Origin of the sequence: Streptomyces sp. SM11 (assembly GCF_002910905.1) — a bacterium.
Lineage (GTDB): Bacteria > Actinomycetota > Actinomycetes > Streptomycetales > Streptomycetaceae > Streptomyces.
This window is the reverse complement of the sequence record NZ_NEUE01000228.1, coordinates 1-57218: the sequence shown is the minus strand read 5'-3', so window position 1 is coordinate 57218 and position 57218 is coordinate 1. Positions and strand designations below refer to the sequence as shown.

Genomic DNA, 57218 nt, shown 5'->3' with positions numbered 1-57218 from the left:
AGGGGTACGCCGACGTTCTCGGCGGCGGTCAGGATCGGAATGAGGCCGAAGGACTGGAAGATGAAGCCGACCCGGTCGCGGCGCAGCTCCAGGAGGCCCTTCTCACCGAGCCCCACCAGCTCGGTGCCGTCGACGGTGATCCGCCCGCTGTCGGGGGTGTCCAGGCCGCCGACCAGATTGAGCAGGGTGGTCTTGCCGGAACCGGAACGGCCCTTGAGAGCGACCAGCGCACCGCGGGGGATCTCGAAGGAGACGCCGCGCAGGGCGTGCACGGTCGCAGCCCCGCTGCCGTACGAGCGGTGCAGGTCCTCGACCGTGACCATGACCATGACCGTACCGGCCGGGTCCTCGGCAAGGACCGTGCCGGACCGCCCGCTGGTGTTCTCGGTCATGCTGCTCCCCCGTACTCACATGGCCTGCGTCGCCCGCCAGTATGTGTGTGCGGCACGCACCCGGGCAATGGCCGGTGGGCCGCACCCGTGGAAAGGGTGCGGCCCACCGGCCTGTACCGCGAGGTGCTGCTGAGTGCTGCTAGCGGACCTCGGTGATCTCGGGGCCGCGCTGGAGCTGGCCCATGCCGCCGGAGAACTTCGAGCTCTCCTGGTCCTCCTGCTGCACGCCCTCGGGCACCATCTGCGCGTCGTTGGGAAGCTTGAGGACGATCGGGTCACGGGGGGCCATCGGGCCGTCGCCGCGGACGACCACGGTGTCCCGGAAGACCGTCTCCAGCAGCCCGGCGGCCTCCGGCTGGACGGCGCCCTGGCCGGAGATCACTCCGCGCAGGAACCAGCGTGGCCCGTCGACGCCGACGAAGCGCACGAGCTGCACACCGCCCGTGCCGTCCGGAAGCTGTACGGGGACCTGCGCGCGCAGCTCCCAGCCCAGCGGGCCCTCGACCTCGTCGATGATGCCGCCCTGCTGGGTGATGCCCGAGGCGATCTCCTCGCGGACCTCGCCCCAGATGCCCTCCTTCTTGGGGGCGGCGAAGGCCTGCAGCTGGACCGCGCTGTCGCGCAGCACCACGGTGGCGGCGACGATCGCGTCCCCGGCCACCTCGACGCGCAGTTCCATGCCCTCGACCCCGGGGACGAAGACGCCGCCCAGGTCGACCCGGCCCTCGCCGGGCTGGGAGACCTCGGTGCTGTCCCAGGGTCCGTCCGGCCGGGGGGCCGGCGGAAGATTCGTCCGACGGGTGCCCTTCGCGGCACCGTCGCTGCCCTCGGGCTCGTCGGCGACCTGCTCGGCCTCGCGCACCTCGTCCGCCGCGTCCTCGGCGGAACCACTCTTCTTGCGACGTCCGAACACGTCACTGTCCTTCCCGGTCGGATACGACCGAAGCGTAGCTGTTCCCACCGTGGGTGATCCCGCCCTCGGCGCCGTCCACCGACGCGTGGCCGCCGGTGGACCCGAAGCCCCCTTCGGCCCGCGCCGAGCCGGGAAGTTCCGCCACCTCGTGGAAGCGCACCTTCTCGACCTGCTGGACAACCAATTGGGCAATCCGGTCGAACCGTTCGAATCGCACGCTCTCGCGTGGATCGAGGTTGACCACGATCACCTTGATCTCCCCACGGTACCCGGCATCCACGGTCCCTGGGGCATTCACGAGGGCTACTCCGCAGCGGGCCGCGAGGCCGGAGCGGGGGTGCACGAACGCGGCGTACCCGTCGGGCAGCGCGATCGACACACCGGTGGGCAGCACCGCGCGCTCGCCGGGGGCGAGTTCGGCGGCCTCGGTGGTCACCAGGTCGGCCCCGGCGTCACCCGGGTGTCCGTACGCCGGAATCGGCACGTCCGGGTCGAGAAGGCGGATCAGCACGTCGACGGGGTTGCGCATCACGGGTTCACCTCGAAGGCGCGGGCGCGCCTGACCTGGTCGGGGTCGGACATGGCCGCCTGGATCTCGGCGGGCCGGCCGTTGTCGATGAAGTGGTCGACCTTGACCTCGATGAAGAGGGCGTCGGCCCGGACCGCGACGGGGCCTTCGGGACCGCCGATCCGGCCGGTGGCGGTGGAGTAGATCTTCCGGCCGTGCACGGCGGTGATCCGGGCGTCGAGGTGCAGCACGGTGTCCACGGGGACGGGACGGACGAAGTCGGTCTCCAGCCGTCCGGTCACCGCGATCGTGCGCAGCAGCCAGTTCAGCGAGCCGAGCGTCTCGTCCAGCGCCGTGGCGAGCACCCCGCCGTGGGCGAGGCCCGGGGCGCCCTGATGGGCGGACTGCACGGTGAACTCGGCGGTGACGCTCACGCCCTCACCGGCCCGCGCCATCAGGTGCAGTCCGTGCGACTGTCCCCCGCCGCAGCCGAAGCAGTGTTCGTAGTGCGCTCCGAGGAGCTCGCCGGGGGCGGGCGCGTCGGGGTGCCGGACCGGCGCGACGGCGTCGGCCGGGGGTGTCAGAGCTGCTGATGTTCCACTCACAGGCGCAGACCTTACCCGCGCGGCGGTCCGCCGGTCGCGCCGTGCCAAGCTTGTTCCATGCAGCCTTCCGCACCGCCCTTCGACGAACGTCTCACCGCACCCCGCTCCTGGTGGTTCATCGCCTTCGGGATCGGTATCGCCTGCGCTCTGATGCTGCTGCCGCTGGGCACCCTGCCGCTGCTCGCCGGGCTGGTCGGCGGCACGGCCGCGGCCGCGGTCCTGGTGAGCAGTTACGGCTCCGCCCGGATCCGGGTGGTGGCGGGGGCACTCGTCGCCGGCGACGCCCGGATCCCGCTGTCGGCGCTCGGTGAGCCGGAGGCGCTGGACGCCGAGGAGGCGCGGGCCTGGCGCACCCACAAGGCGGACGCCCGTGCGTTCATGCTGCTGCGCGGCTATGTGGAGACGGCGGTGCGGGTGGAGGTCACGGATCCGGACGACCCGACTCCGTACGTCTATCTCTCTACCCGGGACCCGCGGGGCCTGGCGGCGGCTCTGAGCGGTGCCCCGACGGTCTGATCCGACCGCGAGGGGCCCGGGCGGGGCTCAGGGGCCCTCGATCTCCTTGGGCAGTTCGGCCGGGTGCGGGGGCTGTTCCAGCGGAGGCAGCTCGGCCAGCCGGTCCCAGGGGGTCTGATGCTTGCGCAGGTCGTTCCTGACCCGGTCGGCGAGCTTGCGGGTGTCACGGCGGTTCATCATGGCGCCGACGGCGGCGCCGATCATGAACGGGATCAGGTTGGGCAGATTGCGCGCCATGCGCTTGGTGATCTGCTGGCGCAGCTCACGCTTCATCTGGCCGCCCAGGGCGGCGTTGAGCGTGGTGGGCCGGGTGACGTCGATGCCGCGTTCCTCCGTCCACGACGTCAGATACGCGGTGCTGCGCTGGCCCAGATTGCCGGGGGGTCGGCGGCCGTAGACCTCGTGGAGCTCGGCGACGAGCTTCATCTCGATCGCGGCGACGCCGGTCACCTCCGCCGCCAGCTCGGCGACCATGGCGGGCGGTACGGGCATCATGGCGGCGGCCCCGACGCCTGCGCCGACGGTCGCGGTGGCCCGGCAGGCTCCGGTGACCAGCTTGTCGGCCAGTTCCTCGGGCCCCAGCCCGGGAAACTGCCTCCGCAGGGTGGCGAGATCGCGCACCGGCACGCGCGGGGCCGTATCGATGATGCGGTCGGCCAGCTGTGCGGCCAGTGCCTTTGCGTTCTCCCCGCTCTTGCGTACGCCCCGTTTCACTGCGTGCAGGCGGCCCCCGGTCGTGGGATCCGCCCTGTCCTGCTCTCCGGCCCGGTCCGGCGACGCTGCCGCCCCGGCCACTTCGAGCGAGGCCGAACGGCCCCGCTCGTCGTCGGAACTGCCGGAGTGATCCGGCAGGGCGGCGGACCGCTCGGCAGACGCGTTTCCGCCTCCTGCCGGGCCTGTGCCGCCTGTACCGTCCTGGTTCGCCTCCGGGCCGTGCCGACGCCAGGGGCGCCGCTTCCGGAACGGTGTCTCGCCTGCCACGGCCGACTCGACCTCAGTCGCAGTCGCGGCAGATGGGCTGACCGTTCTTCTCGCGGGCCAGCTGGCTGCGGTGGTGCACCAGGAAGCAGCTCATGCAGGTGAACTCATCGGCCTGCTTGGGCAGCACCCGGACGGCCAGCTCCTCGTTGGAGAGGTCCGCGCCGGGCAGCTCGAGTCCTTCGGCCGCGTCGAACTCGTCGACGTCGACGGCGGAGGCCGTCTTGTCGCTCCGACGTGCCTTGAGCTCTTCGAGGCTGTCCTGGTCCACGTCGTCGTCGGTCTTGCGTGGGGTGTCGTAATCCGTTGCCATGTCGCTCTCCCCCTCTTGGGTGTCTACGGGTGTCTCAGCGCACGTAACGCGTGAGAGGCCGGACTTGTGCCCGACCTGAGGCGGAGATTTTGCCTCACATCAAGGTCTGTTACTCAATCGACACCCAACCGTGCGCCTCGGCGAGGCTCGGCTTGGGTGGCGATGGGGACCGTACACGGTCCCGACTGTGCAGTTCACAGGTGCCACCCCGTGTACTTCCCGTGATAACGATCCCCGAAAACCCGGACGATTACCGGCTTTCCGACAGAGTCGCGATCACGGAGAGTAGATGGTCGGAAAATCGGCTCTGTGATCGATCACACACGATCCACCCGGGGACGGGTCCTGAAAATTCCGCCCAAAGCGAACATGGGGATTCGGTGCAGAGTCACATCGTGCAGCCTCTCAGACCGGCAGGGTGACGCGCATCACGAGCCCACCGCCCTCGCGGGGCTCCGCGATGATACGGCCTCCGTGGGCCCGCGCGACGGACCGCGCGATCGACAGGCCGAGCCCGACCCCCTTGTCGCTGCCCGTACGCTCCGTACGCAGCCGCCTGAAGGGCTCGAAGAGGTTGTCGATCTCGTACGCCGGGACCACCGGGCCGGTGTTCGAGACGACGAGCAGGGCATGCCCGTCCCGTAGCTCGGTGATGACCTCCACCCAGCCGTCCTCGGGCACGTTGTAGCGCACGGCGTTCTGCACGAGGTTCAGGGCGATCCGCTCCAGCAGCACCCCGTTGCCCTGGACCACGGCCGATCCCCGCTCGCCACGAATCTCGACCTCCTTGGCCAGCGCCTCCGCCCGGGTCTGGTCGATGGCGCGCTCGGCGACCTCGGCGAGGTCGACCGGTTTGCGCTCGACGATCTGGTTGTCGCTGCGGGCCAGCAGCAGCAGGCCCTCCACCAGCTGCTCGCTGCGCTCGTTGGTGGCCAGGAGGGTCTTGCCGAGCTGGTGGAGCTCCGGCGGAGCCTCCGGGTCGGAGAGATGGACCTCCAGCAGGGTGCGGTTGATCGCCAGCGGGGTGCGCAGCTCGTGCGAGGCGTTGCCGACGAACCGCTGCTGCGCGGTGAAGGCCCGCTCCAGCCGGTCCAGCATGTCGTCGAAGGTGTCCGCCAGCTCCTTGAGCTCGTCGTCCGGGCCGTCCAGCTCGATCCGCCGGGTGAGGTCCGTACCGGCCACCCGGCGCGCGGTCCGGGTGATCCGGCCGAGCGGGGACAGGACGCGCCCGGCCATGGCGTAGCCGAAGGCGAAGGCGATCACGCTGAGGCCGACCAGGGCGAGAAGGGCACGGTTCAGCAGGCTGTCCAGTGCGTGCTGCCGCTGGGCCGACGTGCAGTCCTTGATGGCCTCGTTCAGCTGGTCGTTGTTGAGCGCGGCGCCGAGCTGCGGGCAGGTGTCGCTGGTGATCTGGACGTTGGTCCCGGCGACCCGGAAGGCCACGCTTCCCGCGTCGTGGAGGGCCTGCGCGGCCAGCATGTAGATGATCGACAGCAGCACGATGCCCGCGATCAGGAACATCCCGCCGTACAGCAGCGTGAGCCGTATCCGGATGGTCGGGCGCAGCCAGGGGTACGGGGGCTCCTGCTGCTTGGGCTCCCAGGTGGGCTTCGGAGGCGCCACGGGGGGCTCCGGGGTGGTGGGCATGGTCCTCAGATCCGGTATCCGGAGCCCGGCACGGTGACGATCACGGGCGGTTCGCCGAGCTTGCGGCGGAGCGTCATGACCGTGACCCGCACCACGTTGGTGAAGGGGTCGGTGTTCTCGTCCCAGGCCTTCTCCAGCAGCTGTTCCGCCGAGACGACCGCGCCCTCGCTGCGCATGAGGACCTCCAGCACCGCGAACTCCTTCGGCGCGAGCTGGATCTCCGCCTCGTCGCGGAAGACCTCGCGGCGGTTCGGGTCGAGCTTGATGCCGGCACGCTCCAGGACGGGCGGCAGCGCCACCGTCGTACGGCGGCCCAGCGCGCGCACCCGGGCGGTCAGCTCGCTGAAGGCGAAGGGCTTGGGCAGATAGTCGTCGGCGCCCAGCTCCAGGCCCTCGACCCGGTCGCTGACGTCGCCGGACGCGGTGAGCATGAGCACCCGGGTGGGCATGCCGAGCTCGACGATCCTGCGGCAGACGTCGTCGCCGTGCACCGCCGGGAGGTCCCGGTCCAGCACGACGACGTCGTAGTCGTTGACCCCGATGCGCTCCAGGGCCGCGGCACCGTCGTAGACGACGTCGACGGCCATGGCCTCCCGGCGCAGTCCGGTGGCCACCGCATCGGCGAGCAGCTGCTCGTCCTCGACGACGAGTACGCGCACGGCGCAGTCCTTCCTTCGGTCCTTCGATGGGTTCACAGATCGAGCGGCCCACGCGGGGGCCGCTCGGACACGGGCAGCAATGCCGACTGTGCGCTTCCATCCTGCCCGTAACGCGTATAAACCGGCGGTAAGGCGGCGGGCCGGCCGGGCCTCCGGGCGGCTTCCCGCCGGGAAGGCGGCGGATTTCCGGGCCAGTTGAGGTTTCTCTGAGCCTCGGCGCGGGGAAGAGGGGTTCACACCCGCGATCACGCCTGTCACGTGGCATGCCACGGCCCGCTCCTTTTCACCCGGAGCGGCGGCGCGATCACCCGCTCCTCCGGCTCCCCGGCCGGAGGGATCCCGGGCACACCCCCGTGCCACCGACCCACGATGAGGGGGCGCATCATGGACGCTTTCACCGCAGGTCTGCTGCAACGCATCAAGACGACCGAGTCCGGCCTCACGCGGGCGCGCGAGGACGGCGACGACTTCCTCGCGGACGTCGAACAGGGCGAGCTGGACGATCTCCGCCGTCTCGCCGCCGAGCACGGCGTGGAGATCAGCGCCACCAGCGCCTGATCCGTACGCCACAGGGCCCCGGACACCGTCATGGTGTTCCGGGGCCCTGTGGCGTGTGCGGCGGCCTCAGGCCCCCCGTCAGGGCCTTTCGCCGGCCGGGCGTCCCGTCAGTCGTGCCAGGCGCCCAGTTCGTCGAGGGCCGCCTGCAGCGGCTCGAAGACGCCGGGGCCGGCGGCCACCGTCAGGTCGCCGTCGGCGGGCAGCCCCGGGCGGCCGCCGGTCAGCGCGCCCGCCTCCCGGGCGATGAGGTCGCCCGCGGCCAGGTCCCAGGGGTGCAGTCCGCGCTCGTAGTAGCCGTCCAGCCGGCCGGCCGCCACGTCGCAGAGGTCGACTGCCGCCGAGCCACTGCGCCGGATGTCCCGGAGCCTGGGGATCAGCTGCTGGGCGATGTCCGCCTGGTGGGCGCGGACGTGGGCGACGTAGTTGAAGCCGGTCGAGACGAGGGCCTGGTCCAGCGGCGGGGCGGGCCGGCAGCGCAGGGCTTCACCGTTCCCGAACGCACCACCGCCAAGGACCGCCCAGGAGGTCTCCCGGCGCATCGGGGCCTCGACGACGCCCACGACCCGCTCGCCGTCACGCTCGGCGGCGATGGAGACGGCCCAGGTGGGCAGACCGTAGAGGTAGTTCACCGTGCCGTCGAGCGGGTCGATGACCCAGCGGATGCCGGTGCTGCCCGGGGAGCTGGCCCCCTCCTCGCCGAGGAAGCCGTCGTCGGGGCGGAAGTCGGAGAGGTAGCCGGTGATCAGCTTCTCGGCGGCGATGTCCATCTCGGTGACCACGTCGATGGGGCTGGACTTGGTCGCGGCCACCCCCAGGTCGGCCGGGCGGCCGTCGCGCAGCAGGGCTCCGGCGCGGCGGGAGGCCTCCAGGGCGAGGTCGAGCAGTTCGGACAGGGCGGGGTCGGTCACGGCGCTCCCAAGGGGTCGGTGCGTACGGGCTGCACGTACGGGCTGTCGGCGCCCGCGGCGGCGGGCTTAGGGGTCCTGGCGGGACAGCAGCCGACGGGGCAGAGGTCGTGGGAGGGGCCGAGGGAGCCCAGGGCACAGGGCCGCACCGGCAGCCCCCGCTCACGCCCGGCGCGCTCCAGGACCAGGTCCCGTACGGCGGCGGCGAAGCGCGGGTCGTCGCCCACCGTGGCGGACCGGCGGACCGGCAGACCGATCTCGGCGGCCTTCGCGGTGGCCTCGGTGTCGAGGTCGTACAGCACCTCCATATGGTCCGAGACGAAGCCGATGGGCGCCATCACGACCGCGGGGACGCCCTCGGCGCCCAGGGTCTCCAGGTGATCGCAGATGTCGGGCTCCAGCCACGGGATGTGCGGGGCGCCGCTGCGGGACTGGTAGACGAGCTGCCAGGGGTGCTCGACGCCGGTCTCCTCGCGCACCGCCTCGATGATCAGCCGGGCCACGTCGAGGTGCTCGGCGACATACGCGCCGCCCTCGCCGTGCGCATCGGCCGGGCCCGAGGCGTCGGCGGCGGAGGTCGGGACGGAGTGGGTGGTGAACGCGATGTGCGCGCCCGCGCGGACGTCCTCGGGGAGGTCGGCGAGCGAGGCCAGGACACCGTCCGCCATGGGCGTCACGAAGCCGGGGTGGTTGAAGTAGTGCCGCAGTTTGTCGACCCGGGGCACGGGCAGCCCCTCGGCCTCCAGGGCGGCCAGCGACTCGGCGAGGTTCTCGCGGTACTGGCGGCAGCCTGAGTAGGAGGCGTAGGCGCTGGTGGCGAGGACGGCGATCCGGCGGTGTCCGTCGGCGGTCATCTCGCGCAGGACGTCGGTCAGATACGGCGCCCAGTTGCGGTTGCCCCAGTAGACCGGGAGATCCAGGCCGTGGTCGGCGAAGTCCTCGCGCAGCGCGTCGAGCAGTGCGCGGTTCTGCGCGTTGATCGGGCTGACCCCGCCGAACAGGAAGTAGTGCTTGCCGACCTCCTTGAGGCGTTCCTCGGGGATGCCGCGGCCGCGGGTCACGTTCGCCAGGAACGGGACCACGTCGTCCGGGCCCTCGGGACCGCCGAAGGAGAGCAGCAGCAGGGCGTCGTAGGGAGCGGGATCGCGCAGATCGGACATGGCATCGATCCTGCCACCCGCCTCCGACAGGGCGGCAACCGACATCCGACGCCCTGTCGGGAAGACCGGGAAGGCCAAAGAGACCCCGGGGTTCCGGGCACCTGTGCCGCTCCCCCGGGAGCGCCCCGGAATCCGGTGTCCGGCGCAGCTGCCCGGCCGTAAGCTGTATCGGCCACCTATAAGCCTGACAGGCACCACCGGAGTACCCCTTGCCCAGCCCCTACCGCGTCATTTTCTCCGCCCCCGGTTCCAAGGGGTTCTCCGCAGCGGGCTTCTTCGGCCGGATGCCGTTGTCCATGATGGGCATCGGCGTCGTGACGATGATCTCCCAGCTCACCGGCCGCTACGGGCTGGCCGGGGCGCTCTCCGCGACCCTGGCGATGTCGGCGGCGGTCTGCGGCCCCCAGGTCTCCCGGCTGGTCGACCGCCATGGGCAGCGGCGGGTACTGCGCCCGGTCACGCTGGTGGCGGTGGCGGCGGTGGCGGGTCTGCTGATCTGCGCCCAGCAGGGGGCACCGGAGTGGGCGCTGTTCGTCTTCGCGGCGGGCGCGGGCTGTGTGCCGAGCGTGGGGTCGATGGTCCGGTCCCGCTGGGCGGCGATCCACCGGGGTTCGAGCCAGGATCTGCACACCGCCTACGCATGGGAGTCGATCGTCGACGAGGTGTGCTTCATCTTCGGCCCGATCATCTCCATCGGCCTGTCCACCGCCTGGTTCCCGGAGGCGGGACCGCTGATCGCCGCCGCCTTCCTGCTGGTCGGCGTGTTCTGGCTGACCGCGCAGCGCGCGACCGAGCCGGTGCCGCACCCGAAGTCGCAGCACACAGGGGGGGGCTCGGCGCTGCGCTCGCGGGGGCTCCAGGTGCTGGTGGCCGCCTTCGTGGCGACGGGCGCGATCTTCGGGGGCGTGGACGTGGTGACCGTGGCCTTCGCCGAGGAGCGCGGCCACAAGGCCGCGGCCTCCCTGGTGCTGGCCGTCTACGCGCTCGGGTCGTGCCTCGCGGGGGCCGTGTTCGGGCTGCTGCACCTCAAGGGGAACCCCTCGACCAGGTGGCTGGTGGGTGTCTGCGCGATGGCCGTGAGTATGATCCCCCTCCAACTGGCCGGGAACCTTCCGTTGCTGGCCGTGGCGCTCTTTGTCGCGGGCCTCGCCATCGCACCGACGATGGTCACCACCATGGCCCTCGTCGAAGCGCACGTACCGCGCACCAAGCTGACCGAGGGCATGACCTGGACCAGTACCGGGCTCGCGGTCGGAGTGGCGCTCGGCTCCTCGGCCGCCGGCTGGGTGGTCGACGCCGCAGGGGCGAAGGCGGGGTACGCGGTGCCCGCCGTGGCGGGAGCTCTCGCGGCGGCGGTGGCGTTCCTGGGGTATCGCCGGCTGGCCGGGCCGGCTGCGACGGGAGGGCGCGGGGAAGATGACCGACACCTACGCACGGACGACGACGAGCGCGTGGCGTAACTGGGCGGGTACCGTCACCGCCCGGCCTGCCCGCACCGAGTCCCCCGCGTCCGTGGACGAGCTCGCGGACGTGCTGCGCCGGGCGGGCGCGGAGGGACTGAAGGTGAAGCCGGTCGGCGCGGGGCACTCCTTCACCGCGGCGGCCGCCACGGACGGGGTGCAGATACGCCCGGACCTGCTCACCGGGATCCGGGACATCGACCGTACGGCGATGACCGTGACGGTGGAGGCGGGCACTCCGCTCAAGCGGCTCAACACCGCTCTCGCCCGCGAGGGCCTGTCGCTCACGAACATGGGCGACATCATGGAGCAGACGATCGCCGGGGCAACCTCCACCGGTACGCACGGCACGGGCCGCGACTCGGCGTCGATAGCTGCACAGATCCGCGCACTGGAGCTGGTCACCGCCGACGGCACGGTGCTGCGCTGCTCGGCCGGGGAGAATCCGGAGATCTTCGCCGCGGCCCGGGTCGGGATCGGCGCCCTCGGGGTGATCACCGCCGTCACCCTCGCCGTGGAGCCGATCTTCCTGCTGACCGCCCGTGAGGAGGCGATGACCTTCGACCGGGTCACCGCGGACTTCGATTCCCTGGTCGCCGAGAACGAGCACTTCGAGTTCTACTGGTTCCCGCACACCGGGAACTGCAACACCAAGCGCAACAACCGCAGCGCCGGTCCGGCCGCCCCGCCCGGGAGGGTGAGCAGCTGGATCGACGACGAGCTGTTGTCCAACGGGGTCTTCCAGGTCGCCTGTTCGCTCGGCCGCGCGGTCCCGGCGACGATCCCCTCGATCGCCAGGCTCTCCAGCCGGGCGCTGTCGGCGCGTACGTACACCGACATCCCGTACAAGGTGTTCACCAGCCCGCGCCGGGTGCGGTTCGTGGAGATGGAGTACGCCGTTCCGCGCGAGCAGGCGGTGGCCGCGCTGCGGGAACTGAGGGCCATGGTCGAGCGGTCACCGCTGAAGATCAGCTTCCCGGTCGAGGTGCGTACCGCGCCTGCCGACGACATGGCCCTGTCGACCGCCTCGGGCCGGGACAGCGCGTACATCGCCGTCCACCTCTACAGGGGCACGCCGCACCGCTCGTACTTCACGGCGGTCGAGCGGATCATGACCGCGCACGCCGGCCGGCCGCACTGGGGCAAGATCCACACCCGGGACGCGGCCTATCTGGCGGAGGTCTACCCGCGCTTCGGTGAGTTCACCGCGCTGCGCGACCGGCTGGACCCGGACCGCCTGTTCGGCAACGACTACCTGCGGCGCGTGCTCGGCGACTGAGCTCCGCCGGCCTCCGATACGCCGTCGGCCCCGGCCCTCCCGATCGGGAGGGCCGGGGCCGACGCGTGTCGCGCGCTGTGCCGGTACGTCGGTCACCCGGCGTCGGCGTCGGGCGGGGCCTGCTCGCCCTGCCCGGGGGCGATGCCTGTGCGGGTCGAAGGCGTGCCGGATCCGGCGTCGCCGGGGGTGGAGGGGGTGGGCGGCGTCGGGTCGGGCGTGGTCTCGTCGCCGTCGCCGGAGGGCGTCGGGGTGGGAGTGGGGGTGGGCCCGGTGGTCGGGTCGTCACCACCCGTGCCCGTACCGGGGTCCGGGCTCCTGCCGCTGCCGTCGCCGTCGTCCGTGGCGGGGTCCGAACCGGTGCCGCTGCCGGGGGTCGGCCGCCGCTCGCCCTCTCCCCCGTCCTGGCCGGTGTCCCCGGAGGGCTTGGGGTCGGCGGGTCCGGAGTCCCGGTCGCCGCCGCGTACGACGGAGCCGAGGGTGGTGCCCTGACCGCCGCTGAGATCGTTGTCCGAGATCATCTCGAACGCGGTGATCCCGGCCATGGAGACGGCGAATACCGCTGCCGCCGTGAGCGCGGGACGCTTCCAGCCGCGCATCCGAGTGCCGTGGGTGACGCCGTCGCTGAACGCGTCGTCGGCCACGTCCGGGCCGGCTCCGGCTCGCGGGAGCATCCGCGTACGGTCGTCGGCCCGCGCCGGCAGTCGCGTACGGTCGTCGGCTCCAGGACCCCCGGACGGCGGGACGCGGAGCATCCGGGTCCGCGCGTCGCCGAGGTCCAGCAGCTGCGTCCGGTCGGTGTCGACGGGCTTCAGCAGCTGTGTGTGCTCCGCGTCCGGGATCACCTCCGGGACCGTGCCCGGGTCGACCGTGGGCAGCACCGTGGTGGCGTCGTCGGCCGGCTCCGGCTCGGACCGCCGGGCGGCGGCTCCCTGCCCGGCGGGCGTCGTCTCCTTGGTGTGCACCGTCACCTGGCGGCCCTCCGGGTGGGTCACCTGGACCGTCACCTCGCGGATCTGCTCGCCGGTGCGGCGGAAGAAGTGCTGGAAGACCGAACCGCCGCAGGTGGCGACGATACTCATCACGCCCGCGCCTGCGATCGTGCCGTACACGCCCAACTGCGAGGCCAGTACCGCTGCCGCGACGGCCGCCACGGCACTCCCGGCGACCTGCGGGAGACTCAGATCTATGCGCCTTTCCTTCGGTTCTATGTCACTTTCCGGCTTCTGAACCATTACCAGCCCCTGCTTGACATCTCTCCCACCATGCAACAAGAAGGGACATTTGAGCGAAGTGGATAGTTCCGTTTCCGGCGATTGTGTGAAGCACGACACGCATCAGGGGCATTTCACGGAGAACTGGGTATCTCAACTCCCGCGCCCCGCGAGAACTTCGGCGGCGCGCCGGTCCACCCCGGTGGCCCGAATGGAGTACTGTGACGAGCCCTGGGGCGGACTCCGACGTGGGAATCCGCAGCCACCGGAGGGGGCCGACGGCACTCGAAACGGCGGCGTCAAGGCATCACACGGGTGCTTGCTGCACAGAGCGGCCAAATCGGTCACTTTGGGTCGCAATGGGTAACCGTGTCATGGTGGCGCACCAGGACGAGCGCCCGACACGCCGGGCAACTTGGCAAGGTTGTGGCAGGCTGCACCCGGGCAGGTCACACTCGACTAGCGGAAGCAGCGACGCACGTGACGTCGGCAGGCACCACCCGGGAGGTTCCCATGCCCGAACTGCGTGTCGTGGCCGTCTCCAACGACGGCACACGACTGGTGCTCAAGGCTGCGGACAGCACGGAGTACACGCTTCCGATCGACGAGCGGCTGCGGGCCGCCGTGCGCAACGACCGCGCCCGGCTCGGCCAGATCGAGATCGAGGTGGAGAGCCACCTCCGGCCCCGCGACATCCAGGCCCGTATACGGGCCGGTGCCTCCGCGGAGGAGGTCGCCCAGTTCGCGGGCATCCCCGTCGACCGTGTACGCCGCTTCGAGGGCCCCGTGCTCGCGGAGCGCGCCTTCATGGCCGAGCGGGCCCGGAAGACTCCCGTACGCCGTCCCGGCGAGAACACCGGCCCCCAGCTCGGCGAGGCGGTGCAGGAGCGTCTCCTGCTGCGCGGTGCCGACAAGGAAACCGTTCAGTGGGACTCGTGGCGCCGCGACGACGGCACCTGGGAAGTCCTGCTGGTCTACCGGGTCGCGGGCGAACCGCACTCGGCGAGCTGGACGTACGACCCGCCCAGACGGCTGGTCCAGGCCGTGGACGACGAGGCGCGCTCGCTGATCGGCGAGACCGACGACGTCGCCGCGCCCGAGCCCAGCTTCCCGTTCGTGCCCCGGATCGCCCGGCTGCCGCGCGACCGGCCGCTGGACCGGAGCCTCGACCGGCAGATCGACCGCGACCGGGCCCTCGACCGGCAGATCGAGCGGCCCGCCCCGGCCGCCGCCGAGCCCGAGGAGTACGTGAGCAGTGCTTCGGCCGGTGAGCGCGACTCGCTGACCAGCCTGCTGGAGGCGGTGCCGAGCTTCCGCGGCGACATGGTCGTCCCCGAGCGGCCCACGCAGCCCGAGCCGCCCGCGCTGGAACCGGCGGAGGAGACGGAGGCGGACGAGCCGCCCGCCGCCGCTTCGGCGGGTGCGGGGTCCGCGTACGCGGATGTGCTGATGCCCCGTGCGGTGGCCGGCCACCGCGACCGGCTGACCGGGACGACGGACCGTCAGGCCGAGGCGGACGGAGTCCGGCCGGGCCGCCGTGCCGCCGTGCCGAGCTGGGACGAGATCGTCTTCGGCACCCGGCGCAAGAAGCAGGACTGACCGGGAATGCCCACCGGTGGGAGCGGGGTCCGTACGCAGTCGCGTACGGACCCCGTTCCCTTACCGTTCGCCCGTCGCGCGGCGGGCCTACTGGGGCTCGGGACCCGTGGCGACCGGCAGGGAGGGGTCCGAGGACCATTCGGACCAGGAGCCGGGGTACAGGACGCCTCGGAAGCCGGCGATCTCCAGGGCCAGTACCTCGTGCGCGCCGGAGACCCCGGATCCGCAGTAGACGCCCACGCCCTCGGTGCTTCCCTCCGCCCCCAGTCCGGCGAACCGGGCGACGAGCCGCTCGGCCGGGAGGTAGCGCCCGTGCTCGTCGACGTTCTGTGTGGTCGGCGCGGAGACGGCCCCGGGGATATGGCCGCCGACGCGGTCGATCGGCTCCACATCGCCCCGGTAGCGCTCCGCCGCGCGTGCGTCCAGCAGCAGACCCGACCGGGCGAAGGCCGCCGCACTTTCCGCGTCCAGCGTGGGCAGGGCCCCGGGCTTCGGCCGGAAATCGCCCTCGGCAGGGTGCGGGGTCTCGGTGGAGAGGTCGCCCGTCCAAGCGGCGAGGCCGCCGTCCAGGACCCGTACGTCCGGGTGCCCCGTCCAGCGCAGCAGCCACCAGGCGCGCGCCGCGGCCCAGCCCTGCCCGCCGTCGTACACCACGACGGGGGTGTCCTGGCCGACCCCGGCCCGGCGCATCGCGGACCCGAAGGCCTCCGGGTCCGGGAGGGGGTGGCGGCCGCCGTCGCCCGCCGGACCGGCCAGTTCCGTATCGAGGTCGACGAAGACCGCGCCGGGCAGATGACCGGCCTCGTAGTCGGGGCGGCCGTCGGGACCGCCGAGCTGCCAGCGGACGTCCAGGAGCACCGGCGGGCGCGGCCCGGCCGACTCGCTCGCGCATTCGGATGCGGTAATGATGGGCTTCATGGGTGCCATCCTCGCGCAGAGGCCCTGGCACCCGTAACAGCATCGGAAGGGACGGCCGACGGGAATACCGGTCGTCCTTCGTCGAGAACCCGGACGACGCGGCGCGGCCGGTGCGCCTCCCGTGCCGGGGGGTGCGAGCATCTGCACGGGGCACGCGGGCCGCTTCCCGACCCGGGACGGCGTACCTGTCCCGTTCCCCCCGCACGGCCACCACAACGGTCCGAGGAGAGAAGACGATGACCGAGGCTGCCGCCCGACACACGCCCGGAACACCTTGCTGGGTGAGTCTGATCGTGCACGGCCTGACCACGACCCAGGAGTTCTACGGGGCCCTGTTCGACTGGGAGTTCCGGCCGGGCCCCGAACAACTGGGCCCCTACGTGCGCGGACTGCTGCACGGCAAGGAGGTCGCGGGCATCGGCCAGCTGTCGCCCGACCGGCATCTCCCGATCGCGTGGACCACCTACCTCGCCACGGACGACGCCGACGCCACCGCGGAAGCCATCCGCTCCTGCGGTGGGACGGTCGCGGTCGGCCCGCTGGACGCGGGCGAGGCCGGGCGGCTCGCCATCGCCTCGGACCCGAACGGAGCGGTCTTCGGCATCTGGCAGGGCTCGGAGCACATCGGCACGATGACGGCGGGCGTGCCCGGCACCCCTGTCTGGAACGAGCTGGTGACCCAGGAGACCTCGATGGTCGCGAAGTTCTACCAGACGGTCTTCGGCTACGAGACGGAGGCGGTCGTCTCGGCCGACTTCGACTACCAGACCCTGCATCTGGACGGCATCCCGGTGGCAGCCCTGCACGGCGTCGGCCACGCACTGCCGCGCGACCGGGGACCGCACTGGATGACCTACTTCGAGGTCGCCGACACCGATCTGACCGCGGCCCGGGTGGTGGAGCTGGGCGGGCGCATCCTGCAGCCGCCGCGCGAAGGGGCGAGCGGCCGGTCGGCGACGGTCGCGGATCCGGAGGGGGCCGTCTTCACCGTCGTCCGGCCCTCCGGGAGCGGGTCCGGCGAAAGCTGAGGGGTGTCCCGCGGCCAGGAGCGTCCCACGGCCTCGCGCCGAACCCGCTCGCGCCCGTCTCGTCGTACCCGGTCCGTCGCGTCGGCACGGCCGTTGAAGTGCGCTCAGGCTGGTCCGGGCCGCCCGCGGGACGACCGCATGAAGCAGCGGCCGCCCCGGTGGTCGGCGCGGGGTGCGGTTCCGCACCGGATCTCCGGCCAGGAACCGCACCCCGTCCGGTCAGCGGGCGGTCACAGGGCCCGCAGGTAGTACATGGTGCGGAATCCGCTGCCGGTCGAGCAGCTCAGAGTGGACTGCGTGTTCGTGTAGGTGAAGCCGGAGGGCACCGTGCAGGCCCACAGCCCGGTCTTCGGAGTCTTCAGGTAGTACTTGGTGCGGAATCCGCTGCCGGTCGAGCAGCTCAGAGTGGACTGCGTGTTCGAGTAGGTGAAGCCGGAAGCGGTCGTGCAGGCCCACAGCCCGTCCTGGGGAGGCTGCACGTAGTACTGCGTTCTGAAGCCGCTGGTGGAACAGCTCAGAGTGGACTGCGTGTTCGTGTACACGTAGCCGGGCGGAACCGTGCAGGACCAGAACCCGGCGGCCGCGGTGCCGGACGAGGCGTTGGGTGCGCCGGCAGGCGTGGCCGTCGCGGGGGCGATGACCGCGCCGAGCAGAGCGAAGGCTCCGACGAGGCCGAGCAGCAGCATCCGCAGTTTCGATCGCACCATGAGGTGAGCACTCCTTGTTGGTCGTCCTTCGGGCAGAACCAACGGGTGGGGGGGCCCGGCCCGGGCTCTGACCCGTTGCCCCGGCCGCCGCGTAGTGCGCGCTCCGGAATGCTGACAGCCACGCCCCCGGGCAGCAACGTGCCCCGCTGGCCGCCGCACAGATCCAGCCGTGCGGGGCACGGCCGCTGACCTGTGCCTCCGCTCAAGAACGCATGGTCGAGACGGGTTTCACGACTGGTCATGGCGGCTGGAAACCTTCCCACCCATAACGGCTCCGCTGCCTGCCGACCGATGCGGACTCGCAGGCGCCGGCCGCAGGGCTTCGTCGATCAGCCGCTGGATCCGGGGAACAGCTGGGTGCGGAAGTCCGTGGTGATGGCGAAGGCGAAGACGTCGAGCCCCAGGTGGTCGCGGGGATCGGCGGCGGGCTTCACGGTACGGAGGCGCTGCCGCCGGTACCGTGCCGTCTCGCCCGGGTCACACAGGACGGTCCTCGAAACGGTGCACGACGATCCAGTAGTCGTCGTCCTCCTCGGTGTGGGCGCACAGTCGTCGGCCGTCCGGGGACATCGCGATGACCATGGAGCCGGCCCCTGGTACGAGGGCGGCGAAGAGCACGGTGTGCGAGGTGCGGCGCACCCGGACCCAGTCGCGATCGGCTCCCCGGACCAGGAAGCAGCCCTCGCCATCGATGACGGCAGCGGTCCGCGCGTGCTCCAGCCACAGCCGGTCGGCCTCCACCAGCGCCTCCGGCGCCGAGCGCGCCACGGTGGCCCGCGGGGCCACCTCGACGTTGGCGACGGCCTTGAAGGCCCGCGCGTACGAGGGCAGCCCCTCGGCGACGCCCTGCGCCACGACCTCCAGCCCGGCCTTCGCCGGCTGCGGCGCCGGCGCGCTCCCGCTCTGTTCGTCTGTCATCCTCAGCCACCGCTCCCGTAGAACAGGTGATGGTCGCCGACTTCTTTGTCGATCTCGACGTAGCGTTCCATCTCCTCGTAGGTCGGGTGGCCGGGTCACGTTGCCGTGGCCCGGCCACCCGGCCAAGAGACGCACCGGGTTCTGAACGGTTCCCGCCATGCCGACGGCCGGCCTCCGCGGGGAAGACCGGCCATCGGACGGGGGATGGTCCCGGCCGCCAGGACCCGGCGGTCAGGCGTGGTTGACCGGGAGGACGTCCGGCGACAGTGTGCCCGCACGGGCCGCCGCGCCGGTCATTCTGCGCTGGTGGTGCCGACGGCACAGCACCTCGTAACCGACCTCGCCCGCCTGCCGGTTGACGTCGCCGACGAAGACCTGGGCACCCGCGACGACCATCTCGCCGTCCACCGTACGGGCGTTGTGCGTGGCTCGGGCGCCGCACCAGCACAGTGCCTCGACCTGGAGCGCCTCTATGCGGTCGGCCAGCTCGATCAGCCGCTGGGAGCCGGGGAACAGCTTGGTGCGGAAGTCCGTGGTGATACCGAAGGCGAAGACGTCGAGCCCCAGGTCGTCGACGACGCGGGCCAGTTGGTCGATCTGGCCGGGGGCAAGGAACTGCGCCTCGTCCACGATCACGTAGTCGACCCGGCCGCCCCGGCTGACCCGGTCCACGATGTGCGCGTACAGGTCCATGCCCTCCTCGGCCTCGACGGCGTCCGTCACCAGGCCGAGCCGGGAGGAGAGCTTGCCCTCCCCCGCGCGGTCGTCCCGGGTGAAGATCACACCCTGGAGCCCGCGCGCGGAGCGGTTGTGACCGATCTGCAGGGCCAGCGTGCTCTTTCCGCAGTCCATGGTTCCGGAGAAGAACACCAGCTCGGGCATGAGGGGTCGAGCACCTTTCGGAGGGGGGTGGGTACGGCGGGAGGGGTTACGAGCGCACTTCGAGGAGCGGGACGAGCTGTTCCACGGGGGTCAGGGAACCGTGCACGCCCGCCATCGCCGACTCGTGCGGCTCGTTGACGGAGGCCGTGATGATCACGTCGTCGTGGGCGGCGGCGACCACGTCGCCGATCCGTCCGTACACCCGCTCGTCGATCGTCGGACCGAACCAGCCGGCCGCGATGGCCTCGTCCCGGCTCGCGATCCAGAACTGCTCGCCGAGCACCTCGCGCCAGACGGCCAGGACGTCGGACTGTGCGCCCGGCACCGCGTACACATGGCGGGCGCGCCCCTCGCCGCCGAGGAGGGCGACGCCCGCGCGCAGCTCCCAGTCCTCGTCGAAGTCGATCCGGGACTGCTCGTCGAACGGAATGTCGATCATGCCGTGGTCGGCGGTGATGTAGAGCGCGGAGCGCGGCGGGAGCTGCTCGGCGAGGCGTCGGGCGAGCCCGTCGACATACATCAGCTGACCGCGCCAGGCGTCCGAGTCGGTGCCGAAGCGGTGGCCCTTGCCGTCGACCTCGCTGTAGTACGTGTAGACGAGCGAGCGGTCGCCGGCGGCCAGACGCTGGGCGGCGACGTCCATCCGGTCCTCGCCGGAGAGCCTGCCGAGGAAGGAGCCGCCGCTGAGCGCGACCTTGGTGAGGGGGGTCTGCTCGAACGTCGGCGCGGAGACCTGTGCGGTGTGCACGCCCGCGGCGTCGGCGAGCTGGAAGACCGTGGGGTACGGCTGCCAGACCTTCGGCGACGTCCACGGCCTCCAGCGGAGCTGGTTCATCAGCTCGCCGGTCTCCGGGTTGCGCGCGGTGTAGCCGGGCAGGCCGTGCTCGCCGGGCGGCAGCCCCGTGCCGACCGAGGCCAGCGAGGTCGCGGTGGTGGAGGGGAAGCCCGCGGTGAGCGGGCGGCCGGTGCCGCCGCGCGAGGTGGGGAGCAGGGAGTGCAGGAACGGCGCCTCGTCCGGGTGCGCGATGATCTGCTCCCAGCCGAGGCCGTCGATCAGGAAGACGCAGTTGCGGTCGGCCGGGGTCAGCTCGGGGATGGCGGCGGCGAACCCCGGCACCTCCTGTCCGGCGGCGAGGGTCGGCAGCAGGTCGGCGAGCGAGCCGCTGCCGTACTCGGGCACGGGCGCGGTGTCGAGGGACAGCGGGACGGGGTCCTGCCAGGCCGGCTGGGCCATCAGCGGCCGGTCGCCGCGGTGGCGGCCGTGGCTTCGGAGAGCGACTGGGCGAAGGCGAGGGTCTGGCGCACGGCGTCGGGGCCGTCACCGGCCTCGCTGACCCGCAGGCTCAGGTCGTCGGCGGTGGAGCTGCCGGTGTAGCCGTGGTCGGCCTCGCAGTTGGCGTCGCCGCAGGCGGCGGGCTCCAGGTCGATCCGGGAGACCGCGCCCCAGCCGATGGTGAGGACGACCTCGCGGGGCAGGGTGCCCGGGACGTACTTCTCCGGGTTGGCCACCACCCGGCTGACCACGACGGAGGAGATCCGCTCCAGCTTGACCGACTCGGTGGAGGTGGTGGCGTACGGCGTCGGTGAGCTGGTGTCGGCGGCCTGCTCGTCGGTGTGGCTGACGATGAAGCGGTGCTCGGTCAGGACGAGGACCGTCACATGGCGGCGCACCTCGTTGGAGTCGAAGGTGGTCTCCTGATGCACGAGGTACGAAGCGACCGGTTCCCCGCCGACGGCGGCCTCCACCGCCTCGGCCACGAGGGCCGGGTAGTAGCCGCTGCGCTCGATCGCCGTGCGCAGCCCCTGGGTCGTCGTACCGGTCTTTGCCATGAGCACCATCCTACGGCGGGCCGGTGACTGCCCGGGACGCCCCGGTGCGCACCGGCGGTCAGCCCCACCGGCGATTGGGGGGGATGGAAGAAGGAGCGGGGCCGGGCGAGTGCAGCTGCAGGGCGGAGGATTGAGGTAGGGCGGAGCCACGGTGGTTGACGACAACGCCGGAAGGGGCCCCTCCCTGCTCGATCGAAGCCGAGAGCTTGGGGGAGCGCGTGCCCAGCCCCGCGACGCCCCCCCATCGCCGGTGGGGCTCAGTAGCTCGGAAGGCGGCGGGGGCCGAGGTCGCCCCGGGCGGGCGGCGGGGCGAGCCGGACGCTCGCGCCGAGCACGGTCAGTCCGTGCGGGGCGACGACGACCGGTTCGAGGGCGACGGAGACCACCTCGGGGTGGTCGTCGACCAGCCGGGACAGCCGGAGCAGCAGCTCTTCGAGCGCGGCCGTGTCGACCGGGGCCGAGCCGCGCCAGCCGAACAGCACCGGGGCGGCCCTGATGGACCGGATCAGCTCGGCGGCGTCGCGGTCGGTGGCGGGGACCAGCCGGTGCGCGGTGTCGCCGAGCAGTTCGGAGGGTGCGCCCGCGAGGCCGAAGGAGAGGACGGCCCCGGCGGCCGCGTCGATGGAGGCCCGCACGACGGTGTCCACGCCGCGCGGGGCCATCGCCTGGACGACGGGGAGCAGTTCGGCGGGCTTGCCGAGGAGGTCGGTGAGGTCTCCGTACGCCCGGCGCAGCGCCTCCTCGTCGGCGAGGTCGAGGCGGACCCCGCCGAGGTCCGCGCGGTGGCGCAGGTGGGGCGCGGTGGTCTTGAGCGCTACGGGATAGCCGAGCCGGGCCGCCGCGGCGACGGCCGCCTCCGGGTCGGAGGCGGGCAGGGTGGGGCGGACGGCGATGCCGTAGCGGTCGAGCAGTTCGCGGGCCTCGTCGTGGGGGAGCGGGCGCCCGCGCGGGTCGGGGGCGGTGGCGAGCCGTGCCTCGATCAGGGCGGCGGCCCCGGGCTCGTCGATGGTGTCGTCGAGGAACTCGGGGATCTTGCCGGGCACGGCCGCCTGGCGCCGCCACTGGGCGTACTTCACGGCCTCGGCGAGGGCCCGTACGGCGCGTTCGGCGGCCGGGTAGGCGGGGATGCGGCCGGGGCCGGTGGTTTCCCGGGCGGGGCTCGCTTCCGGGTCGGCGGTGGCCTGCGGGCCCTTGCCCGCGGCCGGGTCTGTGCTCGCGGCCCGGCCGGTACTCGCGGCCGGGCCCGTCGTGGCTGTGGTGGCCGCCCGGGCCCGGGCTGCGGGCGTCACCGTGCGAGGGCGGGGCGCGGCCGTGCTGGACGCGGCGGCCAGCGCCTCGGCGAGGCCGCCGATCTCCACGTGGACGACGGCCACCGGCTTGGCCGAGCCCCCGGCCACGGCCCTGTGCAGGGCGGCGGCCAGCACCTCACCGTCGCCGGTCTCGGCCTCCCCGTTCTCCCCCACCCACGGGATGGCGGTGACGATCACGGCGTCGCAGGTCCCGTCGGCCAGCGCCTCGGCCAGCGCGTCCCGGAAGTCCTGCGGGGAGGCGGCCGTGGTGAGGTCGATCGGCGGGCGCGGGCGCAGCCCCTCGGCCAGGCAGGCGTCGTACGTCAGGAGGCCGAGGGACTCGGAGTTGCCGAGGATGGCGACCCGGGGGCCAGCCGGGAGCGGCTGGCCCGCCAGCAGGAGTCCGGCGTCGACCATCTCGGTCACGGTGTCGACCCGGATGACGCCGGCCTGGCGCATCAGCGCGGAGACCGTGGCGTCGGGGATGCGGCTGACCGGGACCGCGTGGCCGGGCGGGGTGGAGCCGCTGTGCCGGGCGCCCTTGACCACGACGACGGGCTTCACGGCGGCGGTGCGACGGGCGAGGCGGGTGAACTTGCGGGGGTTGCCGAGCGATTCGAGGTAGAGCAGGGCGACGTCGGTGTCCGGGTCCTCGAAGGAGTACTGGAGGAAGTCGTTGCCGGAGACGTCGGCCCGGTTGCCCGCCGAGATGAACGAGGACAGGCCCGCGCCGCGTCGGTGGAGGCCGGAGAGCAGGGCGATGCCGATCGCGCCGGACTGGGTGAACAGTCCGATCCGGCCGCGCGCGGGCGACTCGGGGGCGAGCGAGGCGTTCAACCGGACGGTCTCGGCGGTGTTGATGATGCCGAAGGCGTTCGGGCCGATGATCCGCATGCCGTACGAGCGGGCCTGGCGGATCAGTTCGCGCTGGAGCTCGCGGCCCTCGGCGCCCCGCTCGGCGTATCCGGCGGAGAGGACGACCAGGCCCTGGACGCCGTGCTCCCCGCAGTCGGCGACGGCCTCGGGGACCCGGTGGGCGGGTACGGTGATGACCGCGAGGTCGACCTGCTCGTCGATCTCGCCGAGCGAGCGGTGGGCGGGGACCCCGTCGAGGGTGGTGAGGTCCTCGTCGAAGGCGCGGTTCACCGCGTACGTACGGCCGGTGTAGCCGGAGGCGAGGAGGTTGCGAAGGACCGTGCGGCCCACCCCGCCGGGGATGCGGCCGGTGCCGATGACCGCGACGGAGCCGGGGGCGAGCAGCCGCTGCACCGAGCGGGCCTCGGCGCGCTGTTCGCGGCCGCGCTGGACGGCGAGGGACTTCTCGGTGGGTTCGAGGTCGAGCGTGAGATGGACGGAGCCGTCCTCGAAGCTGCGGCGCTGGGTGTAGCCGGCGTCCCGGAACACCTTGATCATTTTGTTGTTGGCGGGGAGCACCTCGGCGGCGAAGCGCCGGATGCCGCGCTCGCGGGCGACCGCGGCGATGTGTTCGAGCAGCGCCGAGGCGACGCCCCGGCCCTGGTGTGCGTCCTGGACGAGGAAGGCGACCTCGGCCTCGTCGGCGGGCGCGGAGGCGGGGCGGCCCTGGTCGTTGATGCGGTCGAAGCGGACGGTTCCGATGAACTCGCCGCCGCTCGTGACCGCCAGTCCCACCCGGTCGACGTAGTCGTGATGGGTGAAGCGGTGCACGTCCCGGTCGGATAGCCGCGGATACGGGGCGAAGAACCGGTAGTACTTCGACTCGTCGGACACCTGCTCGTAGAAGCTGACCAGTCGCTCGGCGTCGTCCGTGGTGATCGGCCTGATGCGCGCGGTGCCACCGTCGCGGAGCACCACATCCGCTTCCCAGTGGTCGGGGTACGCGTGATGCGGACTCTGCTCCGGCGTGGGCTCCATGCGCAAAGCCTACGGCGGGGACCCCGGTCGCGGAGAGATCGGCGCCCGGGCAGTCCGAGGAGGCCCGGACCGGGGCCGCCGGAGTACAGGGCCGGACAGGAGGCCGGGCACAACACCACGCACTGCATGAGAGACTGGTCTAGACAACCGTTGATATGTGAAGGGCAGAACCATGGCTGAGCGCCGCGCAAACGTCGGTTGGGCCGAGGGCCTGCACGCCCGCCCCGCTTCCATCTTCGTCCGTGCCGCCACGGCTTCCGGCGTCCCCGTGACGATCGCCAAGGCCGACGGCGACCCGGTGAACGCCGCCTCCATGCTCGCCGTGCTCGGGCTGGGCGCGCAGGGTGGCGAGGAGATCGTGCTCGCGTCCGAAGCGGACGACGCCGAGGCCGCTCTGGACCGGCTGGCGAAGCTGGTCGCCGAGGGCCTGGAAGAACTTCCCGAGACCGTCTGACCCGAGCGACTCCGGCCCGGCCGGACGCGACAGGTGCGAGAGCCGTGACCCTTTCAAAGGATCACGGCTCTTTCGCTTTTCCGGGAATAGTGACGCATCGGCAATTCGAGCAGCACACACGGCGCCCCATAATTCACTTCTCTTTGTATACGGCTCATTTGTTAATGGCGGACGCCCGCGGTGTTTACGCCATGTTGCGAAGTGCTCACGCGGGGAACGGGTGCGGTGCGCCGCCCCGGCAGATCCGGGCGGCGCAGCCGGTGGGCCCCGGTGACGCGTTCCGCGTGCTGGGCGGTCAGCACCCTCGCCCGCTCCGCGTCGCCGCGCGCCACGGCGTCCACGATCGCGCCGCGCTCGGCCCAGGCGTCGACCGGGCGGGCCGGCTGCTCGACCGCGTACATCCAGGCGATCTTGTGCCGGAGCTGGGTGAGCAGCGCGATGAGACCGGGGCTGCCGGAGGCCTGGGCGAGGGTCTCGTGGAACCAGCCGCCCAGCAAGCGCAGATCCTCGCCCTCGCCCCGGCGGGCCCGCTCCTGGCCCAGCCTGACCAGGCCCCGGAGCACCTTCAGATGGGCTTCCGTACGGCGCTGGGCGGCGCGTGCCGCGCCCAGCGGCTCCAGGAGCGTCCGCACCTCCAGGAGGTCGGCCGCCTCCTGCACGGTGGGCTCGGCGACACACGCGCCGGCATGTCTGCGGGTGACCACGAAGCCCTCGGACTCCAGCGTGCGCAGGGCCTCACGGACCGGGACACGGGAGACCCCGTAGCGGCGGGCCAGCAACTCCTCGGTGAGGCGGCTGCCGCGCTCGTACACACCGGAGACGATGTCGTCACGGATTGCCGTGCATACCGAATGCGCGGGAATGCGCATGTCCGAACCTCCGCCTTGATCCCCCGCGAAACGCGGCCGCCCGACGCCTGTTCCGTGACTCTATTGCAGTCTGCCGGAATTTCCGATGGCAGCCCGGAATCCACGGATATCTTCGGGCCGGAATTCCCGAAGGCCCCGGCGGGTGCCGGGGCCTTCGGGCGGGGTCCTGCGGATGGGTCGCGCGGTGGGGTCAGACGTTCAGACCGTGGGAGCGCAGGTAGCCGACGGGGTCCATGTCGGAGCCGTACTCGGGGGTGGTGCGGGCCTCGAAGTGCAGGTGCGGTCCGGTGGAGTTGCCGGTGGAGCCGGAGAGGCCGATCTGCTGGCCCGAGGAGACACTCTGGCCGACGGAGACGCCGATCGAAGCGAGGTGGCCGTACTGGGTGTACGTGCCGTCCGTCATCCGGAGCACGATGTTGTTGCCGTACGCGCCGCCCCAGCCGGCCTCGACGACCGTCCCCGCGCCGACCGCGACAACGGAGCTGCCGGAGGAGGCCATGAAGTCCACGCCGGAGTGGCTGCCGGAGGACCAGAGCGAACCGCCGGCCTTGTAGCCGGTGGTGACGTGGGAGCCGGCGACCGGGAGGTGGAAGGCGTTCAGCCGGGCGCGCTCGGCAGCGCGGGCGGCGCGGGCCCTCTCCTCACGGACCTCCTTGGCGCGGGCCTCCGCCTTGCGCTCCGCCTCCGCCTTCGCCTTGGCCTTGGCGGCCTTGGCCTTGGCCTTGGCTTCGGCGGCGGCCTCGGCCTTCGCCTTGGCGATCACGTCGGCCTGCTGCTTCTGGGCGTGGGCCTGCGCGTCGATCTGCTCGGCGAGGGTGGCGTCGAGGGCTATGGCCCGGGTGAGGCCGGTGTCGACGACCTCGGCGGCCTCGGTGTCAGCGGCTATGGCCGGGGAGGCCAGCGAGCCGATGACTCCGGTGGTGGCCAGGGCCGCGATGCCGGCGGCCTGGGCGCTGTGGCGCGTGAGACGGCTCGGGGCACGGTGCTTCCCGGTGGCACGGGTGAACGCCATGGAGGGGCTGATCCTTTCCTTCCTTCTCGCCTACCGGGTTAGCAGGGGGCACCCCCTGGCCCTTTAGGCCTTGGGGGAGGGTTCGGAGCAGGAAGGTCTCCTACGGATCCCCGCACCGGTTCACGGCACGGGCCTCCGATTCACCCCAGGGACTGCGTGGGTCCCCGGCTCCCCAGGCTCGCGCCTGACGGGGACTCGGCGATGACTGCCCGGCGCCGCGGATGCGGCTAAGGGTGACGGACAGCCGGGCCGACGCTAGGCGGGGCGACTTCCCAGTACCAAACGGACAAGGGGATTTGTCGCACATCCCACAGGGCAGACAGGCAACCTCTCCCTCAAAGCGGGTGAAGTTCACTAATCAGGCAAAAGGGAGGACCCCGACGAACTTCCGTCCGTCGGGGTCCTGTCCGCAGCGGTGTGCCACGGGTGCCGTCAGCCGGTGACGACGGACACCTCACCGATACCGAGCGCCCGCACGGGCTCCTCGATCTGCGCGGCGTCCCCCACGAGGACCGTGACCAGCCGGTCGACCGGGAAGGCGCTGACCACGGCGGCGGTCGCCTCCACGGTGCCCGTCTCGGCGAGCCGGGCGTAGAGGTCGGCCTGGTAGTCGTCGGGAAGGTGCTGCTCGACCTGGTCGGCCAGCGTGCTCGCGACGGAGGCGGCGGTCTCGAACTTCAGCGGGGCGACGCCCACCAGATTCTGCACGGCCGTCTCGCGCTCGGCGTCGGTCAGCCCCTCGGCGGCCAGCGTCCGCAGAACCTTCCAGAGGTCGTCCAGCGCCGGTCCGGTGGACTCCGTGTCCACCGAGCCGCTGATCGCGAGCATCGCCGCGCCGCCCGAGTCGGGGCCGCTGGAGCGCAGCACCTGGGCGAAGGCCCGTACCCCGTAGGTGTAGCCCTTCTCCTCGCGCAGTACCCGGTCCAGCCGGGACGTCAGGGTGCCGCCCAGGCAGTACGTGCCGAGCACCTGCGCGGGCCACACGCGCTCGTGCCGGTCGGCGCCGATCCGGCCGATCAGCAGCTGGGTCTGGACCGCGCCGGGGCGGTCCACGATGACCACGCGACCGGTGTCGTTCGCGGTGATGGGCGGCACCGGGCGGGCCTGGCCGGCGTTGCCCGACCAGTCGCCGAGGGTCTCCGCCAGCAGCGCGTCCAGGTCGATGCCCGTCAGGTCACCGACGATCACGGCCGTCGCGGTGGACGGGCGGACATGGGCGTCGAAGAAGGCGCGCACGGCGGCCGCGTCGATCCCCCGGACCGTCTCCTCGGTGCCCAGGCGCGGCCGGGACATCCGGGCGTTGGCCGGGAACAGCTCCTTGGAGAGCTGCTTGGCCGCGCGCCGGGACGGATTGGCCTGCTCGTGCGGGATCTCGTCGAGGCGGTTGCCGACGAGGCGCTCGATCTCGCTCTCGGCGAATGCCGGGGCCCGCAGCGCCTCGGCGACCAGACCGAGGGCCTTGGCCAGCCGGGAGGCCGGGACCTCCAGGGAGACCCGGACGCCGGGGTGGTCGGCGTGCGCGTCGAGCGTGGCTCCGCAGCGCTCCAGTTCGGCGGCGAACTCCTCGGCGCTGTGCTTGTCGGTGCCCTCGGAGAGCGCCCGCGACATGATCGTGGCCACGCCGTCGAGGCCCTCGGGCTCGGCCTCCAGCGGCGCGTCCAGGAAGATCTCCACCGCGACGACCTGCTGGCCGGGGCGGTGGCAGCGCAGCACGGTCAGCCCGTTGGGCAGGGCGCCACGCTCGGGCGCCGGGAAGGCCCAGGGGCGGGCCGTGCCGGGCGTGGGCTGCGGGTGGAACTCCATGGCTACTCCAGTCACGGCGGCGTCGCTCACTTGGCCGCCCCCTCGTGCGCGTCGGTGCCCTCGGTGCCTTCTTCGCCCTCGTCGGCCTCGTCGGCCGGCTCGATGGGCTCGTACACCAGCACCGCCCGGTTGTCGGGGCGCAGGGCCGCCTCGGCCGCCGCGCGCACCTCCTCCGCGGTGACGCCCAGGACCCGGCCCACGGCGCTCAGGGCGAGCTGCGGGTCGCCGAACAGGACCGCGTAGCGGCACAGTTCGTCGGCACGGCCAGCGACCGTGCCGAGCCGGTCCAGCCACTCGCGCTCCAACTGCGCCTGGGCCCGCTCCATCTCCTCGGGGGTGGGCCCCTCCGCGGCGAACCGGGCCAGCTCCTCATCGACGGCGGCCTCGATCTGCGCCACCTCGACGCCGCCGGACGTCTTCACGTCCAGCCAGCCCAGCGAGGGCGCTCCGGCGAGCCGCAGCAGGCCGAAGCCCGCCGCCACCGCCGTACGGTCGCGGCGGACCAGGCGGTTGTGCAGCCGGGAGGACTCGCCGCCGCCCAGCACGGTGAGCGCCAGGTCGGCGGCGTCACAGGCGCGGGTGCCGTCGTGGGGCAGCCGGTAGGCGGCCATCAGGGCGCGCGCCGGGACCTCCTCGTGGACCACTTCACGCAGCTGCTCGCCGATGGTCCCGGGCAGCGTCCCGTCGCGCGGCGGCTGCTTGCCGTCGTGGGAGGGGATGGAGCCGAAGTACTTCTCGATCCAGGCGAGGGTCTGCTCGGGGTCGATGTCGCCGACCACCGAGAGCACCGCGTTGTTGGGCGCGTAGTACGTACGGAAGAACGCGCGGGCGTCCTCCAGCGTGGCCGCGTCCAGGTCGGCCATGGAGCCGATCGGGGTGTGGTGGTAGGGGTGACCCTCGGGGTAGGAGAGGGCGGTCAGCTTCTCGAACGCGGTGCCGTAGGGCACGTTGTCGTAGCGCTGGCGGCGTTCGTTCTTGACGACGTCGCGCTGGTTCTCCATGGACTCCTCGTCGAGGGCGACGAGGAGGGAGCCCATACGGTCGGCTTCGAGCCAGAGAGCCAGCTCCACCTGGTGGGTGGGCATGGTCTCGAAGTAGTTGGTCCGCTCGAAGCTGGTCGTCCCGTTGAGCGAGCCGCCGGCCCCCTGGACGAGCTCGAAGTGACCGTTCCCCTTGACCTGTCCCGAGCCCTGGAACATCAGGTGCTCGAAGAGGTGAGCCAGACCGGTGCGCCCCTTGACCTCGTGGCGCGAGCCGACGTCGTACCAGAGGCAGACCGCGGCGACCGGGGTCAGATGGTCCTCGGAGAGCACCACACGCAGGCCGTTGGCCAGGCGGTGCTCGGTCGCTGTCAGGCCGCCGGAGCCGGCCTGTGCGGTGGCCGTGTGACCCATGGGCATGTACGTCCCTTCGATCGCGATACTGGACTTCCTGCCAGACCTGCCACTCTAAGCAAGCGCACCGGCACCTGGCGAAGTTCCCGTTCCGTGGATGTTTCCGTCGATGGTGTCGCGGACACCGCCCGGGCGCGTCGCCCCGACCCGCTTCGGACGGGTCGAGGTCGGCGTTGTCAGTGCGGCGGTCCACAATGGACCGCGTCACTAGCTCGTGTTGTACCGAACAAGCTCAGGTTGTCCGAACAGAATCTGTGAAGGAGTCGCAGCCGCGATGGCCCGCCGTAGCACGAAGACCCCGCCGCCGGACGACTTCGAGGAGAAGATCCTCGACATCGACGTCGTCGACGAAATGCAGGGCTCCTTCCTCGAGTACGCGTACTCGGTGATCTACTCCAGGGCCCTGCCCGACGCCCGCGACGGCATGAAGCCGGTGCACCGCCGCATCGTGTCCCAGATGAACGAGATGGGACTGCGCCCCGACCGCGGCTATGTGAAGTGCGCCCGCGTCGTCGGCGAGGTGATGGGCAAGCTGCACCCGCACGGCGACGCCTCGATCTACGACGCCCTGGTGCGTATGGCCCAGCCGTTCTCGATGCGGCTGCCCCTGGTCGACGGCCACGGCAACTTCGGTTCCCTCGGCAACGACGACCCGCCGGCCGCCATGCGGTACACCGAGTGCCGGATGGCCGACGCCACCTCGCTGATGACCGAGGCGATCGACGAGGACACCGTCGATTTCCAGTCGAACTACGACGGCCAGGAGCGCGAGCCGGTCGTCCTCCCCGCCGCCTACCCCAACCTCCTGGTCAACGGGGTCTCCGGGATCGCCGTGGGCATGGCCACCAACATGCCCCCGCACAATCTGGGCGAGGTCATCGCCGCCGCCCGGCACCTGATCAAGCACCCGGGCGCCGACGTCGAGACGCTGATGCGCTTCGTGCCCGGCCCCGACCTGCCCACCGGCGGCCGCATCGTCGGGCTGGGCGGCATCAAGGACGCGTACGCGGCGGGCCGGGGGACGTTCAAGATCCGCGCCACCGTCTCCGTGGAGAACGTGACGGCCCGCCGCAAGGGCCTCGTCGTCACCGAACTGCCCTTCACGGTGGGCCCGGAGAAGGTGATCGCCAAGATCAAGGACCTGGTCTCGGCGAAGAAGCTCCAGGGCATCGCGGACGTCAAGGACCTCACCGACCGGGCGCACGGACTGCGTCTGGTCATCGAGGTGAAGAACGGCTTCGTGCCGGAGGCGGTGCTGGAGCAGCTCTACAAGCTGACGCCGATGGAGGAGTCCTTCGGCATCAACAACGTGGCACTGGTCGACGGCCAGCCGCTCACCCTGGGCCTCAAGGAACTGCTGGAGGTCTATCTCGACCACCGCTTCGAGGTGGTACGCCGGCGCAGCGAGTTCCGCCGTACCAAGCGCCGCGACCGGCTGCACCTGGTCGAGGGCCTGATCGTCGCCCTGCTCGACATCGACGAGGTCATCCGGATCATCCGGGACAGCGACAACTCCGCGCAGGCGAAGGAGCGTCTGATGGCGCACTTCTCGCTGAGCGAGATCCAGACGCAGTACATCCTGGACACCCCGCTGCGCCGGCTCACCCGTTTCGACCGGATCGAGCTGGAGAGCGAGCGGGACCGGCTCACCGGCGAGATCGACGCGCTGACCGCGATCCTGGAGTCGGACGCGGAGCTGCGCAAGCTGGTCTCCTCGGAGCTGGCCGCCGTGGCGAAGAAGTTCGGCACGGACCGGCGCACGGTGCTGCTGGAGTCGGCGGGTGCGCAGATCGCGTCCGTACCACTGGAGGTGGCGGACGACCCGTGCAGAGTGCTGCTCTCCTCGACGGGCCTGCTGGCCCGCACGGCGAACGCGGAGCCGGTCGAGATCTCCGAGGACGCCCGGCGGACCAAGCACGACGTGATCGTGTCGGCGGTGGCTGCGACGGCCCGCGGCGATGTCGGGGCGGTGACCTCCACGGGCCGGCTGCTGCGGCTCTCGGTGATCGACCTGCCGCAGCTGCCGGACACGCACGCGGAGCCGAATCTCTCGGGTGGGGCGCAGATCTCGGAGTTCCTCAGCCTCGATGCGGACGAGGAGCTGATCTGCCTCACCACCCTGGACGAGTCCTCGCCGGGCCTCGCGATCGGCACCCTTCAGGGCGTGGTGAAACGCGTCGTGCCGGACTACCCGGCCAACAAGGACGAGTTGGAGGTCATCTCCCTCAAGGACGGTGACCGCATCGTGGGCGCGGCCGAGCTGCGCACCGGCGAGGAGGACCTGGTGTTCATCACCTCCGACGCCCAGTTGCTCCGCTATCCGGCGGCCTCGGTGCGCCCGCAGGGGCGGCCCGCCGGAGGCATGGCGGGCGTCAAGCTGGCGGCCGGGACCGAGGTGCTGTCGTTCACGGCGGTGGACCCGGCGGCCGAGGCGATCGTGTTCACGGTGGCCGGCTCGCACGGCACGCTGGACGACTCGGTGCTGACGTCCAAGCTCACCCCGTTCGACCAGTATCCGCGCAAGGGCCGGGCGACCGGCGGCGTGCGCTGCCAGCGGTTCCTGAAGGGCGAGGACGTCCTGGTGTTCGCCTGGGCGGGCCCCACCCCGGCACGGGCCGCGCAGAAGAACGGCACCCCGGCGAAGCTGCCGGAGCCGGACCCGAGGCGGGACGGTTCGGGCACGCCGCTGCTGGAGCCGGTGGCCGTGATCGCGGGACCGCCGCTGTAGGCACTCTTTCCGTACGGTGGGGAGCGGTCCGGGGGCGCTACGCCTCCGCGGCCGCTGCCCGCACGTCCACGGGGTCCGCCTCCTGTTGTACGTACCGGAGCACGCCCCACATGCCGCGTTCGACGGCAGCGGCGTCGGCGGGCCCATCGGGGGCGGGCTCGTGCGCGCGGCAGGCGGCGAGTCCGGCCAGCAGCGCTTCGGCGTCGATGCCCGCGCCGATCATGACGAGCTGGGTGATCCGCTGTTCGCCGCGCGCCCACGGGCGGGGGACGAAGCGCAGGAAGCGGCCCACCGCGTGCAGCGCGTACGTGTTGTCCCGGTCCCCCGCGCCGAAGTCCGCGAACCCCTTGATCCGGTAGAGACCGTCGGGCCGGGAGTCGAGGAACGCCATGAAGCGGCGCGGGTCCAGCGGCATCTCGGAGGTGAAGTCGACGCTCTCGTACGCGGCGTGGAGGTGGTCGTCGTGCCCGCCGTGCCCGTGCTCCCCGCGCCCCTCGCACGCCTCCTCCCGCAGCAGGTCCTCGAAGGTGAGCTGGCGGGCCCTCTCCTCGTGGTCCGGCCGGAGGGCGGGGTCGAAGAGCAGCTCGGGGTCGATCCGGCCGTGCACGGCACAGATCACGGCGGCGGGTCCGCTCAGTTCCGCGACTGTCGCCCGCAGCCGCTCCCGCTCGGCCTCCCCCACCCGGTCGGTCTTGTTCAGGACGACGAGGTCGGCGACAGCGACATGGCGGGCGATCTCGGGATGCCGCTGACGGGTGCTGTCGAATTCCGCCGCGTCGACGACCTCGACGAGGCCCCCGTACAGGATGTGCGGGTTGTCGCTGGCCAGCAGCATACGGACGAGTTCCTGGGGTTCGGCCAGCCCGCTCGCCTCGATGACGATGACGTCCAGCCGGGCGGCGGGCCGGGTCAGCGTCTCCAGGAAGGTGTCGAGTTCGCTCGCGTCGACGGCGCAGCACAGGCAGCCGTTGCCCAGCGAGACCGTCGATCCGACCTGCCCCGAGACGGTCATGGCGTCGATCTCGATGGCCCCGAAATCGTTGACGATCACACCGATCCGGGTACCCGCCCGGTTGCGGAGCAGATGGTTCAGGAGCGTGGTCTTGCCGGAGCCGAGGAAGCCCGCCAGGACGACGACCGGGATCTGCGGGGTACGGGGCGGGGTCAACGGGGGCCTTCCTGGTGCGTCGTCAGGGTGCCGGGACCGGCTGCGGCGGGGGTGCGCCGACGTAGCGGGACGCCGGGCGGATGATCTTCGAGTCCTCCGCCTGCTCCAGGATATTGGCGCTCCAGCCGACCACCCGCGCCGCGCAGAAGGTGGGGGTGAACATCGCTCGCGGCAACCCGCACAGCTCCATGACCACTCCGGCGTAGAACTCCACATTGGTGTGCAGCTCCCGGCCCGGCTTGAGCTCGGCGAGGATCGCCTCGACCTGGCGTTCCACTTCCACGGCGAAGCCGACGAGCGGTCCGCCGAAGCCCTGGGCGAGGGACTTGAGCATCCGGGAGCGCGGGTCCTCGGTGCGGTAGACGGGGTGGCCGAAACCCATGATGCGGCGGCCGGCGAGGACCTGTTCGCGGATCCAGCCGTCGATGCGGTCCGGGGTGCCGATGGCGTCGAGGGTGTCCAGGGCCCGGCTGGGGGCTCCACCGTGCAGCGGCCCGGAGAGCGCGCCGACCGCCGCGACCAGGCAGGCGGCCAGGTCGGCTCCGGTGGAGGCGACGACCCGGGCAGTGAAGGTGGAGGCGTTGAAGCCGTGGTCGACGGTCGAGATGAGGTACCGCTCGACGGCCCTGGCGTGCTCGGGCTCCGCCTCCGCCCCGGTCAGCATGTACAGGTAGTTCGCGGCGTGCGGCAGGTCCCCGCGGGGTTCGACCGGCTGGAGGCCCTGTCCCAGGCGGTGGAGTGCGGTCAGGATCGTGGGGACGGCCGCGCAGGCGACGAGCGCGTCCTCGCGTCGGCGGTCGGCCCCGATGTCGTACACCGGGCGGAAGCCGGCCGAGGCGCCGAGCAGGGAGAGCGCGGTACGCAGTCCGGCGAGCGGGCCGGAGACGGCACCCGCTCGGGCGATGGCGGGCAGCGCCTCGCGGACCTCGGCGGGCAGGGCGCGCAGGGCGGCCGTGCGGGCGGCGAAGTCGGCGGCAGCCGCCCGGTCCGGCAGTTCGCCGTGAACCATCAGGTACCAGACGTCCTCGAAGCTGCGGGTCCCCGCGAGCTCGATCGCCGAGTACTGGCGGTAGTGGTAGAAGCCCTCGCGGCCGCGGACGTCGCCGAGGGCGGTGTCGGTGACGACGACACCGGCGAGGCCGCGGGGGACGGCAGGGGTGGTGGTCATGGCTGTTCTCTTTTCTCTCTGTCTCAACAGCGCCCGGAACATTGATTCGACTGTCTATGATTGACTTGAGTTCTGTCAATGTTGATTGAATCAATACAGAGATCGAGATCCTTGGACTCCCTCATGGATTCAGGATGGATACGGTGGTCCGCATGACCGATCAATCAGCGCCCGGCGAGCAGGGGGCGCCCCGGCTCACCACACGGGAGGCCGCCGAGTTGCTGGGCGTGAAGCCGGAGACGGTGTACGCCTACGTCAGCCGGGGCCAGCTGAGCAGTGCGCGGGCCGCCGGAGGGCGGGGCAGCACGTTCGACTCCGACGAGGTCCGGGCGCTGGCCCGGCGCTCGGGGCGGCGGGACCCCTCCCCGGCCGGGGGCGACCTCGCCTTCCGTACCGGCATCACACTCATCGAGGGCGACCGCTGCTTCTTCCGCGGCGTCGACGCGACGGAGCTGGCCCGGCGGTACAGCTACGAGGAGGTCGCCGAGTGGCTGTGGACGGGTGAGCTGCGGCCCGGCGCCCGGTTCACCGCCTCCGCCGGGACCCTCGCGGCGGCCCGCCGGACGGTCGGCGCGCTACCCGCGCACAGCGGTTCGACGGACCGGCTGCGGGTGGCGGTGACCGCCGCGGCGGCCACGGACCCGCTGCGGTTCGACCTGTCGCCCGAGGCGGTGCTGAGCAGCGCCCGGGGCCTGATCCCTACGCTGGTGGGCGCCCTGCCGGCACTGGGCGGCCCGGAGGCCGAAGAGGGCTCCCTGGCGCGTGGGCTGTGGTCACGGCTCACCGCGGAGCCGGCCGACGCCCCTTCCCTCGCCGTGCTGGACGCGGCTCTGGCGCTCCTGATCGACCACGACCTGGCGGCCTCCACCCTGGCCGCCCGGGTCGCCGCGTCCGCGCGCGCCCACCCGTACGCCGTGGTCTCGGCGGGTCTGGGCGTACTGGAGGGGCCGCTGCACGGCGCGGCGAGCGGTCTGGCGCACCGGATGCTCCGGGAGGCGGTGGACCGGGGCAGCGCGGTCCCCGTGGTCGCCGATCATCTGCGGACCGGGCGGCGGGTGCCGGGCCTGGGCCACCGGCTGTACCGGGGCGAGGACCCCCGGGCGACGGCCCTGTTCGCGCTGCTGGAGGACGTGCCGCAGGCGGCCGGGGCGCTGGCGGCGGCCCGCGAGGTGGTGGAGACGACGGCGCGGCACGCTCCGCTGCACGCCAACATCGACCTGGCCCTGGCCGTTCTGTCCGCCTCCCGGGGGATGCCGGCGGACGCGGGCGAGACCGTGTTCGCGGTGTCCCGCACCGCGGGCTGGATCGCCCACGCACTGGAGGAGTACGGGGAGCCCCCGCTGCGTATCCGCCCCAGCGGGCAGTACGCGGGCCCCCGGCCACCGCAGCCACTGCCTCAGACGACTCCCAGGTCCGGACCAGGGCGCCAGGAGAGCGCAAATTAGCTACGGATCACAGGGAATTCTCGCGCGGCGGCCGGGCGGTGGACCCGCGCACCACCAGCTCCGGCTCGAAGAGCAGCTCGTCCGAAGGCACGGTACGCCCGCCGATCTGCACCGAGAGCAGCTCCACAGCCGCACGGCCCATGGCCTCGATGGGCTGGCGGACGGTGCTCAGGGGCGGCTCGGTGCAGTTCATGAAGGCCGAGTCGTCGTAGCCGACGACCGACACGTCGCCGGGCACCGAGAGACCCCGGCGGCGGGCGGCACGCACGGCGCCCAGCGCGAGCGGGTCGCTGGCGCAGATGATGCCGGTGACGCCCCGCTCCAGCAGCCGCGTCGCGGCGGCCTGCCCGCCCTCCAGCGAGAACATCGCGCGGGCCACCCACTCGTCGGGAATGCTCGCGCCCGCCTCGTCGGCGAGCACCCGGGCGGCGGCGAGCTTGCGCTGCGATGGCACATGGCCGGACGGGCCGAGGACGAGTCCGATGCGCTCGTGGCCGAGCGAGACCAGGTGGCGCCAGGCCTGTTCGACGGCGACGGAGTCGTCGCAGGAGACGCCGGGAAATCCGAGATGCTCGATGGCCGCGTTGATCAGCACGACGGGGATCTTGCGGTCGGCGAGCACCTTGTAGTGGTCGTGCGGAGCGTCGGCCTGGTGGTAGAGGCCACCCGCGAAGACCACGCCGGAGACCTGCTGCTGGAGGAGCAGTTCGACGTAGTCGGCCTCGGAGACGCCGCCCTTGGTCTGGGTGCAGAGCACCGGGGTCAGCCCCTGCTGCGCGAGCGCGCCGCCGACCACTTCGGCGAACGCCGGGAAGATCGGGTTCTGCAGCTCGGGCAGGACCAGCCCGACCAGCCGGGCCCGTTCGCCGCGCAGCTGGGTCGGACGCTCGTATCCGAGGACGTCCAGCGCGGAGAGAACGGACTGCCTGGTGGCGTCGGAGACACCCGGCTTGCCGTTCAGCACCCGGCTGACCGTCGCCTCGCTGACTCCCACCTTCTGGGCCACTTGAGCAAGTCGTCGCGTCATGAGCGCAAGATTAGCGCAAGAAGTGCAAGAGGATTGCGTTGACGGTGAACTCCCCTGAAACGCTCACGGACACAGCGTCATGAGGCAAGAGGGAGGCGGGAGGAACGCACGGCGGAGGCCAGGACGCGCGGCGGCACTCGGCGATACGCGGGGACACTCGGCGACGCGTGGCCGGGATTTCCGCCCCGGTCGCTCGGCCCTTACCGTCTCTCCGATGAACGCCCCTCCGGCCCTCGGCAGGGGACCGCGCCGGTTCGGCTGGCCCCAGCGGATCTTCACCCAGGTCCTGCTGATGCAGCTGGCCATCATCACCGGCGTGATCGTCCTGGTCACCGGCCTGTTCCTGGCTCCGCTCAGCGACCAGCTGGACGACCAGGCGATGCGCCGCGCGCTGGCCATCGCCCAGAGCACCGCCGCCCAGCCGGGGATCGTGAAGGGCCTGAGCACCACGGACCCGTCCGACCGGGGGCCGGTCCAGTCGGCCGCCGAGCGGGTCAGAGGGGCGACCGGAGCGGAGTACGTCGTCGTCCTGGACCGGCGCGGGGTGCACTGTTCCCACCCCGGGACCGACCGGATCGGCGCTGTCGTCTCCACCGACCCCGGTGAGGCGCTGCGCGGCCGCGAGGTGATGGAGATCGACAGCGGGACCCCTCGGCCGCTCGGCGTGGGGCAAGGTGCCACTGTTCGGCTCCTCCGGCGAAGTGATCGGCGCGGTCTCGGTCGGGATCGAGTACGACAGCGTCCGCGCCCGTCTCCTCGGAGCGATCCCGGGACTGCTCGCGTACCCGGGAGGAGCCCTGGCCGTGGGAGCGCTCGCCGCGTACCTGATCTCCCGCCGACTGCAACGGCAGACCCATGACCTGGCGTTCTCCGACATCTCCGCGCTGCTCACCGAACGCGAGGCCATGCTGCACGGCATCCGCGAAGGGGTCGTCGCCCTGGACGGGGCAGGACGCGTCCGGCTGCTGAACGACGAGGCGCAGCGGCTGCTGGGCGTCGGCCCGGAAGCGGCGGGCCGGACGATGGAGGAGGTGCTGGGCGATGGCCGGACCGCGGATGTGCTGGCCGGGCGGGTGGTCGGCGACGACCTGCTGGCGGTACGGGGCAGCCGGGTGCTGCCGGCCAACCGGATGCCCACGGACGACGGCGGAGCGGTGGTGACCCTGCGCGACCGGACCGAGCTGGAGCACCTGGGCCGCGAGCTCGACTCCACCACGGGGCTGATCGACGCCCTGCGCGCCCAGGACCACGAGCACGAGCAGGGTGTGCAGCCGGTTCGCGAAGGAGTTCGTCACGGAGGTGGTGGGCGTCCACCGGGCGACAGCCGAGCAGGTCACCGAGAAAGTCCAGGACCCGCTGCTGGCCGCCCTCCTCGTCGGCAAGGCGGCGGTCGCCGCCGAGCGTGGCGTCTCGCGGCGGCCGGATCGAGCGGGGCGCGGATCGAGGTCGGGCTGTGCGCGGAGGGCCGTACGGTGATCCTGGAGGTGCGCGACAGCGGCCCCGGCGTAACCCGGGACCAGCACGCGTCGATCTTCACGGAGGGCTGGTCCACCAAGGACGTCCCGGCGCACGGCAGACGCGGCCTCGGGCTCGCCCTCGTACGGCGGCTCGCGGAGCGCCAGGGGGCAGTGTGGCGGTGTCCGGGGCGGACGGGGGCGGTGCGGTGTTCACGGTCGTGCTGCCGGAGGCGCTGGCCGAGCCCGGGCCGCGGGCCTTGACCGAACCCGAATACCGGCCGCCCCCACGCACCCCGCCACGACGGGAGAGCAGCGGTGATCCAGGTCCTGATCGTGGATGACGACGTGCGAGTGGCGCAGATCAACGCGGCGTACGTCGCCAAGGTCCCCGGATTCCGGGTGACCGCGCAGGCGCACTCGGCGGCCGAAGCCCTGGCGAAGGTCGAGGAGGTCCCGGTGGGCCTGATCCTGCTGGACCACTACCTGCCCGACCGCAACGGCCTCGCCGTCGTACGGGAACTGCGCCGCCTCGGCCGTCAGGTCGACGTGATCATGGTGACGGCCGCCCGGGACGTCGCGACCGTGCGGGACGCGATGCGGCACGGTGCGCTCCAGTGCCTGGTGAAGCCGTTCACGTACGCGGGCCTGCGCTCCAAGCTGGAGGCGTACGCAGCACTGCGGCACGCCCTCGACGGGGGCGGGGAGGCCGAGCAGGCGGAGGTGGACCGGCTCTTCGGCGCGCTGTGGGCGGCGCGGAGGCCCCGCTCTCCGCCCAGGAGATTGCGGACAGCGCGGGAATGAGCCAGCAGACGGCCCAGCGCTGTCTGAAGCTGCTGGAGCGCACCGGCAAGGTCCGGCTGACCCTGCGGTACGGGGAGGAGGGGCGCCCTGAACACCGATACGCCTGGGCCGGGGCCGGGGCCCCGCACAGGCCCGTACACCGCTGCGCCTGACCACGGGCTGAGCTCTCTTCGGCCGCCTACGCCGCCCCGGCCCCTGTCAGCGCCCGGACCTCGGTCTCGGCGTGCTTGGCCTCGTCGGGCTTCTCGGGCGAGGTGACCGTACCGATCCAGCCGGCCAGGAAGCCGAGCGGGATGGAGACCAGGCCCGGGTTCTCCAGCGGGAAGAGCTGGAAGTCGACGCCGGGGAACAGGGATGTGGGGCTGCCGGAGACGACGGGCGAGGCCAGCACCAGCACGACCGCCGGGATCAGCCCGCCGTACACCGCCCAGACCGCGCCCCGGGTGGTGAAGTTGCGCCAGAACAGCGAGTAGAGCAGGGCCGGGAGATTCGCCGACGCGGCCACGGCGAAGGCGAGGCCCACCAGGAACGCGACGTTGAGGTTCTGGGCGAGCAGTCCGAGACCGATCGCGATCACACCGATCCCCGCCGCGGCGACACGCGCCACGGCGACCTCGCCGTACTGCTTGCGCCCGGGTCGGCGGAGTGAGGCGTAGAGATCGTGGGCGACGGACGCGGACGAGGCGAGCGTGATGCCCGCGACAACGGCCAGGATGGTGGCGAAGGCGATGGCGGCGACCACGGCGAAGAGAATCGTTCCGCCGGTGGACCCTGCGCCGCCGCCGAGATGGAGGGCCAGCAGCGGGACCGCGGTGTTGCCCGCCGCGTTCGAGGAGCGGACCTCGGCGGAGCCGACGAGAGCGGCGGCGCCGAACCCGAGCACGATCGTCATCAGGTAGAAGCTGCCGATCAGGCCGATGGACCAGACGACGGAGCGGCGCGCGGCGCGGGCGGTGGGCACGGTGTAGAAGCGCGACAGGATGTGCGGCAGCCCCGCCGTGCCGAGGACCAGGGCGACGCCCAGGCTGATGAAGTCGAAGCGTGAGGTCCAGTCCCCGCCGTAGCGGAGGCCGGGGGCGAGGAAGTCCTTGCCGTAACCGCTGCGTTCGGCGGCGGTGTTGAGCAGGTTGTTGACGTTCCCGTGGAAGTGGACCAGGACGAGCACGGTGAGCGCGACGGCTCCGGCCATCAGCAGGACGGCCTTGACCACCTGGATCCAGGTGGTGGCGCGCATGCCGCCGAAGGACACGTAGATCACCATGAGCGCGCCGACCCCGACCACCGTCCAGGACCGGGCCGCGTCACTCGTGCCGCCGAGGAGCAGGGCCACGAGGCTGCCCGCGCCGACCATCTGGGCCACCAGATAGAGCACGGAGACGGTGACGGACGAGGTGCCGAGCGCGGTGCGCACCGGGCGCTCCGCCATCCGTGCGGCGACCACGTCGGCCAGGGTGAACCGGCCGCAGTTGCGGACGAGTTCGGCGACGAACAGCAGGACGACCAGCCAGGCGACGAGGAAGCCGACGGAATAGAGCATGCCGTCGTAGCCGAAGAGGGCGATCAGCCCGGAGATCCCGAGGAAGGAGGCCGCCGACATGTAGTCGCCGGCGATGGCGAATCCGTTCTCCATGGGCGAGAACAGGCGTCCGCCCGCGTAGAACTCCTCGGCGGAGCCCTGCCGGTTGCGGCCGACCCGGGTGGTGATGAAGAGCGTCGCCGCGATGAACGCGCTGAACAGCAGCAGGGCGAGTGTCTGGTGGTCGCCTCTCAACGTCCGAGCCCTCTCGCCGTCCGCCGGCCCAGGCCCCGTGTCATCTCCTGGGTGTCCCAGCGCAGATCGAGCGCGGCCCGGTCCCTGCGCAGCCGCGCGTGCCGCGCGTACGCCCAGGTGAGCAGGAACGTGGTGAGGAACTGGCCGAGACCCGCCACCATCGCGACGTTGACCGCGCCCGCGACCGGGCGGGCCATCAGCCCGGGCGCGGTGGTCGCGGCGACGACGTAGGCGAGATACCAGAGGAGGAAGGCCAGGGCGGCGGGGCCCACGAAACGGCGGTAGCGGCGGCGCACCTCGCGGAAGGCCGCGCTGCGGTGCACTTCCCGATAGATATCGGCCGCGCTGAGCTCCGGATCCGGTCCCGCCGCACCGGACACGTCGAGGACGGCGACACCTCCCGCCCCGTCCTGGTCACCCCGGTCGGAGGCCGGTACGTCGTCCCACGGGTCGTCGAGCCGCACTCCCGCGGCCTCCGGCCCTGCTTCCTTCTCCACCGAACAACTCCCCTGATCCGCGGACCTTTTCGGCCGCATGGCCAACCATGGGCGGTTCGGGAAGATCCCGGGCGCGTCATTCGCCCGACTTCACCCCTTCAGGTGACAGAAGTCCCGGACGGCTGCGCGAACCATGGGAAACGTGCGCGGCCCCCGCTCGGTGGGACGGGAGCGGGGGCCGGTCGGGCGTACGGGTCAGGCGTCGATGCGCGAGCGGTCCAGGGTGGCCGCGGAGCTGGTGATGAACTCCTTGCGGGGCGCCACCTCGTTGCCCATCAGCAGGTCGAAGACCTGCTCGGAGGATTCCAGGTCGCCGATGTTGATGCGCCGCAGCGTGCGGTGGCGCGGGTCCATCGTCGTCTCCGCCAGCTGGTCGGCGTCCATCTCGCCCAGGCCCTTGTAGCGCTGGATCGATTCCTTGATCCGGACGTTCTTGCGCTGGAGCTCCAGGAGGGCCTGGCGCAGCTCGCTGTCGGAATAGGTGTAGACGTACTTGTCCTGGCCCTTCTTGGGCTGGACCAGCTCGATCCGGTGCAACGGGGGAACCGCGGCGAAGACCCGCCCCGCCTCGACCATCGGGCGCATGTAGCGCTGGAAGAGGGTCAGCAGCAGGCAGCGGATGTGGGCACCGTCGACATCCGCGTCCACCAGCAGGACGATCTTCCCGTAGCGCGCGGCGTCGATGTCGAAGGTCCGTCCGGACCCGGCTCCTATGACCTGGATGATCGCGCCGCACTCGGCGTTCTTCAGCATGTCGGAGACGGACGACTTCTGTACGTTGAGGATCTTGCCGCGGATCGGCAGCAGCGCCTGGAACTCGCTGTTCCGGGCCAGCTTGGCCGTGCCGAGCGCCGAGTCGCCCTCGACGATGAACAGCTCACTGCGCTCGACGTCGTCACTGCGGCAGTCGGCGAGCTTGGCGGGCAGCGAGGAGGACTCCAGCGCGGTCTTGCGGCGCTGGGCGTCCTTGTGCTGGCGGGCCGCGATCCGGGTGCGGGCGGCGGCCACGGCCTTCTCCAGTACCGACCTGGCCTGGGCCTTGGCATCCCGCTTCGTCGAGGTCAGGAACGCCTTGAGCTCCTTGGCGACCACGTTGGCCACGATCCGGTTGGCCGCCGAGGTGCCGAGCACCTCCTTGGTCTGCCCCTCGAACTGCGGCTCGGCGAGCCGCACGGTGACGACGGCCGTGAGCCCTTCCAGGGCGTCGTCCTTGACGACGTCGTCCTCGGCGACCCGCAGCATCTTGGCGGAGCGCAGCGCCTCGTTCACCGTCTTGGTCAGGGAGCGCTCGAACCCGCTGACGTGGGTGCCGCCCTTGGGGGTGGCGATGATGTTCACGAACGACCGTACGGTCGTGTCGTAACCGGTGCCCCAGCGCAGGGCGATGTCGACGGCCAGCTCGCGGGTGACCTCGGTGGCGGTCATGTGGCCGCGGTCGTCGAGGACGGGGACGGTCTCCTTGAAGGTGCCCGTGCCGGTCAGCCGCTGGACGTCGCAGACGGCCTTGTCCTGGGCCAGGTACTCGCAGAACTCACTGATGCCGCCGTCGAAGCGGAACGTCTCCTCGGTCTTGCCCTCGCCGTCCAGCCCGCGCTCGTCGCGGACGATGATCGTGAGGCCGGGGACGAGGAAGGCCGTCTGGCGGGCGCGCTGGTAGAGCGTGTCCAGGTTGAGCTTGGCGTCCTTGAGGAAGATCTGGCGGTCCGCCCAGTACCGCACTCGGGTACCGGTGCGGGTCTTGGGGACGCGCTTGCCCTTGCGCAGGCCGTTGGCCGGGTCGAACGGACTGTCCGGCCCCTGCTCGGTGAACATGCCCGGGACACCGCGCCGGAAGCTGATGGAATGGGTCGCGCTGTTGCGGTCGACCTCGACGTCCAGGCGGGCGGAGAGGGCGTTGACCACGGAGGCGCCGACGCCGTGGAGGCCGCCGGAGGCCGCGTAGGAGCCACCGCCGAACTTGCCTCCGGCATGCAGCTTGGTCATGACGACCTCGATGCCGGAGAGGCCCGTCTTGGGCTCGACGTCGACGGGGATGCCGCGGCCGTTGTCCCGGACCTCGACGGAGGAGTCGTCGTGGAGGATGACCTCGATCTGGTCGCAGTGGCCGCCGAGGGCTTCGTCGACGGAGTTGTCGATGATCTCCCAGAGGCAGTGCATCAGGCCACGGCTGTCGGTGGACCCGATGTACATGCCGGGGCGCTTGCGGACCGCCTCAAGGCCTTCGAGGACGAGAAGGTGCCGCGCGGTGTAGTTGGAGCTGTCCCGGTCGCCGCCTGCTCCGGTCAGCATCGCGGTGGACGGCACGGACGTTTCGGCGGTCACGCGGTTCGCTCCTCGCTGAATTTCATCTGGGGTCCCCGTGGGTACAGGGCTCGGCTTCGGTTGCCGCTGAGAGCCTACAGAGGCCTGGTAGAGCGGTTGTAACGCCACCCTCGGGGAATCCTCATGCTAGTCGAGCTTCTTCCGGGCTCGCATGAGTGTTCGATCATTCGTTGGAGTGACGTGCACATCACGTTCCCTTCGACGCATGAACCATTTAGGCTCCGGGCACGTCCTCATGAACAAACCGGCAAGCCGGCCGGCGGGACCGACCCCCTGGACAAGCAATGCGAAACCGTAGCGCTCCGCATACGGCACATTCGCCGCCAACCGGCAACTGACAGCCACACCGAGAAGAAGTTTCGAAGAAAAGCCACGAGCGGGAACGTTTTCGGCCTGGTTGGATGTTGACCCTGGTACGACAGCTCGTCGAGCTAGAGAAGAGGCGACGTGACTACTGTTCTGACCCCCGCGAGCCCGCTGACCGCAGCAGACCGCTGTGACCGTTGCGGCGCCCAGGCATATCTGCGCGTCGTTCTGATCAGCGGCGGTGAACTGCTCTTCTGTGCCCACCACGGGCGCAAGTTCGAGCCGGAACTCAAGAAGATCGCCGCGGAAATACAGGATGAGACGGATCGGCTCACCGCCGTGCAGGCGGCCGCTGCCGACGAGGACCAACACTGACACCTCGCATCCACGACGAGCCAGGGGCCGGTCCAGGACCGGCCGACGGGCGGCTCCCCCGCGGGGGAGCCGCCCGTTCTCGTCGTACCCGGCAGGACCGCGCTCACGCGGCTCCGCCCCGGCTCAGATGCGGCCCGCGGCCCATTCCAGGGCGGCGGAGACCCGCGTGTACACCCCGGGGCTGCCCGCGCGCCCGCAGCCGCTGCCCCAGGACACCAGGCCGATAAGCCGCCCACGGGCCACCAGCGGCCCGCCGCTGTCGCCCTGGCACGCATCCCGGCCACCCGCCGGATCGCCCGCACAGAGCATCGCCGAGGCCTTGTACGTACCCTCCCGGCCGCCCGGGTAGGCCCGCGCGCAGTCGCTGTCAGGCAGGACCTGGACCCGGGCGGAGCGCAGCACGGAGGCGTACGTGCCGCTTCCGGTCGTGTCGCCCCACCCGTAGACGTCCGCGGCGGTCCCGGCCCGGTAGGCGGCGTCCCCGCCCCCGGCCATCGGGATCACGCCGCTCTTCGGCAGTGCGCGCGACAGGGTCAGCACCGCGAGGTCGCCGGCGTTGGAGTCGGGGTCGTACGCCGGGTTCACCCAGATGCCCCGGACGGGGACCTCCTGACCGCCGGAATCGCCCAGCCGCTGCCGGCCGGCGATGACCAGCAGGTCCTTCGCCCGGTTCGCCGGTCCGCCGAGCGCCTCGTCACTCAGACAGTGGGCGGCCGTCAGGATCTTCGTGGGCGCCACGGCGACGCCGCCGCAGAACTGGCCCGAGCGCGCCCCTCCGAACCGGTCCCGGCTCGACAGCGCCACGGCCCAGGGACTGTCCACGACAGGGGTCGGCCCGCCGCCGACGATGATGCTGTCCGCGGCCGCCGCGGAGGGGGAAGCGAGCGGCAGTACGACCGCGGCGGCGGTCAGGGCGAGCACCCCGGTCAGGGCACGGACGACGGGACGGGGCATGGAGGCTCCTGACGCTGAGGTGGTGACGATCCACCCAGCGTGATCCAGCCGGTCCGCCTCCGCACCCGAGGACACGCCGGAGGGCCCGGATCCCCTGGAGGTTCCGGGCCCTCGGCCGGTGAATCTTCCGCGCTCTAGTCGAGGTAGTCGCGCAGCACCTGGGAGCGTGACGGGTGACGAAGCTTCGACATCGTCTTCGACTCGATCTGACGGATGCGCTCACGCGTCACGCCGTAGACCTTGCCGATCTCGTCGAGCGTCTTCGGCTGACCGTCGGTGAGACCGAAGCGCATCGAGACCACTCCGGCCTCACGCTCGGAGAGCGTGTCGAGCACCGAGTGGAGCTGCTCCTGGAGGAGCGTGAAGCTGACCGCGTCCGCCGGAACGACGGCCTCGGAGTCCTCGATCAGGTCACCGAACTCGCTGTCGCCGTCCTCACCCAGCGGGGTGTGGAGGGAGATCGGCTCGCGACCGTACTTCTGGACCTCGATGACCTTCTCGGGGGTCATGTCGAGTTCCTTGGCCAGCTCCTCCGGGGTGGGCTCGCGGCCCAGGTCCTGGAGCATCTGGCGCTGCACACGCGCGAGCTTGTTGATGACCTCTACCATGTGCACCGGGATACGGATGGTGCGGGCCTGGTCGGCCATCGCGCGGGTGATCGCCTGACGGATCCACCAGGTGGCGTACGTGGAGAACTTGTAGCCCTTGGTGTAGTCGAACTTCTCGACCGCGCGGATCAGACCGAGGTTGCCCTCCTGGATCAGGTCCAGGAAGAGCATGCCGCGACCGGTGTAGCGCTTGGCCAGGGAGACCACCAGACGGAGGTTGGCCTCCAGGAGGTGGTTCTTGGCCCGCCGGCCGTCCTCGGCGATGATCTCCAGCTCGCGCTTGAGCTTCGGTGCGAGCTTGTCGGCGTTCGCCAGCTTGTCCTCGGCGAAGAGACCGGCCTCGATGCGCTTGGCGAGCTCGACCTCCTGCTCGGCGTTGAGGAGGGGAACCTTGCCGATCTGCTTCAGATAGTCCTTGACCGGGTCGGCGGTGGCGCCGGCGACGGCGACCTGCTGGGCAGGTGCGTCGTCCTCGTCGTCGTCGGAGAGGACGAAGCCCTTGTTCTCGCCCTCGCCCTCCTCCTCCTCGCCCTTGCCAGCCTTGACTTCCTCGACTGCCTCGTCGCCGTCGAGGAGCTCGTCGTCCTGCTTGCCGGACTTCTTCGCAGCTGTCTTCTTGGCCGCCGTCTTCTTCGCGGCGGTCTTCTTGGCAGCGGTCTTCTTGGCCGCCGTCTTCTTGGCGGGAGCGGCCGCGACGGCGTCGTCGGCCACCGCGTCCGCACTCTCGACCGCCGGGGCGGCGGTGGCCCCGACGGTCCTGGTCACGGTGGTCTTCGCCGCGACGGTCTTGGTGGCGGTGCGCTTGACCGGGCTCTTCGCTGCGACGCTCTTGCGGGCGCGCTTCGGCGACTCCGCGGCACTGACCATCAGCGTCACACCCTCTTCCTCGAGGATCTGGTTGAGGCTGCGCAGAACGTTCTTCCACTGGGTTGGCGGAATCTGGTCAGCCTCGAAGGCCCGACGCACGTCATCGCCGGCGATCTGCCCATCAGCCTTTCCCCGCTCGATGAGCGCCATCACAGACTCGGACTCGGCGATCTCCGGCGGGAGCGTACGGGATGTGCTGGCCGACACGAACAACCTCTCGGAACGATGGAAACGGCTTCCGGCCCTGCCCTGGAGAGGGCTGGAACCGACGACCGTCGACTGGGGATGTCGCCGACGGCGCGGGTTTGGCCTCAGAACTGAACAGCGCACCCAAGGGTTGCTGTATTCCTTCCGCGACGGTCACCTCTTAAGTCATCGCGCTGCTTCGAGGAGTGTTACGGCCAATCCGCGTGGCCCGAGTCACACCTCATTTGTGACTAACAGGGCGATAGGTGACATCCCCCTACAATTATGCCGCCGAACCCGTGTGGTCCGGCGGCACCGGGCCCAGGCACCCGGCCACGCCCCGGTCAGTGCTCGCGCGGCGCGGGAACCACGCGCTCGACGTCGGGATGGACGACGAGCAGTTGACGCATGGCCGTCTCGGCGGCCCCGGCATCGCCCGAGGCCAGGGCGTCGGCGATGCGCGCGTGGTGGGCGAGCGAGGTCTCGCCGGGCCGGTCACAGCCGGTGACGGGACCGCCGGAGACGTGGAGGGCGGCCGAGACGATGCCGGAAAGGTGTTCGAGCATCCGATTGCCCGCGGCCTGGATCAGCAGGGCGTGGAACTCCGCGTCGGCGCGGGAGAAAGTGATCGCGTCCCCCTGCCCCATCGCGTGCCCCATGATCTCCACCATGTCGCCGAGCCGCTGCTGAATGTCGTCCCGGCCGTGCCCGGCCGCGAGGCGGGCTGCGAGCGGTTCGATCGTCCAGCGGAGCTCGGCCAGCTCGCGACGCTGGTCATCACGCTGCGGACCGAAGGCCCGCCATTCGATGATGTCGGGATCCAGCAGGTTCCAGTCGCTGACCGGCCGGACCCTCGTCCCCACATTGGGGCGCGCGCTGACCAGTCCCTTGGCTTCGAGGACGCGCAGGGATTCGCGTACGACGGTACGGGAGACCTCGAACCGCTGACCGATCTCCTCGGGAACGAGGGGGCGGTCCGCGCCGAGGTCACCGGAAACGATCATCTGGCCCAGCTGCTGGACGAGTTGGCCGTGGAGACCGCGCCCCCGGCTGGCCGCCCCTCGTCGGCTCGCCCGTCCCAGCTCGGAATCGGAACCACCCCAGGCCCGGGACGCGGCACGCTCGCCGGCCTGCGCCTCCGAATAGGGATAGCGGTCGAGTTCGCCCGAGCCGGCCAGGCCGGAATCGACGGTGCGGGCGGCGGTCATCATGGTGTGCGCAAGGGTACTCACGCATCCTTTGTCGGCGTGGCTCGCCCGCCCCTTGAGGTCTTTGGTGAAAAGCACACGAAAGGGTGATCGGCGCTCGCTCCGCAATTGACGCCATACGCCTATAAATCGGTCATTTCTTAGGGAGTTGTGGACCCCTGCCCTCGGCTCGGGGCGACGGCGATCACCAACGCGCCCTCCCCCGAAGACTGGTGAACAGATACGCGCAGATCAGGGCTGACAGCGACAGGGCGAGCGCGGTCCCGACGGGCTGCGCCACCACCCGCGCGACGGCCAGGACCCAGTGGTCCGCCTCCTGCGGCAGCTGCCACCCGGCCAGTTCACGCAGTCGGCCCGGCAGTCCGGCGACCGAACGCGCGGACGGCGCCGCGAAGAGCTTCTGCACCAGCGGAACGACGAGCACCGGAACCGCCAGCACCGCGGCGATGCCCGCACCGGCCACCCGGAAGACGCCCGCCGCCAGCAGGCCGGCCCAGGCGCAGCCGACCGTCAGACCGACCCAACTCGCTCCCAGCGCGAAGGCGTTCGACGGGATCTCGGTCAAGTCCGGCCCGTAGACGAGCCGGAGGCTCTGCGCTCCGCACGCCACGGCGAGGCCCGCGAGCAGCAGAGCGAGGCTCGCGGTCACGGTGAGCTTCGCCAGCAGCAGCCCGAGCCGCCGGGGCACGGTGCCGCGAGCGGCGGCGAGTGCCGGATAGCGGAACTCGTCGCCGAAGGACAGCGCCCCCAGCAGGCCCGCTCCGAGCGCGGCGGGAGGGAGCGGCAGCAGGGTGGGCCAGGCGGCAAGCACGCGGGGCAGCTCGGTGCCGTCGGTGCGGGCGAGCAGGACGGACACCGCGGCCGACACCACCAGAACGGCCGCCATGATCATGGCCGTTGTCCTGACACCGAGAGAGCGTCGCAGTTCGTACCGGAGCGGGCGCAGGGGGCCGCGTGCGGGGCGCACCCGGATCGGGGGCGGCAGCTCGGACAGGGCGGCGGTGGAGCAGCTCCGTTCCCCGCTCCCGGCCTCCGCGGGGGCGCCGGGTCCGGTGTCGCCGACCTCGTCGGCGAGCTGATGCACGGGGACGCCGTGCCGGTAGGCGGTGTCGCCGATCTCGGCGCAGCTACTGCCGTAGACCGTCAGCCGGCCGCTCGCCTCCTCGACCACTTCCACGGAGCGCTGCGCGGCTCGGGCCTCGCGGCCGACCACGGCCGCCAGCCGGGCCGCGTGCGGGGTGCGGACGGCGACCCGGGCCCGGAGCCGGGTGCGGGCGAAGTCGGCGACGTCCTGGTCGGCGACGAGACGACCGCCGCCGATGGTGACGACGCGGTCGGCCGTGCGGGCCGCCCCCTTGGGGTCGCCGGTGGCGTAGAGGACCGTGCCGCCCTGGGCCGCGTGCGCGCGCAACAGCCCGTACAGCCAGCTGATCTCCCGCGGGGACAACCCTTCCGCGGGTTCGTCCAGGATCAGGGTGTGCGGGTCTCCGAGCAGCGCGGAGGCAAGGCCGAGCCGACGGTCCATGCCCACCGAGAGGATGCCCAGGCGCTGGTCCCCGAGCCCGGCGAGTCCGACGACTTCGAGCACCTCGTCGGCCCGGGCGACGGGCACGCCCGTGGCCGCGCAGAGCATCCGGAGCTGCCCCCGGGCGGTCCGGGAGGGATGACCCGGTACGTCGCCGAGCAGTACGCCCACTTCCCGCGCCGGATGAGCGATGCGATGCAGCGGCCGCCCCCGGAAGTAGGCGACACCCCGCCCGGCGTCCAGTTCGAGCATCAGGCGCAGGGCCGTGGTCTTGCCCGAGCGGGGGGCGCCCAGCAGGGCCGTGACACGGCCGGGTGGAGCCTCGAAGGTCAGATCGTTCACGGCGGGCGGAGCGTCGCGACGGGGGGTGCTGGTGAGTCCGATGGCCTGGAGCATCGCTTCTCTCACGTCTCTCGCGGAAGGTGAGACCGCTCGGCGGCAGGGGGTACCGCAGCAACATAACGCGACATTTCCGACTTTTGGCGCAGGGGTGGGGCGACAGGCATTCCGCGGGGCCATCGCAGCGGAACGCCCGGTGGCTCAGACCTCGGGTCGCAGCATCGGCGGATTGAGCACCGTGGCGGCCCCGGCCCGGAACAGCTGTGCGGGCCGGCCGCCCTGCCGTGTGGTCGTCCCGCCGGAAGGCACCAAGAACCCCGGCGTTCCGGTGACCTTGCGGTGGAAGTTGCGGGGATCGAGGACCACGCCCCACACCGCCTCGTACACCCTGCGCAACTCACCGACCGTGAACTCCGGCGGGCAGAACGCCGTGGCCAGCGAGGAGTATTCGATCTTGGAGCGGGCACGCTCCACTCCGTCGGCCAGGATCCGCGCATGGTCGAAGGCCAGCGGCACCGCCTGCTCGCCCTCCCGCCTGGTGCCCGGGTGCAGCAGATCCTCGACCGGTGCCCAGCGTGCACTGTTGGCATCGCCGCCCGCCCGCGGCGCGGGCAGGTCGGGCGCGAGGGCGAGGTGGGCGACGCTGACCACTCGCATCCGGGGGTCGCGCGCCGGATCTCCGTAGGTGGCCAGCTGCTCGAGATGTGCGCCGTTGCCCACGGCCGGCTTCGCCGGATCGTGCGCGCAGAGGCCGGTCTCCTCGACGAGTTCACGCGCCGCCGCGGACCCCAGGTCCTCGTCCATCCTGACGAACCCTCCGGGCAGCGCCCATCGGCCCTGGAACGGGGTCTCTCCGCGGCGGACGACCAGCGCGCAGAGCGCGTGACGGCGCACCGTGAGCACGACCAGGTCGACGGTGACAGCGAAGGGCGGGAAGGTCGACGGGTCGTAGGGCGGCATGTCGCGATCATAGTCGTCTGCCTGACGATAAACACTCCCTTCGGCATGCTCGTGATCAGTGCGGGTTCCACGGTCTCGGACGCGTCGCGGTGTGGAGAGCCACGGCGTGGTCGGAGCGGCTGGTCAACGGGACAGTCGGTCATGCCTGTGGCCAATCCGTGGCCGGCCGGACCGTCCCCGAAGAAGCACCTCGATCGAGAGCGTCTGGAGGAGCGGATACTCAATCTGCTGTCGTCGCGGAACGGGTGTGTGCTCGCGACGGCGGGCCGGGAAGGGCCGCTCTCGACACCGGTGCGGTATTTCCACCTGGACTTCGCGGTGCTGTCCAGCACCGCCCCCGGGTCGCCGAGGATGAGAGACCTGGCCGCGGACCCCCGGGTGCCGGTGGGGATCTTCGCTGCGCCGGTCGGACAGGCCGGCGGCCGAGGGGCTCAGATCTTTGGCCGGGCTCGTGTGCTGTCGGAGGAAGACCCCGCCGTCGGGCACTGGCCGGCGTTTCGCCGGCAGTCCGACCATGTCGAGCGGTCACGCGCTCTCGACGAACCTCTGTCGGGACCTCTCGCCGTCGAGGCCGAACGGATCGTCTGCACGGAGAACTGGCTGCGGCGGCAGGGATCGGCGCCGCGCCGGTTCTGGACCAGGCAGGTGGATGGCCCGGCTTCCGACCGGTCGGAAGCCCAGCCGGAAGGCCTTCGCCGGTACCCCGGCCCGCGTCCGGGTCATCGGCGTGTCCTGGTGCCGCGTCGGCCGTACCGCCGGGCCTCGCGCGGCCGTCGCCCGGCCACTGGGGTGCGGGGACGAACCGAGCCGGGTGCCGTCTTCCGCCGCTCGGTGCCCGGGGGCCGGGGAGCGCGTCCTCGGCGGCGGCCCCCGTCGGGCAGCGGGCGGACCTTGCGGACGTGCAGCGGGGTGGCGCCCCGGTCGGCGGCGGTGTCCACCGTCGCCTCCGGCGCCCCGGCGCCGGAGCCCGCCTCCTCGTCCGTGGCCTCACGCAGGCAACGGCGCAGGGCCTCCGGATCGAGCCCCTCGTTGCAGGCCCGATGCAGCAGTTGGGCGAACGTGTAGTCGGGATCGGCGCGCAGCGCCAGGGTCAGGGCGACCCGCGCGCCCGGCTCGTCGCCCGTGGACCAGGAGACCCAGCCCGCCAGGGTGAGCGGAGCAGCGGCGTGCTCCCCGTACGGTCCGACACAGCGCCGTGCCAGTGTCCGCCACAGGCGCAGCGCCGCTTGTGCTTCCGATCCCTCCATCCAGGCGGCCGCCTTGTCCCTGGTCTCCCGGTCCTGGAGCCCGAGGATGACGGCGGCGGCCTCGTCGGAGCCGATCAGCTGGTCGTCCCCGGCGTCCGCGAGCGCGGGGGGCGCCGGCTGGGACTCCTCGATGCGGTCCATGAGCGTGCGCGCCAGTCGGAGGGTCTCCGCCGCGACCTCCCGCCTGGCCCGCTCGTCGAGAAGCCTGGGCACCAGCTCCGGCACGGTCCTGTCCAGGGCCTCCTGCTGTGTGGCCACGTCGACCGGTGTCCTCCACGGCTGGAGCCGCGCTTCCATGTCGCGGAGCGTGCCCCGGACGTGGACGCCTGCGTAGGTGGCGGCGGCGGCCATCACCGTGGTGCCGGGCATGGCCAGGGGATTTCCCTGGTCGGGGCAGCATCGGGGGTCGGGACAGCAGTACGACCAATAGCGGCCGTCGGAGATGCAGAGTGCTTCGAGGACGGGAACGTCGAGCGCTCCGCACGCCGTGCGCAGACGTTGCGCGAAAGGCCTGAGCCGTTCCATGGTCAGCCGGCCGTCCGAGCCGTCCGGCGAGTCCTGGCAGAGGAAGATCACGATCGCGTCGGGCCGTCCTTCACGGCGCTCGCTCCCCGAGATCAGGCACTCGGCGAGCTGATCGGCGACCGGCCCCCATTCGCCGGGTGCCTGCGGAATTCCGAGGCGGAGCCGGCCGCCGAACCGGCCCCGACCACCGTGCAGGGCGACCATCACGACGCTGTCGTTGGGGTAGAAGCCCATGAGATACGGGAGGGCGTCGGCGAGATCGGCGGGGCCGCGCAAGATGATCTGCTGTTCCCCGGCCGGGCCGGTGGATTCGTGGTGCTTGTTCATGGCTTGACGGTCCCGCAGCCCGCCACTTCCCGCGACCCCTGTGGATAACGTTATCCACAGGCTCGCCCTGTCGTTCGCGGTTTGTCGTAGCCATCGGGTTGCATGGGGGCATGACCAACACAGATCGTGCAGCACTCAGGGCTTCGGCCGATTCCGTCCTCGCCCGCCTGGTGGGCGATGCCACCGGTAGGGCCGTGCTGCGCGAGGACCAGTGGGTGGCCATCGAGGCGCTCGTCGCCGACAAACGCAGAGCTCTGGTCGTGCAGCGCACCGGCTGGGGCAAGTCCGCCGTCTACTTCGTGGCAACCTCGCTGCTCCGCGCGCAGGGCAGCGGCCCGACAGTGATCGTCTCGCCGCTGCTGGCGCTGATGCGCAACCAGGTCGCGGCGGCGGCACGGGCCGGGATCAGCGCCCGCACGATCAATTCGTCCAACACGGAGGAGTGGGAGAGCGTCCAGGCCGAGGTGGCGGCGGGCGAGGTCGACGTCCTGCTGGTGAGCCCCGAGCGGCTCAACAACCCCGACTTCCGCGACCAGGTGCTGCCGAAGCTGGCGGCGGCGACCGGGCTCCTGGTGGTCGACGAGGCTCATTGCATCTCCGACTGGGGGCACGATTTCCGGCCCGACTACCGGCGGCTGCGGACCATGCTCGCCGACCTGCCGACGGGGGTTCCGGTGCTCGCCACCACCGCCACGGCCAACGCCCGCGTGACGGCGGACGTCGCGGAGCAGCTGGGCACCGGCGCCGGAACCGACGCGCTGGTCCTGCGGGGACCGCTGGACCGGGAGAGCCTGAGCCTGAGCGTGCTGCAACTGCCGGGCGCGGCGCACCGGCTGGCCTGGCTGGGCGACCACCTCGGCGAGCTGCCCGGCTCCGGGATCATCTATACGCTGACCGTGGCGGCGGCCGAGGAGATCACCGCCTATCTGCGCCAGAACGGGCATCCGGTGGCCTCGTACACGGGGCGGACCGAGAACGCCGACCGGCAGCAGGCCGAGGACGATCTGCTGGCGAACCGGGTCAAGGCGCTGGTCGCCACTTCCGCGCTGGGCATGGGATTCGACAAGCCCGACCTCGGCTTCGTCGTGCACCTGGGCTCGCCCTCCTCCCCCATCGCCTACTACCAGCAGGTCGGGCGCGCGGGGCGCGGAGTCGAGCACGCCGAGGTGCTGCTGCTCCCCGGCAAGGAGGACGAGGCGATCTGGCAGTACTTCGCCTCTGTCGCCTTCCCTCCGGAGGAGCAGGTACGGCGCACCCTGGACGTTCTGGCCCGCGCGGAGCGGCCGGTCTCCCTCCCGGCGCTGGAGCCCTTGGTCGATCTGCGGCGGACCAGGCTGGAGACGATGCTCAAGGTGCTGGACGTCGACGGTGCGGTGAAGCGCGTCAAGGGCGGCTGGATCTCCACGGGTGAGCCGTGGGTCTACGACGCCGAGCGCTATGCCTGGGTCGCCCGGCAGCGGCAGACCGAACAGCAGGCCATGCGTGACTACGCCTCGACGACGGCGTGCCGGATGGAGTTCCTGCGGCTGCGGCTCGACGACGAGGAGGCCGCACCCTGCGGACGCTGTGACAACTGCGCCGGCGCCCGCTTTGACGACAAGGTCTCCACCGCCGCCCTGGACGGGGCGCGCAACGAGCTGGGCCGGCCCGGTGTCGAGGTGGATCCCCGCAAGATGTGGCCCACCGGCCTGCCCGCGGTGGGCATCGATCTCAAGGGACGCGTCCCCGCAGGCGAACTGGCCTTCACCGGCCGGGCACTCGGCCGGCTCTCCGACATCGGCTGGGGCAACCGGCTGCGCCCCATGCTCGCGGCGCAGGCTCCGGACGGACCGGTGCCGGACGATGTCACGAACGCCGTGGTCACCGTGCTCACCGACTGGGCGAAGGGGCCGGGCGGCTGGGCCTCCGGATCGCCGGACGCGGCTCCGCGACCGGTCGGCGTGGTGACCGTCGCCTCGCGCCGCAGGCCGCAACTGGTCCAGTCGCTCGGCCGGCGCATCTCCGAGATCGGCCGGATGCCCCTGCTCGGGACGGTCTCCTACGCGTCGGGCGCCGAGGATGTGCGCATGTCCCAGACCAACAGCGCGCAGCGGGTGCGGGCGCTGCACGAGGCCCTGGTCGTGGAGCCGGAGCTGGCGCAGGCGTTGGCGTCCGCGGGCGGCCCTGTTCTGCTGGTGGACGACCTGTCGGACACCGGCTGGACCCTGGCCGTGGCCGGGCGCCTGCTGCGACGGGCCGGAGCGCAGGGAGTGTTTCCACTGGTCCTCGCGGTTCAGGGGTGACAGAGGGAGTCATCCCGGGTGCGTCTGGGCAGGGATATCAGTGCCATTCCGGCTGATTCCCGTCAGCCGCAGCAATTGCTCGTTGCCGCCTGCCGGTAGGCCAGGGAGAATCGGAGCTGCCCCCGCACAGTTCCTCACCGGGCCCGGAAGGGCTGTGCCGCGGCACGCCCTCACTCGACCCTGCCCGCACCACGGGCGCGTAGCGAAGGGAGGACCGTGACCTTCGGATTCGCCCCGTCCACAGCCACTTCGACATCGGCGCCCTCGGTTTCCGCAGACTCCGTCAACCGCCTTGCCCGGATGCTCGAACCAGCGGAATGGGCCTCGGCGGGCATACCCCTGCTCCGCAGTCCCCGGGAGGTCGTCAGCGGACTGCACTCCCGGCACCGGCCGGCTCCGGCCACCGCCGTGGTCGCGGTCCTCGATCACGAGGAACGGCTCACGGCGAGCGCCTCGTTCGCCCGCCGGGCGACGGTGGCCGCGGACGGCTGGGAGTTCCGCAATGCCCTGCTGGCGCAGCTGCGGCGCGTCATCCCGCACGATCTGCGCCGCCGCACTCCGGTCCGTACGGCCGTCCTCCTGTACTGCCGTGAAGGCGACGAACGATGGACCGAGGAGGACGGTGCGTGGATGTGGGGTCTCCGGGACGCCTGCACTCTGCACGGGCTCCGCTGCGGCGCCTACATCACGCTCACCCGCGGAGGGTGGCAGGTGCTCGGCGAGGGACGGGGCGGGCGGCGGCCCAGTTCGCTGTCGGAGCCCTCGCTCCTGGCCGATGCCGTAGCCATCGCCGGCCATCGGACCACCCCGGCCCGGTCGGGCGGCGGAGCGGCGGAGGCACTGCGCCGCACCGCGGCCCGGTGAGCGGGCGCCGATCCATCTGACCGATCCGTCGTACCGGTCGGACCCCGGTTCTCGGTCGGGTCACCGGCGGTGGTGCCTCCGGCCGCCCGTGCGGGCGGCCGAAGGCACCGGTGGGGCGGGTATCAGACCCCGGCGCCGAGTGCGGAGTTGATCGTCTGAGGATCTCCGCAGACGATCAGCAGCGCGGCGGCACGGTCCCGTGCGACGGGCAGGGTACGGGCCGCAACGGCCCGGCCGGCGTCGTCGTTGACCGCGACGACGACCACGGGCCGGGAGCGGGCCCTCTCCGCCGCGGAGACGTCGGCGAAGAAGACGTCGTCGCCCGCGTCGTGCTGGGCCCAGTAGGCGGCTTCGCCGAAGGACAGCTCGTGGGCGGCCCACGGATGCTGTTCGCCGGTGGTGAGCACCAGGATGTCGCCCGGTGCACGACCGGACTCCAGCAGCAGGTCGACGGCTTCCTCAGCCGCGTCGAGTGCACCGGCTGCCGGGGCCGGGATCAGCTGGATCTGCGGCGCGGAACGATTCTCCGCCGGCTCCGGGCTGGTGGGCGCCGGAGCGGCG

47 protein-coding genes and 4 pseudogenes (1 of these 51 running past the window's edge) are annotated in these 57218 nt (G+C 71.8%); 15 read left to right on the top strand and 36 right to left on the bottom strand.

The window, feature by feature from the left end:
• From B9S58_RS23350 to B9S58_RS23335, 4 genes are all read right to left on the bottom strand, one after another.
• A protein-coding gene (locus B9S58_RS23350; RefSeq protein ID WP_103534026.1) for an ABC transporter ATP-binding protein crosses the window boundary here: on the bottom strand, positions 1–392 show its 5' portion. 349 nt of this gene lie to the left of the window's left edge; only the first 392 of its 741 coding nucleotides appear in the window; it begins with the start codon at positions 390–392; its stop codon lies beyond the left edge, outside the window.
• Positions 393–531: 139 nt separating this feature from the next.
• Positions 532–1305, bottom strand: coding sequence for a DUF3710 domain-containing protein (locus tag B9S58_RS23345; RefSeq protein WP_103534025.1), 774 nt, complete (start codon positions 1303–1305; stop codon positions 532–534).
• A 1-nt stretch (position 1306) separates the two neighbouring features.
• A complete protein-coding gene (gene dut / locus B9S58_RS23340) occupies positions 1307–1834 on the bottom strand; it encodes a dUTP diphosphatase (protein WP_103534024.1) in 528 nt (175 codons plus the stop codon).
• Positions 1834–2418: a PaaI family thioesterase gene (locus B9S58_RS23335; RefSeq protein WP_103534023.1), complete on the bottom strand. Its 585-nt coding sequence runs from the start codon at positions 2416–2418 to the stop codon at positions 1834–1836. The genes dut and B9S58_RS23335 overlap by 1 nt, the downstream gene beginning before the upstream one ends.
• Positions 2419–2475: 57 nt before the next feature.
• On the opposite strand from B9S58_RS23335, the gene B9S58_RS23330 reads away from it, so the two are divergent.
• A complete protein-coding gene (locus tag B9S58_RS23330) occupies positions 2476–2934 on the top strand; it encodes a DUF3093 domain-containing protein (RefSeq protein WP_103534022.1) in 459 nt (152 codons plus the stop codon).
• A 27-nt stretch (positions 2935–2961) separates the two neighbouring features.
• On the opposite strand, the gene B9S58_RS23325 is transcribed toward B9S58_RS23330, so the two are convergent.
• From B9S58_RS23325 to B9S58_RS23310, 4 genes are all read right to left on the bottom strand, one after another.
• Entirely contained in the window at positions 2962–3915 is a 954-nt protein-coding gene (locus B9S58_RS23325; RefSeq protein ID WP_103534021.1) for a hypothetical protein, read from the bottom strand.
• Between the two features lie 13 nt (positions 3916–3928).
• Positions 3929–4225 carry a DUF4193 domain-containing protein gene (locus tag B9S58_RS23320; protein WP_003965732.1) on the bottom strand — a complete coding sequence of 99 codons (297 nt, stop codon included), beginning with the start codon at positions 4223–4225 and terminating at the stop codon, positions 3929–3931.
• 405 nt (positions 4226–4630) lie between these two features.
• The gene (locus B9S58_RS23315) at positions 4631–5872 is read right to left on the bottom strand and encodes a cell wall metabolism sensor histidine kinase WalK (RefSeq protein ID WP_103534020.1); all 1242 of its coding nucleotides are present in this window, start codon (positions 5870–5872) and stop codon (positions 4631–4633) included.
• A 5-nt stretch (positions 5873–5877) separates the two neighbouring features.
• Positions 5878–6531 carry a response regulator transcription factor gene (locus tag B9S58_RS23310; protein ID WP_103534019.1) on the bottom strand — a complete coding sequence of 218 codons (654 nt, stop codon included), beginning with the start codon at positions 6529–6531 and terminating at the stop codon, positions 5878–5880.
• Positions 6532–6915: 384 nt separating this feature from the next.
• On the opposite strand from B9S58_RS23310, the gene B9S58_RS38130 reads away from it, so the two are divergent.
• A complete protein-coding gene (locus tag B9S58_RS38130; RefSeq protein WP_181009424.1) occupies positions 6916–7089 on the top strand; it encodes a hypothetical protein in 174 nt (57 codons plus the stop codon).
• 107 nt (positions 7090–7196) lie between these two features.
• On the opposite strand, the gene B9S58_RS23305 is transcribed toward B9S58_RS38130, so the two are convergent.
• Both B9S58_RS23305 and B9S58_RS23300 read right to left on the bottom strand, forming a co-directional pair.
• The gene (locus tag B9S58_RS23305; protein ID WP_103534018.1) at positions 7197–7997 is read right to left on the bottom strand and encodes an inositol monophosphatase family protein; all 801 of its coding nucleotides are present in this window, start codon (positions 7995–7997) and stop codon (positions 7197–7199) included.
• Positions 7994–9154, bottom strand: a complete 1161-nt coding sequence (locus B9S58_RS23300) for a ferrochelatase (RefSeq protein ID WP_103534017.1) — start codon at positions 9152–9154, stop codon at positions 7994–7996. Before B9S58_RS23300 ends, B9S58_RS23305 begins: the two co-directional genes overlap by 4 nt.
• Before the next feature lie 209 nt (positions 9155–9363).
• On the opposite strand from B9S58_RS23300, the gene B9S58_RS23295 reads away from it, so the two are divergent.
• A complete protein-coding gene (locus B9S58_RS23295) occupies positions 9364–10614 on the top strand; it encodes an MFS transporter (RefSeq protein WP_103534016.1) in 1251 nt (416 codons plus the stop codon).
• Positions 10571–11893, top strand: coding sequence for a D-arabinono-1,4-lactone oxidase (locus B9S58_RS23290; RefSeq protein ID WP_103534015.1), 1323 nt, complete (start codon positions 10571–10573; stop codon positions 11891–11893). Before B9S58_RS23295 ends, B9S58_RS23290 begins: the two co-directional genes overlap by 44 nt.
• A gap of 92 nt (positions 11894–11985) precedes the next feature.
• Here the strand turns inward: B9S58_RS23290 and B9S58_RS23285 are convergent, their stop codons facing one another.
• Positions 11986–13044 carry a hypothetical protein gene (locus B9S58_RS23285; protein ID WP_103534014.1) on the bottom strand — a complete coding sequence of 353 codons (1059 nt, stop codon included), beginning with the start codon at positions 13042–13044 and terminating at the stop codon, positions 11986–11988.
• Between the two features lie 573 nt (positions 13045–13617).
• Here B9S58_RS23285 and sepH point away from each other — a divergent pair.
• Entirely contained in the window at positions 13618–14703 is a 1086-nt protein-coding gene (gene sepH / locus B9S58_RS23280; RefSeq protein WP_103534013.1) for a septation protein SepH, read from the top strand.
• An 87-nt stretch (positions 14704–14790) separates the two neighbouring features.
• On the opposite strand, the gene B9S58_RS23275 is transcribed toward sepH, so the two are convergent.
• The gene (locus B9S58_RS23275; RefSeq protein WP_103534012.1) at positions 14791–15621 is read right to left on the bottom strand and encodes a sulfurtransferase; all 831 of its coding nucleotides are present in this window, start codon (positions 15619–15621) and stop codon (positions 14791–14793) included.
• A gap of 236 nt (positions 15622–15857) precedes the next feature.
• Here B9S58_RS23275 and B9S58_RS23270 point away from each other — a divergent pair, with 236 nt between their 5' ends.
• On the top strand, positions 15858–16649 hold the full coding sequence (locus B9S58_RS23270; RefSeq protein ID WP_103534011.1) for a VOC family protein: 792 nt from the start codon (positions 15858–15860) through the stop codon (positions 16647–16649).
• Between the two features lie 230 nt (positions 16650–16879).
• Here the strand turns inward: B9S58_RS23270 and B9S58_RS23265 are convergent, their stop codons facing one another.
• The 7 genes and pseudogenes from B9S58_RS23265 to B9S58_RS23235 form a co-directional block, all read right to left on the bottom strand.
• On the bottom strand, positions 16880–17356 hold the full coding sequence (locus B9S58_RS23265; protein ID WP_103534010.1) for a hypothetical protein: 477 nt from the start codon (positions 17354–17356) through the stop codon (positions 16880–16882).
• Between the two features lie 338 nt (positions 17357–17694).
• Positions 17695–17766, bottom strand: a pseudogene (locus B9S58_RS23260) (thymidine kinase); the annotation flags it as partial.
• 67 nt (positions 17767–17833) lie between these two features.
• Positions 17834–18274: a hypothetical protein gene (locus B9S58_RS23255; protein ID WP_103534009.1), complete on the bottom strand. Its 441-nt coding sequence runs from the start codon at positions 18272–18274 to the stop codon at positions 17834–17836.
• A gap of 231 nt (positions 18275–18505) precedes the next feature.
• On the bottom strand, positions 18506–19156 hold the full coding sequence (locus tag B9S58_RS23250; RefSeq protein ID WP_103534008.1) for a thymidine kinase: 651 nt from the start codon (positions 19154–19156) through the stop codon (positions 18506–18508).
• Between the two features lie 46 nt (positions 19157–19202).
• A complete protein-coding gene (locus tag B9S58_RS23245; RefSeq protein ID WP_103534007.1) occupies positions 19203–20390 on the bottom strand; it encodes an alkaline phosphatase family protein in 1188 nt (395 codons plus the stop codon).
• Positions 20390–20986, bottom strand: a complete 597-nt coding sequence (locus tag B9S58_RS23240; protein WP_103534006.1) for a DUF5998 family protein — start codon at positions 20984–20986, stop codon at positions 20390–20392. Before B9S58_RS23240 ends, B9S58_RS23245 begins: the two co-directional genes overlap by 1 nt.
• Before the next feature lie 257 nt (positions 20987–21243).
• Positions 21244–24168 (bottom strand): bifunctional GNAT family N-acetyltransferase/acetate--CoA ligase family protein, encoded by a 2925-nt coding sequence (locus tag B9S58_RS23235; protein ID WP_103534005.1) that lies wholly within the window; start codon positions 24166–24168, stop codon positions 21244–21246.
• A 172-nt stretch (positions 24169–24340) separates the two neighbouring features.
• Between B9S58_RS23235 and B9S58_RS23230 the strand changes: the two genes are divergently transcribed.
• Positions 24341–24622 (top strand): HPr family phosphocarrier protein, encoded by a 282-nt coding sequence (locus B9S58_RS23230; RefSeq protein ID WP_103534101.1) that lies wholly within the window; start codon positions 24341–24343, stop codon positions 24620–24622.
• A gap of 161 nt (positions 24623–24783) precedes the next feature.
• On the opposite strand, the gene B9S58_RS23225 is transcribed toward B9S58_RS23230, so the two are convergent.
• From B9S58_RS23225 to B9S58_RS23210, 4 genes are all read right to left on the bottom strand, one after another.
• Complete coding sequence (locus B9S58_RS23225; RefSeq protein ID WP_103534004.1) at positions 24784–25491, bottom strand: GntR family transcriptional regulator; 708 nt, start codon at positions 25489–25491, stop codon at positions 24784–24786.
• 190 nt (positions 25492–25681) lie between these two features.
• Complete coding sequence (locus B9S58_RS23220; protein WP_103534003.1) at positions 25682–26503, bottom strand: M23 family metallopeptidase; 822 nt, start codon at positions 26501–26503, stop codon at positions 25682–25684.
• A 432-nt stretch (positions 26504–26935) separates the two neighbouring features.
• A complete protein-coding gene (locus tag B9S58_RS23215) occupies positions 26936–28306 on the bottom strand; it encodes a pitrilysin family protein (protein ID WP_103534002.1) in 1371 nt (456 codons plus the stop codon).
• Positions 28307–28332: 26 nt separating this feature from the next.
• Complete coding sequence (locus B9S58_RS23210; protein ID WP_103534001.1) at positions 28333–29706, bottom strand: pitrilysin family protein; 1374 nt, start codon at positions 29704–29706, stop codon at positions 28333–28335.
• Positions 29707–29974: 268 nt separating this feature from the next.
• On the opposite strand from B9S58_RS23210, the gene B9S58_RS23205 reads away from it, so the two are divergent.
• A complete protein-coding gene (locus tag B9S58_RS23205) occupies positions 29975–32428 on the top strand; it encodes a DNA topoisomerase (ATP-hydrolyzing) subunit A (protein ID WP_103534000.1) in 2454 nt (817 codons plus the stop codon).
• A gap of 37 nt (positions 32429–32465) precedes the next feature.
• On the opposite strand, the gene B9S58_RS23200 is transcribed toward B9S58_RS23205, so the two are convergent.
• Both B9S58_RS23200 and B9S58_RS23195 read right to left on the bottom strand, forming a co-directional pair.
• Complete coding sequence (locus B9S58_RS23200; RefSeq protein ID WP_103533999.1) at positions 32466–33596, bottom strand: GTP-binding protein; 1131 nt, start codon at positions 33594–33596, stop codon at positions 32466–32468.
• 22 nt (positions 33597–33618) lie between these two features.
• Positions 33619–34764 (bottom strand): citrate synthase/methylcitrate synthase, encoded by a 1146-nt coding sequence (locus B9S58_RS23195; RefSeq protein WP_103533998.1) that lies wholly within the window; start codon positions 34762–34764, stop codon positions 33619–33621.
• 152 nt (positions 34765–34916) lie between these two features.
• Between B9S58_RS23195 and B9S58_RS23190 the strand changes: the two genes are divergently transcribed.
• Complete coding sequence (locus B9S58_RS23190; protein WP_103534100.1) at positions 34917–36209, top strand: citrate synthase; 1293 nt, start codon at positions 34917–34919, stop codon at positions 36207–36209.
• Positions 36210–36216: 7 nt separating this feature from the next.
• Here the strand turns inward: B9S58_RS23190 and B9S58_RS23185 are convergent, their stop codons facing one another.
• The gene (locus tag B9S58_RS23185) at positions 36217–37236 is read right to left on the bottom strand and encodes a LacI family DNA-binding transcriptional regulator (RefSeq protein WP_103533997.1); all 1020 of its coding nucleotides are present in this window, start codon (positions 37234–37236) and stop codon (positions 36217–36219) included.
• Positions 37237–37450: 214 nt separating this feature from the next.
• On the opposite strand from B9S58_RS23185, the pseudogene B9S58_RS23180 reads away from it, so the two are divergent.
• Positions 37451–39034: pseudogene (locus B9S58_RS23180) on the top strand (ATP-binding protein).
• Positions 39009–39646: pseudogene (locus B9S58_RS23175) on the top strand (response regulator). The pseudogenes B9S58_RS23180 and B9S58_RS23175 overlap by 26 nt, the downstream one beginning before the upstream one ends.
• Positions 39647–39672: 26 nt before the next feature.
• On the opposite strand, the gene B9S58_RS23170 reads toward B9S58_RS23175, so the two are convergent.
• The 3 genes from B9S58_RS23170 to B9S58_RS23160 form a co-directional block, all read right to left on the bottom strand.
• Positions 39673–41265 (bottom strand): cation acetate symporter, encoded by a 1593-nt coding sequence (locus B9S58_RS23170; RefSeq protein ID WP_103533996.1) that lies wholly within the window; start codon positions 41263–41265, stop codon positions 39673–39675.
• On the bottom strand, positions 41262–41729 hold the full coding sequence (locus tag B9S58_RS23165; protein ID WP_103533995.1) for a DUF485 domain-containing protein: 468 nt from the start codon (positions 41727–41729) through the stop codon (positions 41262–41264). Before B9S58_RS23165 ends, B9S58_RS23170 begins: the two co-directional genes overlap by 4 nt.
• Before the next feature lie 228 nt (positions 41730–41957).
• Positions 41958–44084, bottom strand: a complete 2127-nt coding sequence (locus B9S58_RS23160; RefSeq protein WP_103533994.1) for a type IIA DNA topoisomerase subunit B — start codon at positions 44082–44084, stop codon at positions 41958–41960.
• Positions 44085–44531: 447 nt separating this feature from the next.
• Between B9S58_RS23160 and B9S58_RS23155 the strand changes: the two genes are divergently transcribed.
• Entirely contained in the window at positions 44532–44765 is a 234-nt protein-coding gene (locus B9S58_RS23155) for a hypothetical protein (protein WP_047179196.1), read from the top strand.
• Between the two features lie 123 nt (positions 44766–44888).
• Here the strand turns inward: B9S58_RS23155 and B9S58_RS23150 are convergent, their stop codons facing one another.
• The 5 genes from B9S58_RS23150 to B9S58_RS23130 all read right to left on the bottom strand — a co-directional run bounded on the left by B9S58_RS23150 (position 44889) and on the right by B9S58_RS23130 (position 51412).
• Positions 44889–45719: a trypsin-like serine protease gene (locus tag B9S58_RS23150; RefSeq protein WP_103533993.1), complete on the bottom strand. Its 831-nt coding sequence runs from the start codon at positions 45717–45719 to the stop codon at positions 44889–44891.
• 134 nt (positions 45720–45853) lie between these two features.
• Positions 45854–47401, bottom strand: a complete 1548-nt coding sequence (locus B9S58_RS23145) for an RNA polymerase sigma factor (RefSeq protein WP_103534099.1) — start codon at positions 47399–47401, stop codon at positions 45854–45856.
• Positions 47402–47724: 323 nt separating this feature from the next.
• Positions 47725–48591: a FadR/GntR family transcriptional regulator gene (locus B9S58_RS23140; RefSeq protein WP_308457918.1), complete on the bottom strand. Its 867-nt coding sequence runs from the start codon at positions 48589–48591 to the stop codon at positions 47725–47727.
• A gap of 181 nt (positions 48592–48772) precedes the next feature.
• Positions 48773–50509: an ATP-binding cassette domain-containing protein gene (locus tag B9S58_RS23135; RefSeq protein ID WP_103533991.1), complete on the bottom strand. Its 1737-nt coding sequence runs from the start codon at positions 50507–50509 to the stop codon at positions 48773–48775.
• 144 nt (positions 50510–50653) lie between these two features.
• Positions 50654–51412, bottom strand: a complete 759-nt coding sequence (locus B9S58_RS23130) for an NUDIX domain-containing protein (protein WP_103533990.1) — start codon at positions 51410–51412, stop codon at positions 50654–50656.
• A 141-nt stretch (positions 51413–51553) separates the two neighbouring features.
• Between B9S58_RS23130 and B9S58_RS23125 the strand changes: the two are divergent.
• Positions 51554–52054 (top strand): annotated as a pseudogene (locus B9S58_RS23125) (pyridoxamine 5'-phosphate oxidase family protein); the annotation flags it as partial.
• A gap of 77 nt (positions 52055–52131) precedes the next feature.
• Here B9S58_RS23125 and B9S58_RS23120 read toward each other — a convergent pair.
• Positions 52132–53511: a DUF4192 domain-containing protein gene (locus tag B9S58_RS23120; protein ID WP_103533989.1), complete on the bottom strand. Its 1380-nt coding sequence runs from the start codon at positions 53509–53511 to the stop codon at positions 52132–52134.
• Between the two features lie 110 nt (positions 53512–53621).
• Between B9S58_RS23120 and B9S58_RS23115 the strand changes: the two genes are divergently transcribed.
• Complete coding sequence (locus B9S58_RS23115; protein WP_103533988.1) at positions 53622–55793, top strand: RecQ family ATP-dependent DNA helicase; 2172 nt, start codon at positions 53622–53624, stop codon at positions 55791–55793.
• A 216-nt stretch (positions 55794–56009) separates the two neighbouring features.
• Positions 56010–56657, top strand: coding sequence for a hypothetical protein (locus B9S58_RS23110; RefSeq protein ID WP_103533987.1), 648 nt, complete (start codon positions 56010–56012; stop codon positions 56655–56657).
• Positions 56658–56779: 122 nt separating this feature from the next.
• Here B9S58_RS23110 and B9S58_RS23105 read toward each other — a convergent pair whose 3' ends face one another.
• Complete coding sequence (locus tag B9S58_RS23105) at positions 56780–57163, bottom strand: hypothetical protein (protein ID WP_103534098.1); 384 nt, start codon at positions 57161–57163, stop codon at positions 56780–56782.
• Between the last annotated feature and the right edge of the window lie 55 nt (positions 57164–57218).

Bases quoted from the DNA above. Each gene is read 5' to 3' on its own strand.
- B9S58_RS23205 (WP_103534000.1), top strand. From the start codon at position 29,975: ATGGCCCGCCGTAGCACGAAGACCCCGCCGCCGGACGACTTCGAGGAG.
- B9S58_RS23215 (WP_103534002.1), bottom strand. From the start codon at position 28,306: ATGGAGTTCCACCCGCAGCCCACGCCCGGCACGGCCCGCCCCTGGGCC.
- B9S58_RS23190 (WP_103534100.1), top strand. From the start codon at position 34,917: ATGACCGATCAATCAGCGCCCGGCGAGCAGGGGGCGCCCCGGCTCACC.
- B9S58_RS23230 (WP_103534101.1), top strand. From the start codon at position 24,341: ATGGCTGAGCGCCGCGCAAACGTCGGTTGGGCCGAGGGCCTGCACGCC.
- sepH (WP_103534013.1), top strand. From the start codon at position 13,618: ATGCCCGAACTGCGTGTCGTGGCCGTCTCCAACGACGGCACACGACTG.
- B9S58_RS23185 (WP_103533997.1), bottom strand. From the start codon at position 37,236: ATGACGCGACGACTTGCTCAAGTGGCCCAGAAGGTGGGAGTCAGCGAG.
- dut (WP_103534024.1), bottom strand. From the start codon at position 1,834: ATGCGCAACCCCGTCGACGTGCTGATCCGCCTTCTCGACCCGGACGTG.
- B9S58_RS23255 (WP_103534009.1), bottom strand. From the start codon at position 18,274: ATGACAGACGAACAGAGCGGGAGCGCGCCGGCGCCGCAGCCGGCGAAG.
- B9S58_RS23315 (WP_103534020.1), bottom strand. From the start codon at position 5,872: ATGCCCACCACCCCGGAGCCCCCCGTGGCGCCTCCGAAGCCCACCTGG.
- B9S58_RS23270 (WP_103534011.1), top strand. From the start codon at position 15,858: ATGACCGAGGCTGCCGCCCGACACACGCCCGGAACACCTTGCTGGGTG.
- B9S58_RS23290 (WP_103534015.1), top strand. From the start codon at position 10,571: ATGACCGACACCTACGCACGGACGACGACGAGCGCGTGGCGTAACTGG.
- B9S58_RS23135 (WP_103533991.1), bottom strand. From the start codon at position 50,509: ATGCTCCAGGCCATCGGACTCACCAGCACCCCCCGTCGCGACGCTCCG.
- B9S58_RS23265 (WP_103534010.1), bottom strand. From the start codon at position 17,356: ATGGTGCGATCGAAACTGCGGATGCTGCTGCTCGGCCTCGTCGGAGCC.
- B9S58_RS23275 (WP_103534012.1), bottom strand. From the start codon at position 15,621: ATGAAGCCCATCATTACCGCATCCGAATGCGCGAGCGAGTCGGCCGGG.
- B9S58_RS23235 (WP_103534005.1), bottom strand. From the start codon at position 24,168: ATGGAGCCCACGCCGGAGCAGAGTCCGCATCACGCGTACCCCGACCAC.
- B9S58_RS23115 (WP_103533988.1), top strand. From the start codon at position 53,622: ATGACCAACACAGATCGTGCAGCACTCAGGGCTTCGGCCGATTCCGTC.
- B9S58_RS23225 (WP_103534004.1), bottom strand. From the start codon at position 25,491: ATGCGCATTCCCGCGCATTCGGTATGCACGGCAATCCGTGACGACATC.
- B9S58_RS23250 (WP_103534008.1), bottom strand. From the start codon at position 19,156: ATGCCCGAGCTGGTGTTCTTCTCCGGAACCATGGACTGCGGAAAGAGC.
- B9S58_RS23195 (WP_103533998.1), bottom strand. From the start codon at position 34,764: ATGACCACCACCCCTGCCGTCCCCCGCGGCCTCGCCGGTGTCGTCGTC.
- B9S58_RS23330 (WP_103534022.1), top strand. From the start codon at position 2,476: ATGCAGCCTTCCGCACCGCCCTTCGACGAACGTCTCACCGCACCCCGC.
- B9S58_RS23150 (WP_103533993.1), bottom strand. From the start codon at position 45,719: ATGCCCCGTCCCGTCGTCCGTGCCCTGACCGGGGTGCTCGCCCTGACC.
- B9S58_RS23220 (WP_103534003.1), bottom strand. From the start codon at position 26,503: ATGGCGTTCACCCGTGCCACCGGGAAGCACCGTGCCCCGAGCCGTCTC.
- B9S58_RS23120 (WP_103533989.1), bottom strand. From the start codon at position 53,511: ATGAACAAGCACCACGAATCCACCGGCCCGGCCGGGGAACAGCAGATC.
- B9S58_RS23130 (WP_103533990.1), bottom strand. From the start codon at position 51,412: ATGCCGCCCTACGACCCGTCGACCTTCCCGCCCTTCGCTGTCACCGTC.
- B9S58_RS23300 (WP_103534017.1), bottom strand. From the start codon at position 9,154: ATGTCCGATCTGCGCGATCCCGCTCCCTACGACGCCCTGCTGCTGCTC.
- B9S58_RS23245 (WP_103534007.1), bottom strand. From the start codon at position 20,390: ATGGCCCAGCCGGCCTGGCAGGACCCCGTCCCGCTGTCCCTCGACACC.
- B9S58_RS23320 (WP_003965732.1), bottom strand. From the start codon at position 4,225: ATGGCAACGGATTACGACACCCCACGCAAGACCGACGACGACGTGGAC.
- B9S58_RS38130 (WP_181009424.1), top strand. From the start codon at position 6,916: ATGGACGCTTTCACCGCAGGTCTGCTGCAACGCATCAAGACGACCGAG.
- B9S58_RS23240 (WP_103534006.1), bottom strand. From the start codon at position 20,986: ATGGCAAAGACCGGTACGACGACCCAGGGGCTGCGCACGGCGATCGAG.
- B9S58_RS23210 (WP_103534001.1), bottom strand. From the start codon at position 29,706: ATGCCCATGGGTCACACGGCCACCGCACAGGCCGGCTCCGGCGGCCTG.
- B9S58_RS23140 (WP_308457918.1), bottom strand. From the start codon at position 48,591: ATGATGACCGCCGCCCGCACCGTCGATTCCGGCCTGGCCGGCTCGGGC.